The 57671-nt window shown below is 43.5% G+C and carries 54 protein-coding genes and 1 tRNA gene (1 of these 55 running past the window's edge); 32 read left to right on the top strand and 23 right to left on the bottom strand.

All coding sequences use genetic code 11. The features are described 5' to 3' along the window. Positions 1-217, bottom strand: the 5' portion of a protein-coding gene (locus H6F42_RS14120) for a YraN family protein (protein ID WP_190400009.1). Its footprint begins 179 nt before the window's first position; the window shows 217 of its 396 coding nt (coding positions 1-217); it begins with the start codon at positions 215-217; the stop codon falls past the left edge of the window. A 191-nt stretch (positions 218-408) separates the two neighbouring features. On the opposite strand from H6F42_RS14120, the gene H6F42_RS14115 reads away from it, so the two are divergent. The 3 genes from H6F42_RS14115 (at position 409) to devC (ending at position 5766) form a co-directional block, all read left to right on the top strand. Then, on the top strand, positions 409-912 hold the full coding sequence (locus H6F42_RS14115; RefSeq protein ID WP_190400008.1) for a pentapeptide repeat-containing protein: 504 nt from the start codon (positions 409-411) through the stop codon (positions 910-912). Between the two features lie 416 nt (positions 913-1328). Beyond that, on the top strand, positions 1329-4496 hold the full coding sequence (locus tag H6F42_RS14110) for a SpoIIE family protein phosphatase (RefSeq protein ID WP_190400007.1): 3168 nt from the start codon (positions 1329-1331) through the stop codon (positions 4494-4496). A gap of 100 nt (positions 4497-4596) precedes the next feature. Beyond that, positions 4597-5766, top strand: coding sequence for an ABC transporter permease DevC (devC, locus tag H6F42_RS14105; RefSeq protein ID WP_190400006.1), 1170 nt, complete (start codon positions 4597-4599; stop codon positions 5764-5766). Positions 5767-5924: 158 nt separating this feature from the next. On the opposite strand, the gene tuf is transcribed toward devC, so the two are convergent. From tuf to tpiA, 5 genes are all read right to left on the bottom strand, one after another. Beyond that, positions 5925-7157 carry an elongation factor Tu gene (tuf, locus tag H6F42_RS14100; RefSeq protein ID WP_190400005.1) on the bottom strand — a complete coding sequence of 411 codons (1233 nt, stop codon included), beginning with the start codon at positions 7155-7157 and terminating at the stop codon, positions 5925-5927. A 106-nt stretch (positions 7158-7263) separates the two neighbouring features. After that, positions 7264-9345: an elongation factor G gene (fusA, locus tag H6F42_RS14095; RefSeq protein WP_190400004.1), complete on the bottom strand. Its 2082-nt coding sequence runs from the start codon at positions 9343-9345 to the stop codon at positions 7264-7266. Between the two features lie 79 nt (positions 9346-9424). Beyond that, entirely contained in the window at positions 9425-9895 is a 471-nt protein-coding gene (gene rpsG, locus H6F42_RS14090) for a 30S ribosomal protein S7 (RefSeq protein ID WP_126384378.1), read from the bottom strand. 70 nt (positions 9896-9965) lie between these two features. Continuing rightward, on the bottom strand, positions 9966-10379 hold the full coding sequence (gene rpsL / locus H6F42_RS14085; RefSeq protein WP_126384375.1) for a 30S ribosomal protein S12: 414 nt from the start codon (positions 10377-10379) through the stop codon (positions 9966-9968). 192 nt (positions 10380-10571) lie between these two features. Continuing rightward, entirely contained in the window at positions 10572-11321 is a 750-nt protein-coding gene (gene tpiA, locus H6F42_RS14080; protein ID WP_190400003.1) for a triose-phosphate isomerase, read from the bottom strand. 1440 nt (positions 11322-12761) lie between these two features. Here tpiA and H6F42_RS14075 point away from each other — a divergent pair. After that, the gene (locus H6F42_RS14075) at positions 12762-13961 is read left to right on the top strand and encodes a GNAT family N-acetyltransferase (protein WP_190400203.1); all 1200 of its coding nucleotides are present in this window, start codon (positions 12762-12764) and stop codon (positions 13959-13961) included. A gap of 28 nt (positions 13962-13989) precedes the next feature. On the opposite strand, the gene H6F42_RS14070 is transcribed toward H6F42_RS14075, so the two are convergent. Both H6F42_RS14070 and rnhA read right to left on the bottom strand, forming a co-directional pair. Then, positions 13990-14769 (bottom strand): DUF4058 family protein, encoded by a 780-nt coding sequence (locus tag H6F42_RS14070; protein ID WP_190400002.1) that lies wholly within the window; start codon positions 14767-14769, stop codon positions 13990-13992. A 66-nt stretch (positions 14770-14835) separates the two neighbouring features. After that, positions 14836-15849 carry a ribonuclease HI gene (gene rnhA, locus H6F42_RS14065; protein ID WP_242018450.1) on the bottom strand — a complete coding sequence of 338 codons (1014 nt, stop codon included), beginning with the start codon at positions 15847-15849 and terminating at the stop codon, positions 14836-14838. Between the two features lie 229 nt (positions 15850-16078). On the opposite strand from rnhA, the gene H6F42_RS14060 reads away from it, so the two are divergent. The 3 genes from H6F42_RS14060 to H6F42_RS14050 all read left to right on the top strand — a co-directional run bounded on the left by H6F42_RS14060 (position 16079) and on the right by H6F42_RS14050 (position 20388). Next, a complete protein-coding gene (locus H6F42_RS14060) occupies positions 16079-17812 on the top strand; it encodes a M48 family metalloprotease (RefSeq protein WP_190400001.1) in 1734 nt (577 codons plus the stop codon). 138 nt (positions 17813-17950) lie between these two features. Beyond that, positions 17951-18451: a hypothetical protein gene (locus tag H6F42_RS14055; RefSeq protein WP_190400000.1), complete on the top strand. Its 501-nt coding sequence runs from the start codon at positions 17951-17953 to the stop codon at positions 18449-18451. Between the two features lie 92 nt (positions 18452-18543). Further along, entirely contained in the window at positions 18544-20388 is a 1845-nt protein-coding gene (locus H6F42_RS14050; RefSeq protein ID WP_190399999.1) for an ABC transporter ATP-binding protein, read from the top strand. A gap of 139 nt (positions 20389-20527) precedes the next feature. On the opposite strand, the gene H6F42_RS14045 is transcribed toward H6F42_RS14050, so the two are convergent. The 3 genes from H6F42_RS14045 to H6F42_RS14035 form a co-directional block, all read right to left on the bottom strand. Then, entirely contained in the window at positions 20528-21079 is a 552-nt protein-coding gene (locus H6F42_RS14045; protein WP_190399998.1) for a DJ-1 family glyoxalase III, read from the bottom strand. 45 nt (positions 21080-21124) lie between these two features. After that, a complete protein-coding gene (locus H6F42_RS14040; protein WP_190399997.1) occupies positions 21125-21514 on the bottom strand; it encodes a Fur family transcriptional regulator in 390 nt (129 codons plus the stop codon). Positions 21515-21672: 158 nt separating this feature from the next. Further along, positions 21673-22908 carry a GNAT family N-acetyltransferase gene (locus H6F42_RS14035; RefSeq protein WP_190399996.1) on the bottom strand — a complete coding sequence of 412 codons (1236 nt, stop codon included), beginning with the start codon at positions 22906-22908 and terminating at the stop codon, positions 21673-21675. Between the two features lie 67 nt (positions 22909-22975). On the opposite strand from H6F42_RS14035, the gene H6F42_RS14030 reads away from it, so the two are divergent. From H6F42_RS14030 to H6F42_RS14010, 5 genes are all read left to right on the top strand, one after another. Next, positions 22976-23470, top strand: a complete 495-nt coding sequence (locus H6F42_RS14030; protein ID WP_190399995.1) for a hypothetical protein — start codon at positions 22976-22978, stop codon at positions 23468-23470. Between the two features lie 26 nt (positions 23471-23496). Continuing rightward, entirely contained in the window at positions 23497-24909 is a 1413-nt protein-coding gene (locus H6F42_RS14025; RefSeq protein WP_190399994.1) for a DUF3370 domain-containing protein, read from the top strand. A gap of 106 nt (positions 24910-25015) precedes the next feature. Next, positions 25016-25747 (top strand): WecB/TagA/CpsF family glycosyltransferase, encoded by a 732-nt coding sequence (locus tag H6F42_RS14020; protein WP_190399993.1) that lies wholly within the window; start codon positions 25016-25018, stop codon positions 25745-25747. 25 nt (positions 25748-25772) lie between these two features. Beyond that, positions 25773-26201, top strand: coding sequence for a VOC family protein (locus tag H6F42_RS14015; protein WP_242018449.1), 429 nt, complete (start codon positions 25773-25775; stop codon positions 26199-26201). Continuing rightward, complete coding sequence (locus tag H6F42_RS14010) at positions 26198-26707, top strand: endonuclease V (RefSeq protein ID WP_190399992.1); 510 nt, start codon at positions 26198-26200, stop codon at positions 26705-26707. The genes H6F42_RS14015 and H6F42_RS14010 overlap by 4 nt, the downstream gene beginning before the upstream one ends. Positions 26708-26837: 130 nt before the next feature. Here the strand turns inward: H6F42_RS14010 and H6F42_RS14005 are convergent, their stop codons facing one another. Next, a complete protein-coding gene (locus H6F42_RS14005; protein WP_190399991.1) occupies positions 26838-27929 on the bottom strand; it encodes an alkene reductase in 1092 nt (363 codons plus the stop codon). 180 nt (positions 27930-28109) lie between these two features. On the opposite strand from H6F42_RS14005, the gene H6F42_RS14000 reads away from it, so the two are divergent. Both H6F42_RS14000 and H6F42_RS13995 read left to right on the top strand, forming a co-directional pair. Then, positions 28110-28412, top strand: coding sequence for a metalloregulator ArsR/SmtB family transcription factor (locus H6F42_RS14000; RefSeq protein WP_190399990.1), 303 nt, complete (start codon positions 28110-28112; stop codon positions 28410-28412). 108 nt (positions 28413-28520) lie between these two features. Beyond that, positions 28521-29663 carry a glycosyltransferase gene (locus tag H6F42_RS13995; protein ID WP_190399989.1) on the top strand — a complete coding sequence of 381 codons (1143 nt, stop codon included), beginning with the start codon at positions 28521-28523 and terminating at the stop codon, positions 29661-29663. Between the two features lie 61 nt (positions 29664-29724). Here H6F42_RS13995 and H6F42_RS13990 read toward each other — a convergent pair whose 3' ends face one another. Further along, entirely contained in the window at positions 29725-30276 is a 552-nt protein-coding gene (locus H6F42_RS13990) for a hypothetical protein (RefSeq protein ID WP_190399988.1), read from the bottom strand. Positions 30277-30508: 232 nt separating this feature from the next. Then, on the bottom strand, positions 30509-31138 hold the full coding sequence (locus tag H6F42_RS13985) for a Yip1 family protein (RefSeq protein WP_190399987.1): 630 nt from the start codon (positions 31136-31138) through the stop codon (positions 30509-30511). A 122-nt stretch (positions 31139-31260) separates the two neighbouring features. On the opposite strand from H6F42_RS13985, the gene aroA reads away from it, so the two are divergent. The 6 genes from aroA to H6F42_RS13955 all read left to right on the top strand — a co-directional run bounded on the left by aroA (position 31261) and on the right by H6F42_RS13955 (position 38396). Continuing rightward, positions 31261-32604, top strand: coding sequence for a 3-phosphoshikimate 1-carboxyvinyltransferase (aroA, locus tag H6F42_RS13980; protein ID WP_190399986.1), 1344 nt, complete (start codon positions 31261-31263; stop codon positions 32602-32604). Between the two features lie 311 nt (positions 32605-32915). Beyond that, positions 32916-34886, top strand: a complete 1971-nt coding sequence (locus H6F42_RS13975; RefSeq protein WP_190399985.1) for an AarF/ABC1/UbiB kinase family protein — start codon at positions 32916-32918, stop codon at positions 34884-34886. Between the two features lie 104 nt (positions 34887-34990). Continuing rightward, a complete protein-coding gene (locus H6F42_RS13970; RefSeq protein ID WP_190399984.1) occupies positions 34991-36463 on the top strand; it encodes a DUF3696 domain-containing protein in 1473 nt (490 codons plus the stop codon). A gap of 2 nt (positions 36464-36465) precedes the next feature. Next, positions 36466-36948: a hypothetical protein gene (locus tag H6F42_RS13965; protein ID WP_190399983.1), complete on the top strand. Its 483-nt coding sequence runs from the start codon at positions 36466-36468 to the stop codon at positions 36946-36948. A 72-nt stretch (positions 36949-37020) separates the two neighbouring features. Beyond that, positions 37021-38118 carry a WD40 repeat domain-containing protein gene (locus tag H6F42_RS13960; RefSeq protein WP_190399982.1) on the top strand — a complete coding sequence of 366 codons (1098 nt, stop codon included), beginning with the start codon at positions 37021-37023 and terminating at the stop codon, positions 38116-38118. Positions 38119-38309: 191 nt separating this feature from the next. Beyond that, a tRNA-Ser gene (locus tag H6F42_RS13955) sits at positions 38310-38396 on the top strand. Positions 38397-38441: 45 nt separating this feature from the next. On the opposite strand, the gene H6F42_RS13950 is transcribed toward H6F42_RS13955, so the two are convergent. From H6F42_RS13950 to H6F42_RS13935, 4 genes are all read right to left on the bottom strand, one after another. Beyond that, positions 38442-38867, bottom strand: coding sequence for a nuclear transport factor 2 family protein (locus H6F42_RS13950; protein WP_190399981.1), 426 nt, complete (start codon positions 38865-38867; stop codon positions 38442-38444). An 80-nt stretch (positions 38868-38947) separates the two neighbouring features. Further along, positions 38948-39619, bottom strand: coding sequence for a cupin domain-containing protein (locus H6F42_RS13945; protein WP_190399980.1), 672 nt, complete (start codon positions 39617-39619; stop codon positions 38948-38950). Between the two features lie 2 nt (positions 39620-39621). Continuing rightward, positions 39622-40215, bottom strand: coding sequence for a pyridoxamine 5'-phosphate oxidase family protein (locus tag H6F42_RS13940; protein ID WP_190399979.1), 594 nt, complete (start codon positions 40213-40215; stop codon positions 39622-39624). 4 nt (positions 40216-40219) lie between these two features. Continuing rightward, complete coding sequence (locus H6F42_RS13935; RefSeq protein ID WP_190399978.1) at positions 40220-40822, bottom strand: glutathione S-transferase family protein; 603 nt, start codon at positions 40820-40822, stop codon at positions 40220-40222. Between the two features lie 147 nt (positions 40823-40969). On the opposite strand from H6F42_RS13935, the gene H6F42_RS13930 reads away from it, so the two are divergent. The 3 genes from H6F42_RS13930 to H6F42_RS13920 all read left to right on the top strand — a co-directional run bounded on the left by H6F42_RS13930 (position 40970) and on the right by H6F42_RS13920 (position 45283). After that, positions 40970-41527, top strand: coding sequence for a TetR/AcrR family transcriptional regulator (locus H6F42_RS13930; protein WP_190399977.1), 558 nt, complete (start codon positions 40970-40972; stop codon positions 41525-41527). Between the two features lie 266 nt (positions 41528-41793). Then, a complete protein-coding gene (locus H6F42_RS13925; RefSeq protein WP_199289022.1) occupies positions 41794-44319 on the top strand; it encodes a VIT domain-containing protein in 2526 nt (841 codons plus the stop codon). 163 nt (positions 44320-44482) lie between these two features. Next, complete coding sequence (locus H6F42_RS13920; RefSeq protein WP_190399976.1) at positions 44483-45283, top strand: carbonic anhydrase; 801 nt, start codon at positions 44483-44485, stop codon at positions 45281-45283. 165 nt (positions 45284-45448) lie between these two features. Here H6F42_RS13920 and H6F42_RS13915 read toward each other — a convergent pair whose 3' ends face one another. Then, positions 45449-47116, bottom strand: a complete 1668-nt coding sequence (locus tag H6F42_RS13915) for an NB-ARC domain-containing protein (protein ID WP_190399975.1) — start codon at positions 47114-47116, stop codon at positions 45449-45451. 222 nt (positions 47117-47338) lie between these two features. Here H6F42_RS13915 and H6F42_RS13910 point away from each other — a divergent pair, with 222 nt between their 5' ends. Together H6F42_RS13910 and H6F42_RS13905 are read left to right on the top strand one after the other, a co-directional pair. Next, positions 47339-47827 (top strand): phycobilisome protein, encoded by a 489-nt coding sequence (locus tag H6F42_RS13910; protein WP_190399974.1) that lies wholly within the window; start codon positions 47339-47341, stop codon positions 47825-47827. A gap of 188 nt (positions 47828-48015) precedes the next feature. After that, positions 48016-49284, top strand: coding sequence for a family 10 glycosylhydrolase (locus H6F42_RS13905; protein ID WP_190399973.1), 1269 nt, complete (start codon positions 48016-48018; stop codon positions 49282-49284). 120 nt (positions 49285-49404) lie between these two features. Here the strand turns inward: H6F42_RS13905 and menH are convergent, their stop codons facing one another. Further along, entirely contained in the window at positions 49405-50241 is an 837-nt protein-coding gene (gene menH, locus H6F42_RS13900) for a 2-succinyl-6-hydroxy-2,4-cyclohexadiene-1-carboxylate synthase (RefSeq protein ID WP_190399972.1), read from the bottom strand. A 14-nt stretch (positions 50242-50255) separates the two neighbouring features. Between menH and H6F42_RS13895 the strand changes: the two genes are divergently transcribed. The 7 genes from H6F42_RS13895 to H6F42_RS13865 all read left to right on the top strand — a co-directional run bounded on the left by H6F42_RS13895 (position 50256) and on the right by H6F42_RS13865 (position 56001). Beyond that, complete coding sequence (locus H6F42_RS13895; RefSeq protein WP_190399971.1) at positions 50256-51008, top strand: leucine-rich repeat domain-containing protein; 753 nt, start codon at positions 50256-50258, stop codon at positions 51006-51008. 22 nt (positions 51009-51030) lie between these two features. Beyond that, positions 51031-51837 carry a transporter substrate-binding domain-containing protein gene (locus H6F42_RS13890; protein ID WP_190399970.1) on the top strand — a complete coding sequence of 269 codons (807 nt, stop codon included), beginning with the start codon at positions 51031-51033 and terminating at the stop codon, positions 51835-51837. 118 nt (positions 51838-51955) lie between these two features. After that, the gene (proB, locus tag H6F42_RS13885) at positions 51956-53089 is read left to right on the top strand and encodes a glutamate 5-kinase (RefSeq protein WP_190399969.1); all 1134 of its coding nucleotides are present in this window, start codon (positions 51956-51958) and stop codon (positions 53087-53089) included. Between the two features lie 153 nt (positions 53090-53242). Next, positions 53243-53602 (top strand): hypothetical protein, encoded by a 360-nt coding sequence (locus tag H6F42_RS13880; protein ID WP_190399968.1) that lies wholly within the window; start codon positions 53243-53245, stop codon positions 53600-53602. A 75-nt stretch (positions 53603-53677) separates the two neighbouring features. Beyond that, positions 53678-54022: a hypothetical protein gene (locus H6F42_RS13875; protein WP_190399967.1), complete on the top strand. Its 345-nt coding sequence runs from the start codon at positions 53678-53680 to the stop codon at positions 54020-54022. Between the two features lie 177 nt (positions 54023-54199). Further along, positions 54200-54712: a Dps family protein gene (locus tag H6F42_RS13870; protein WP_190399966.1), complete on the top strand. Its 513-nt coding sequence runs from the start codon at positions 54200-54202 to the stop codon at positions 54710-54712. Between the two features lie 77 nt (positions 54713-54789). Next, positions 54790-56001 carry a glycosyltransferase family 2 protein gene (locus tag H6F42_RS13865; RefSeq protein ID WP_190400199.1) on the top strand — a complete coding sequence of 404 codons (1212 nt, stop codon included), beginning with the start codon at positions 54790-54792 and terminating at the stop codon, positions 55999-56001. A 127-nt stretch (positions 56002-56128) separates the two neighbouring features. Here the strand turns inward: H6F42_RS13865 and H6F42_RS13860 are convergent, their stop codons facing one another. From H6F42_RS13860 to H6F42_RS13850, 3 genes are read right to left on the bottom strand one after another with little or no spacing between them, the layout of a single operon-like run. Then, on the bottom strand, positions 56129-56704 hold the full coding sequence (locus H6F42_RS13860) for a Uma2 family endonuclease (RefSeq protein WP_190399965.1): 576 nt from the start codon (positions 56702-56704) through the stop codon (positions 56129-56131). 45 nt (positions 56705-56749) lie between these two features. After that, positions 56750-56968, bottom strand: a complete 219-nt coding sequence (locus tag H6F42_RS13855; protein ID WP_190399964.1) for a hypothetical protein — start codon at positions 56966-56968, stop codon at positions 56750-56752. Positions 56969-57022: 54 nt separating this feature from the next. Further along, positions 57023-57451 (bottom strand): hypothetical protein, encoded by a 429-nt coding sequence (locus H6F42_RS13850; RefSeq protein ID WP_190399963.1) that lies wholly within the window; start codon positions 57449-57451, stop codon positions 57023-57025. Between the last annotated feature and the right edge of the window lie 220 nt (positions 57452-57671).

The following is a 57671-nucleotide window of genomic DNA, read 5'->3' as shown; positions in this document are numbered from 1 at the left end:
CTCGTTTTTGCGGCGTAATAGCTAGACTCCCATCGGCATCCCAATTGCGATCGCTACGAGTTTTCACTTCTACAAACAGCAACCATTGGCGATCGCAAGCGATTAAATCTAGTTCCCCCCACCGACAGCGCCATTGGGTTTCTAAGATCTGCCAACCATGATCTTTTAAAAGTTGAGCTACTAAAATTTCCCCGCGATCGCCCACTTGTTTTGCCATAAACTCTGGATGAGACTCAAAAATGGTTTCTTCTAAATATAGCTACAGCCCGTATAAGTAGCTGGACATAATTAAAAAAACAGAACCTAAACCCATGGCGCACGCGCAGCGTGCGCCATGGGTTTGGTGATTTTATATTTAATTTCGCCTAGCTACATATGTTAGTCTCAATAACATCCAGAAATAAGATTATGAAACTCATAAATTTCTCCTTCCGCAACCTTATATTTAGATTCATCAATATATTGCTGTGTTTAACCTTAGTGATGGTTGTGGCTAAGCCAGTTTTTGCCGACGTATATGTGAAAGCTTTTCTAGAAGGTGCAGATTTTTCTGGGCGATCGCTCCAAGGCTATCAATTTAATGAATCAGATTTACGAAGTTCATCTTTTGTAAATGCCGATGCTCAAGGTGTGAGTTTTTTTGCGGCAAATATGAAAGAAGCCAATCTAACAGGGGCAAATTTAAGCTATAGCACTCTTGATAATGCTCGACTCGATAAAGCAAATTTGACTAATGCCGTAATTGAAGGATCGTTTGCCTATGGCACTTCATTCAATGGAGTGATTATTGAAGGTGCTGACTTTACTGATGTCGATTTACGTCCACCAATCCGCCAAAAACTTTGCCAAGTAGCTAAGGGACAAAACCCAATAACAGGTAGGCTAACCCGTGAAACCCTTGAATGTGAATAAATAAATAAAATTCTGTGAATAGAATATTTTTAAGTTAATTAATTTTATGGATTTGAGAAAATCTCTAGAGTTAATTACCGCTATCTCTATCCAAAGATTAGTGGTTCAGCGCTTCGCGCCGCACCACTAATCTTTGGATAGGAAGGGAGTAGCTACTTAGAATTATTCTTCCGTCTTTTATTCGTAAATTAGAGGTAGAGTAAATCCCTAGATCTAAACAACAGCTAAAATAATTTTGCCTAAACTAAAATAAGATTTTACGTGTATTAATTTATTCGGTTTTAGGGGTTATGATTCTCTGTGTGCATAGAAACACGATTTTTGGGAATCACGCTTAACGAACGGTTTGACTATTACAAATAATTGAGATCAGTGTTGCTAATATTTGTTCTGAGGATCGCCCTGTCTATCAGTGTATGCAGTTAATTGAAACTTCCAGTGACCTTTCAAGTGGCAGATTGCTGCAAAGAAGCTTATTGCCACAAAGCTTGCCTTCTTACCCTGGGCTAGATATTGCTGCGGAAGTTTGGACGGCGGTAGATCTTGGCGGAGATTATTACCAGTTTCTGGAGCAGTCAGGAACTTTGGCAGTGGCGATCGCCGACTCTTCAGGCAAGTCTGTTGCTGGAGCTATTCATGCTGCTTTATTTAAAGGACAACTGGATGCCTATGCTCAACAGGGCAGATTGCAAAATCCTGCTTCCATGCTTAATTCCCTAAATCAGTTATTGTGCAAAAGTCGTACTGATGATGCGGTTGCACTTTGCTATGGAGCGCTCGATCTCGTTACCTATGAACTACATTTAGGTAATGCAGGTATTCCTGGTCCTTTGATTTATCGTGATGAGACCAATAGTTGTGAAGAGGTGGTTAATCCTGCGATCGCTTTGGGACGTTTTGATAGTGCCACATACCGAGCAACCTCACGTTCTCTGAAGGAAGGGGACGTAGTCATATTTTTTAGCGATGGATTATTTGAAGCTAGTAATTCCCTTGGCGAAGAATTTGGGCGTTCCAATGGTGATGATATTTCCGACTTGCGTAAAATCGTCATCCAATTAGCTGAGCAATCCGCAATCGAAATTTTACAGGGATTAAAGAAAGCTCTAGATGAATTTTCTGGCTCGGACATCCCTGACGATGATGTTTCTATAGTTGTAATCAAAGTCAAACAAAAAGTTGTTTTCTCCGAGATCCGCAACTGTCCCTATCTTGAAGCCTTACAAGCATGGGAGCGATCGGAAGAAAGTGACGAATCTTGTTTGCTACGTGGGACTCGTTTAGCCGAAGCCTTAGCTTGGGCCGAAGGGCAGCCAGACTTATCAAGAATTGATCTCAACTTTTTAGACGCATCCCAAAGGGTTAATGAACGTGAGCAGCTCATGGCAGCTCGCGCTGCCGATGCCGATCGCCTCGAAAAGTTGAGTCAGGAACTAGAAAAAAGTCTTGATTCTGAGCGCCGCCAACGAGTGATCGCCGAGATGGGCGAAATCAATGAAAAAATTGTCGCCCTTACAATTTCCTCCGAAGCTCTCTACCTTTCTAATAATCATTTAGAGGCGATGATTGCAGGCGTAATCGGCGGAGTCCAGCTCAAGCGCCTTACTACCCAAGTTGATGCTACTACTTTAGAAAATCTTCGAGCTAATACGCAAATTCGGGCTATTACCGCACTGGAACAAGTAGTTTACGGCACTCATGAATATAACCGTCTCGAAGGTCATGGATTCTGGGTTAACAAAGTTAGCTATTCCCGCGATGGTCAATTTATTGCCTCGGCTAGTAGCGATCGCACAATCAAAATATGGAATGCTTCAGGTGTATTACTCCAAACCTTAGTAGGGCATACCAACTGGGTAACTAGCGTCGCTTTTAGCCCCGATGGTAATTTGCTCGTGTCAGGTAGCCGCGACAACATGATCAAACTCTGGAGGCGCAACTCCTCGACCGATACCTTTGACTCTCAACCGAGCGCTACCCTCAAAGGTCATGATGGACCCGTGCTAGATGTTTGCTTTAGCCATGACGGAGAAATGATCGCTTCTGCGAGTGAGGATACGACGGTTAAACTATGGAAAAGTGATGGTACGGCAATTCGCACTTTGCGCGGAGGACACGATCGCTGGGTGACCTGCGTTTCTTTTCACCCTAATAGTAAGTCCCTAGTTTCAGGCAGTGCCGATCGCAATTTAATTATTTGGAATACCCTTGGTGTACCTATCAGACATCTGCGCGGGCATGATAGTTTTGTCGAAAGTGTTGCCTATGCACCTAATGGCTTAGCGATCGTTTCAGGTAGCCGCGATCGCACTGTCAAAATGTGGGGTTCCGATGGAGTTTTAATTAAAACTTTTTATGGTCATTCCGATAAGGTTTGGAGTGTCGCCTTTAGCCACGATAATCACACCATTGCCTCTAGTGGATTTGATCGCTCCATTCGCGTCTGGGACATTGAACAGGGCTTACTCTATACCTTTCAAGGACATGGAGATGTGGTTCATAGTATTGCCTTTAGTCCCGATGGCAAAAATCTTGCGTCCGCCAGTCGTGATACTACCGTAAAACTTTGGTCAATTAGAGGCACACCCCTACGAACTTTAATGGGGCATACAGATGAAATTTTCTCCGTAGCAGTTAGCCCTAATTCAAAATTCCTTGCCTCATCTTGTAAGGATAAGACTGTAAATCTCTGGAATCCTAACGGTACTCTGGAAGCTGTTTTAGAAGGGCATAATGACAAAGTTAACTGTGTTACGTTCAGCCCTGACAGTTCTACAATTTTGACAGCAGGAGCCGATGCTAGTATCAAAATGTGGCGTACTGATGGTTCTCTCATTGAGACTATCAGCGCCCATCGTGCAGAAATTTATAAAGTTGTTTACCGTTGCGATGGACAAGTATTTGCATCTTGTAGTGCTGATGGCACTGTGCGAGTCTGGAGTGCTGATGGCAAATGGTTACAAACCCTAACAGGACATGCTGCTGAAGTCTATAGTATCGATTTTAGTCCCGATGGCAGCATGTTAGCGTCGGCTAGCAAAGATAAATTAATCAACCTTTGGAGTTGGGATGGTAACCTACTTGGCACTTTAGACGGACATAGTGCTGAGGTTTATACGGTTTGTTTTAACCCTAATGGCATGATGATTGCCAGTGGCAGTATGGATCAAAGCGTAAAACTTTGGAGTATTGATGGTCAATTGATCAAAACCTTAAACGGTCACAGCGCCGAAGTAACTAGCGTTTGTTTTAGCCCCGATGGTAAATCTATCGTTTCAGCTAGCGAAGATTCCACAATTCAATTTTGGAGTGGTGACGGTACGTTATTACGAACTTTTAATGGTCATCAAGGTCCTGTAAGAAGTGTCTGCTTTAGTCCAAATGGCAAAATCTTAGTTTCCACGGGTGAAGATCGCAAAATCATCATGTGGAATCTCGATTTAGAAAATTTATTAATGCGCGGCTGTCAATGGTTACAAGAATATTTACGAACTAACATTAATGTTTCCGAAGAAGATAAGCGCACTTGTTTAGGAGGATGTGGCTGGTTGTACAAATATCTCAAATCTACACCTCCATCCTAAATATTAGCTAAGGGAGTAGCCGTGCTTGGCACTGCTACTCCCTTAGCTAATATTTAATTTTTAAAATGCGAATATTGGTTTGGGGTACACCACATTTTGTATGTTTGCGATTCCTTTAGCTTGGCTGCAACTCACTTATCAAAAAGGTCGTCTAGCGATCGCCATACTGGGCATTATGTTTGCTGTGATCTTGATTGCCATGCAGCTAGGCTTTCAAGAATCTTTATTTAAAAGTGCTGTACTACTGCATCTTAATTTGCGTAGTGATTTAATACTGATTCATCCTAGCTCTAATAATTTACTCAATCTCAGACAATTCCCCCGTCGCCGACTGTTTCAAGCTCTAGGATTTACTGGCGTAAAATCAGTACATCCCGCCTATATTGGCTTAGCCGTATGGAATGCGCCTAAACTGGGTATCAAAGAAGATATTTTAGCGATCGGTGTTTCTCCCCAAGCCAATCCCTTTCTTTTTCCAAATATTCAACCAGATTTAGACAAAACCCAACTTCCTGATGTTTTTTTGTTTGATCGTGGCTCAAGGGAAGATTTTTATGGCTCAATCGCAACTGAATACGAATCGGCGATCGCCCAAGGTAAAACCCTAACTCAAGAGTTATCTAACCGTAACATCACAATTGGTGGGCTATTTACAATGGGAGTTTCTTTTGCCGCTAACGGCACAGTCATTACCAGCGAACAAAATTTTTTAAGAATATTTCCTGACCGTCTAGTTAGCAACATTAGCTTAGGTTTAGTCCAACTAGAAAAAGGTGTAAATGTAATTGCAATCAGAGACACACTGCGATCGCATTTAGATCAAGATGTCAAAGTATTAACCAGACAGGAATTTATTGATCTAGAACTAAATTATTGGTCAGCAGCCACTCCCATTGGCTTTATCTTTGGGCTAGGCGTAGGTATGGGGTTTATTGTGGGTGTGGTCATCGTCTATCAAGTTTTATACAAAGACGTATCTGATCACCTTGCTGAATATGCAACCCTCAAAGCAATGGGTTACAGTAACATCTTTCTATTTAGATTAGTTTTACAAGAATCTTTTTTGCTGTCTCTCTGTGGATTTATCCCAGCGATGGCAATTTGTGCCATTCTCTATAGCCTGACTCAAAACGCTACAGGATTATTAATGGAATTAAACAGCGATCGGCTCTTACAACTATTTTTATTAACTATTTCTATGTGTATTATTTCTGGCACATTATCTCTTCGCAAAGTCCAAACAGCCGATCCCGCCGAAATATTTGACTAGCTCTATTAATACCCAAGGAAGAAATGGCATAGCCATTTCTTCCTTGGAAAAACCTTACTGGGTTTTCTTTTTAATCCACAAAAGTGTGACAACACTTTTGTGGATTAAAAAGAAAAAAGCCTCGCGTAGCGAGGCTTTTTTCTTAAGAAACTAAAATACTATTTGATGATCTTAGTTACAACGCCCGATCCAACGGTACGACCACCTTCACGAATAGCAAAACGCATTTCGTTTTCGATCGCGATGGGGTTAATCAACTCTACAGTCATCTTGATGCGATCGCCAGGCATAACCATTTCTGCATCGCTACCATCATCGGCAGTGAAGCTAGCAATGGTTCCAGTTACATCAGTTGTACGAACATAGAACTGAGGACGGTAGCCAGGGAAGAAAGGAGTCTTACGACCACCTTCTTTTTCGGTCAAAATGTATACTTGTCCTTCAAACTCAGTATGAGGATTGATGGACTTAGGCTTAGCTAGTACCATACCGCGCTCAATTTGATCCTTTTGGATACCACGCAACAGTAAACCTGCGTTGTCACCAGCCAGACCAACATCTAAGCTCTTCTTAAACATTTCGATACCAGTAACGGTGGTGGTACGAGTATCACCAAGTCCAACTAGTTCAACAACATCGCCAACCTTGACAGTGCCACGCTCAATCCGACCAGTAGCAACAGTACCACGACCAGTAATGGAGAATACATCTTCTACTGCCATCAAGAAGTCTTTATCGACGGCACGCTCAGGAGTAGGAATGTAGGAGTCAACGGAATCCATCAAATCCCAAATCTTATCAACCCAAGGATTTTCACCACGTTGGGTTTTAGGACTGGAAGTCATTTGCTCAACTGCTTTCAAAGCAGAACCACGGGTGATGGGAATATTGTCGCCATCAAAGTCGTAGGAAGAGAGCAATTCACGAACTTCAAGTTCAACTAGCTCAACTAGCTCATCTTCACCTTCCATTTGGTCTTCTTTGTTCAAGAAAACTACCAGTTGAGGCACACCAACCTGACGAGCAAGAAGAATATGTTCGCGAGTTTGAGGTTCGGGACCATCAGCCGCAGAAACAAGGAGGATAGCACCATCCATTTGTGCTGCCCCAGTGATCATGTTCTTAACATAGTCAGCGTGACCAGGACAGTCTACGTGAGCATAGTGACGCTGAGTTGTTTGATATTCAACGTGAGCAGTATTGATGGTAATACCGCGAGCCTTCTCTTCAGGTGCAGCATCGATTTGATCGTACGCCTTAGCAGTTGCTTGACCTGCGGCTGCAAGAGACATGGTGATTGCAGCAGTTAGAGTAGTCTTACCATGGTCAACGTGACCAATAGTACCGATATTAACGTGGGGTTTGTCTCTCTCAAATTTAGCGCGTGCCATTTTTTCGTAATTATCCTTAAATTTAGTAATTGTTACTCTAAGGTGTAGAGCATTTTCGGTAATTATTACTCTAGTTTATAGAGTATTGGTTGAGTATTTTAAAGGACTACTCTTTTTTGCCCTTGTTTTTGGCAATGATGGCTTCAGCCACATTCTTAGGTACTTCTTCATAATGGCTAAATTCCATTGAGAAGCTTGCCCTACCCTGAGTTGACGAGCGCAGGTCAGTAGAATAGCCAAACATTTCCGACAAAGGAACCCTTGATTCAATCTTCTTACCAGAAGCAGTATCATCCATACCTGCAATGTTGCCACGACGACGGCTGAGGTCACCAATAACATCACCCATGTAGTCCTCAGGAGTTTCTACTTCAACCTTCATTACGGGTTCAAGTAAAACAGGATTAGCTCTCATTACAGCCTCTTTGATTGCCATAGAGCCAGCAATTTTGAAAGCCATTTCTGAAGAGTCCACGTCATGGAAAGAACCATGTACGAGGGTTGCTCTCACGTCAATGAGAGGATAACCTGCCAGAATTCCTGATTCACAGGCTTCTTTCATACCTTGCTCCGAAGGTTTGATGAATTCCTTAGGAATAACACCTCCAACGATCTTCGATACGAATTCAAAGCCTGTTCCTGCCTCAGTAGGTTCTAAGTTGATCACAACGTGACCATACTGACCTTTACCACCACTCTGGCGAGCAAACTTACCTTCAATGTCGGTGACAGTCTTGCGAATAGTTTCACGATAAGCTACTTGAGGTGCACCCACGTTAGCTTCAACATTAAACTCACGCTTCATCCGGTCAACGAGAATTTCAAGGTGAAGTTCTCCCATACCAGAGATAATCGTCTGATTAGTTTCTGAATCAGTTGCTACACGGAAGGTAGGATCTTCTTCAGATAGAGATTGGAGAGCCTTGGATAATTTTTCCATATCCTGTTTCGTTTTTGGCTCAACAGCTACGGAAATTACAGGCTCAGGAATAAATAGGGTCTCAAGCACAATTGGTGAGTCAATATCACAAAGAGTATCACCTGTGAATGTATCCTTGAGTCCTAGAACCGCGCCTAGATCTCCTGCTCTTAGCTCGTCAACTTCTTGGCGATCGTCAGCTTTCAAAATAATCAAGCGAGAGATTCGCTCTTTCTTGTTTTTGACAGGATTGAGGGCGTAGGAACCCTTCTTCAAGATTCCAGAGTAAACGCGCACAAAGGTGAGACGACCATAAGGATCGGACATGATCTTGAAGGCAAGCGCCGACATTGGTTGATCATCCTTTGCTTCACGAATTGCTTCCTCACCATTAGCTAGTAAACCTTGGACTGGTTTAACATCGCTTGGAGCAGGAAGATAATCGATAACCGCATCTAATAAGAGTTGTACGCCTTTGTTTTTGAATGCTGAACCGCAAGTCATTGGTACGATCGAACCACTTAAGGTTCCTTTACGTAGCCCCGTTTTAACTTCATCTTCGGTGAGTTCTTCACCTTCAAGATATTTTTCCATTAAAACATCATCAGAATCTGCAACAGATTCAAGCAGCTTGGCACGCCAATCGTTAGCTAAGTCAGATAAATCATCGGGAATATCTACTTCCTCAATATCCTTGCCTATTTCATCTTTGTAGATGAAGGCTTTCATTTTGACGAGATCAATAATGCCAACTAACTCGGCTTCACTACCTATGGGGAGTTGGATGGGGACTGCGTTAGAACCAAAGCGAGCACGGATCTGTTCTCTTACTCGCAAAAAGTTTGCACCCATGCGATCCATTTTATTGACGAATACGAGACGGGGTACTTTATAGCGATCGGCTTGTCTCCATACAGTTTCTGACTGAGGCTGAACGCCACCGACAGCACAGAAAACTGCAACTACACCATCAAGAACACGCATGGAACGTTCTACTTCAATGGTGAAGTCTACGTGTCCTGGAGTGTCGATAATGTTAATGCGATGGTCTTTCCAACTGGTACTGATTGCAGCAGCAGTAATCGTGATCCCACGTTCACGTTCTTGCGCCATCCAATCTGTCGTTGCTGTCCCATCGTGGACTTCACCGATTTTGTGAACAACGCCAGAATAAAACAGGATACGCTCTGTAGTTGTGGTCTTACCAGCGTCAATGTGCGCCGCAATACCTATATTGCGTACCTTATCTAAGGCAATAGTGCGTTCCACAAAAGTTTCCTCGGGTTTATCAGGAATTGAGAATTTATATTAAGAATAGTATAGCGAGGTAAGCTACGGTTTAATAACCTTAGTAACGGTAGTGGGCAAAGGCTTTGTTTGCTTCTGCCATTTTGTGGGTTTCTTCACGTTTACGGATGGTTTGACCAGTTTCATTGGCGGCATCCATTAGTTCGTTAGCCAACTTTGTTACCATGCTACGTCCCGCACGAGCGCGGGAATATTGGACTAACCAGCGAAGAGCTAGAGCTACACCGCGATCGGTGCGAACTTCCATCGGTACTTGGTAAGTAGCACCACCAACACGACGAGCCTTGACTTCAACTAGGGGAGTCGCATTGCGAATGGCGCGGTCAAATACTTCTAGAGGTGGGTTGCCTGTGCGTTCGCCGATGGTGTCAAGAGCCTTGTAAACAATGTGAGAAGCTACAGAGTGCTTACCGCGTGACATTACACGACGGATCAACATACTAATGAGGCGGCTGTTATAAACCGAGTCAGGGGGAGTTATGCGTTTTGACGCTTTCGTTCTACGGGACATTACGGTACTAAATTCACCTTATAAAATGAATTGCTAATTTTACTTAAATGGATAAATTAATTACTGGCTTTTACTTTTTCTTCTTGCCAGTGCTTGCGGCTGGGGCTTGACCGGGCTTGGGTCGCTTCGCACCATACTTAGAGCGTCCTTGCTTACGATCCTTTACGCCCGAAGTATCGAGTGTTCCACGGATAATGTGATAACGCACACCTGGTAAATCTTTTACACGACCGCCTCTAATCATCACAACGGAGTGTTCTTGGAGGTTATGCCCAATTCCAGGGATGTATGCGGTGACTTCAAATCCAGAAGTCAAGCGTACGCGGGCAACTTTTCTAAGTGCCGAGTTAGGCTTTTTGGGTGTTGTAGTGTAGACGCGCGTACATACTCCCCTGCGTTGAGGACAACTTTTTAGGGCAGGAGATTTTGTTTTTGTGTTTATGGTTTGGCGCTCACTGCGGATGAGCTGTTGGATCGTGGGCATAAGTGATGATTTGGTATATCTGCGGCTGTGTATTCTAATCAACAGCACATAATTATAACAAAGTAGATCTCATAAAGTCAATTTTTATAACTTAATAAGCTTTGCTATGGTTATGTCGGCTGTGGCGATCGCTATCTTTATATACTTGCTATATATGGACAGCTTGTAAACAAAAAAGAAATATAGACAAAACTAGCGATAATTTACAATTCGGGCAAAGCCTGCTGGGTCAAGACTTGCTCCACCAACTAGCACACCATCTATTTCAGGTTGCGCCATGATTTCGTCAATATTATCGGGCTTGACGGAACCACCATACTGAATTGTAACGTCGCGGTTTATAAGTTTACTACGAATTAGTCCAATTACACGATTAGCTTCGCTAGATGCACAGGTGTCGCCTGTACCGATCGCCCAAATTGGTTCGTAAGCGATGATCAAATTATTTTGGTCAACATCGACGAGATCGGCAGCTAGTTGCGAGAAAATCCAAGATTCTGTCTCGCTGGCATCCCGTTGTTGCTTGCTTTCACCGACACAAAGAATAGGGGTTAGTCCGTGTGCTTGGGCAGCTTTAAGTCGCTTGTTGACGGTTTCATCGGTCTCGCCGAAAAACTGACGACGTTCACTATGTCCAACGATCACATATTTAATGCCAAGCTCGACTAGCATTGGCGCGGAAATTTCCCCTGTAAATGCGCCGTTTTCTGCCCAATGGACATTTTGAGCGCCAATACTGAGGTTAGCTTGACCGATCGCGGGTACGACGGTTTGCAAGATCGCGAGATTGGTATAGGGAACGCAAATAAGGATTTGCCGATCAGCGATCGCCGCTTGAGATGCGGTGTCTTTAAGGTGAGTTGGAAATTCTGAGAAAAATGCTTTGGCTTCTGACTGGTTTTTATACATTTTCCAGTTGCCAGCGATAACGATTTTAGGCAAGGCTCGTTTACCCCTGAGTAAAGATTATGAAAATAGTGAATTGTTGTTTATTTTACCGAAAGATGGATCATGCTCAGCTACTTATTGCGCCATCTTTTTAGATATCTTCCCAAAACTCAATGAGTCTAGCAGAAGGCTGCTAGACTCATGTCTTAAAATAATTCAATTAGTTTTCTACTAGAGGTTTAACTGGACGTGTTCGCTCTTGATTAACTGTACGCTGTAGCCCTTATTTTTTAGCTAAATTAGTTTGTCTCGTTTATAACAATGCTAGGTCAAAACCTAAACCGACACTGAGAAAATTTAAGAGACCTTAATAATAATACAGGCTATCGAAGCTATCAAAACTACACCGATCTTTGGAATAAGCACTGCCCCGTAAAGATCGAAGAATCGTGGGGAGCAACAAAGCGTCAATCCGATGATTTTGACTTTTAACTCTTTCTATTTGCTTTTCCTCCTTTTTAAATCAAAAGGTTGCTTTGAAGATCTAAGCTGGACTTGCGTTTGGATTGAGTTGCTTTATCTCTTGTGCCATGTATATAAGTTAACTCATGTGGTGTTACACAACACTATTTGTTTACATAAATTCACAGATTTGTTGGTTCTAAAAACTAACAGAAATTAGCTCTTGCTTTGTAGGCAAGAGCGATAAATTTTAGGTGGTGCGGCTCTGACGCACCACCTAAAATTTATCGCTCTTTTTATATAAAAATCCCCCTAAAAACTGAATGAGTCTAACAGAAGGCTGTTAGACTCATTGGGTCAAGTAATTCAATTTTATCTTCTTACTAGAGGTTTACTAATGCGTGTTAGGTATTGATTAACTAGTCGCTGTAGCCCTTATCTTTCAACTATATAAGTTTGTCTCAATTTACTCGTGTGATAGGTAGAACCCTAATTAAACATTGGGTAATAATCTAAGAGACCCTATAACAAAATAGGCTATCGAAGCTATCAAAACTACACCGATCTTTGAAATAAGCACTGCCCCATAAAGACCGACAAATCGTGGGGAGCAACAAAGCGTTAATCTACTGATTTAGACTTTCAACTCTTTTTTCCGTCATCTCCTCACGGTACTGAAAACTTAGATTCAGTAGGTAAGCTAGATTGATGAATGGACTGAGTTACTTTGTCTCTTGTGCCATGTATATACATTAGCTTAAGTGGTATCAAAGGATACTTTTTGTTTACATAAATTCATGGATTTCTTGGGCTGATCAAGTCTACTTCTTTCCCACCAAAGAAATAGACAGATAAAGTCAAGAAATAGTGGTGCGCGGCGAAGCCGCGCACCACTATTTCTTGACTGAGAAGGGAGTGAAAGTTAGAAGGATTGTGGGCTAAACGTTTTGATTTACTCAGGCTTGTTTGATTGACATTTGTTAAGCTATGTTTAGAGAACACTTTACCGAAAATATAGCCCAGACTTTTACTATGCTGCAACAAGCTTCCCGTTATACAACGACTTGGGTGGATACGGTTAATAAGGTCAAGGCTGAAGCATGGAATATTCTCTCAAAACCTTTGGCGACTCCTTTTTTTGAATGGGAGTGGCTTTCAAATTTAGAAACTTCGGGCTGTGCGATCGCGCAGCAGGGATGGCTACCGAGTCATTTATTAGTCTGGCAAGGGGATGTATTGGTAGCGGCTGCACCTTTGTATATCAAGGGACATAGCCAAGGGGAGTTTGTATTTGACCATCAATGGGCGGATTTGTCCTATCGGCTGGGGATTGAGTATTATCCGAAGTTATTGGGGATGGCTCCGTTTACGCCTGCGGTGGGTTATCGCTTTTTGGTGCATCCTGAGATTAGTGACAATCCCACTGAATTATCAAAAATCTATGACTTGATGTTGGCGGAGATTGATCGCCTGTGCGATCGCTACCAAATGTCGGGTTGTAACTTTCTATATGTTGATCCGAGTTGGAAGCATGAGTTGGAATCGCGGGGCTTCACAACTTGGATGCACCATAGTTATGTTTGGGAAAATCAAGAATTTACGGATTTTGATGATTATTTAAAAAATTTCAATGCTAATCAGCGTCGCAATATTAAGCGGGAGCGTAAATCCGTCGAAAGCACGGGGATCACCATGCGGGTGTATACAGGTGAAGAGATTCCCCATTATTTCTACGGCTATATGTATGAGCTATATAACGATCATTGCAATAAATTCTGGGGTGGTAGCAAGTATTTAAATCGCAAGTTTTTTGAAAATCTCTCCCATAGTTTCCGCGATCGCCTTGTGTTTGTGGCGGGTGAAATCGAAGATCATCCCCAACCTGTGGGGATGTCATTCTGCATCCGCAAGGATGATCAACTATTTGGACGCTATTGGGGATGTGTTCAGGAAATTGATTGCTTGCATTTTAATGCTTGCTATTACAAACCGATTGAATGGGCTATTTCTCAAGGTATCAAGCGCTTTGACCCGGGGGCGGGTGGTCAACATAAAAAACGGCGCGGATTTCCTGCGACACCAAATTACAGTTTGCATCGCTTTTATCGCGATCGGCTCAAGCAAATTTTAATTCCCCATATCAATGAGGTAAATGCTTACGAAGCTAAGCAAATTCAAGCGATTAATAATGAGTTGCCCTTTGATTTTGCTCCGCCTGATTTGCAATCATAGGGATCGCTGCAAGCAATTTTAAAAATATTTAATCGTTTTTGATTAAGCTACTAGCCCAAATTTCATCTTGACTCCTTAAACGTGGTTGCGTGGGTTGAGAGTAGTCGATCGCTAAGTCATAACGTCCGCGCTGATAAACCTGATCTACTAAAATTTGTAGATCTAGGGTCGGTTCTAATTCACCTAAGCGTAACGGAATAGCGAAATTAGGAATGCGATCGCGAATTGAAAACGCATATAAATCAGCAGCAGGACGCTCGTGACTGCGACTGACTAAAATATGATAATCAGATGGAGGAAGTTGTCCTTGTAGAAAGGATGGATTAGTTCTTAAGAGATCAATTTCAATAAAATGGGTTTGAGTTTGTAAAACTCGCCTTCTTTTGCGAAGATAAGCTTCACGTCCCTCACCTGTCTTTTTGTTTTTAGGGGAAAGTATCTCGATCGCAGTGATTACTTTTCCAGTTTGGACTTCACGAATTTCTAGATAGCGTTCGCTAATTTCCTCATAGGTTGGCAAGAGAATGCGGGTAGGGGATATCGCTGTGCGTTCTGCAACTGCGGTTGCACTATCTTTTTCGCTGCTTGTTGTACTTCGACTAAGCAAAGCAACGTCTGGTATCCCAATTAGCAGATCGTCTCCCGTTTCATCACTCCAATAGGTGCGCTTCTCGATTTCAATGCGATAGTCTTGGCTAATTGTGTCAGCGAGAGCATCAGCGATCGCCACAATTAATCGACTATGCACAGCCGACCATAGTTCGGGATTTTCTAAATAAGGATTCATTCCAGGAAAGGGGGAGGGCATTTATATATATCCTCTTTTGCATCTGTAATTTTCTGGTAGAGCTTAGAAGAAACTCTACCACGCTCTTTAGGCATACTTGGCGGTGTAGCTTCGGGCGATCGCATCGCATCTTTCGTTATCAGGATCACCAGAATGTCCTTCTACCCAATGCCATCGAATATTTGAAGAATTCAGAGGATCGAGTTGTTGCCAGAATTCTTGATTTTTGACGGGCTTATTATCTTTGGTTTTCCAGCCATTCTTTTTCCAGCCCTTGATCCATTTAGTAATGCCATCGAGGACATATTTACTATCGGTATAGAGATCGACAGGGGTGGATTGTTTTTGGGAGGCAAGAAATTCTAGAGCCGCGATCGCACCTTGTAACTCCATTTGATTATTGGTGGTTTCGCGAATACCGCCGCCGAGTTCTTTGGTGCTGCCGTCGGAGAAGTGAATGACTACGCCCCAACCCCCTGGACCTGGATTTTTAGAGCAAGCACCATCGGTATGGATGCTAATGATTTTAGGCTTTTCAGCACTTAATGATTGAGGAGTGGTGATTGATGGTTGCGAATCGTTGATTACTTTGGCTTTTGGGCTAGTTTTAGGTTGAGCTGCGGGTAATGTTTGGGATTGGGTTGTGGTATTTACAGGACTAATTTGATTCCGCGATCGCAAAATTTCGACAGCGACAGAACCTAAGAAATTAGGAATAGGAGGATGCTTGATGATTTTGACTTCCACCTGCTCGATTTTTAAATCTTCGAGAAGGCTATCAGCGATCGCGCCAGCTAATCTTTCAATTAATTTAAATTTCTGAGCTTGAATTAAGTTTTCAATCTTCCGAATACAGGATATGTAATTTACGGTATCTTCGATGTCGTCATTATGCGTGGACTTCTCAAAATCAACCCATAGAGTTGCATCAACTTCAAACCATTGACCTAGCACATTCTCTTCGGGTAAATACCCTATATAGCCATAGGCTTTTACACCTTTTAGGTAAATTTTGTTGAGAATTTTGCTGGTTGCCATAGTTTTGTCTTGAGCGTTGTAGGAAGGAACCAGATTTTTGATGCCGTGGCTTTGCCACGGCATCAAAAATCTGGTTCTTTATTTTACGGCGAAGTCTTGATTTAAGTCTTGCTGATTAGCCAAACAAAAAATGGCTATGCCATTTTTTGTTTTTTGTGTCTTAACGAAAGAGTAAATGGGGGAGATCGCCTATTATGTTTGTATTGAATTAGGGTGATGTTTTGAGGATGTACAGTTAGCAACCAAAACATTGCAGTACGGGACTAATATTCAATAGTTTAGAGAGGATTGTATGTCCATACCAGAATCAGAATTTCCCCATAAGGCAGGTCGGGCAGATCAGGCTGGTGTAAGTCTTGCCACTGCCCAAATTGTAGGGAATCTTGCCCTTGCTTCTAGTATTACGATCGCCTTACTGGTGGGGATTGTATTTTCATTGGTGACTGCCACAATTTTTATTGTCAATAGCCCAAATCCGATACTTGGATTCGGAACTGCGGTAATTGTCACCGTGATTGTGAATGCGATCATTTTCTTTGTGTCACCTTGGATTATGGATTTGACCCAAGGCTGGCTCTATCACACTCGATGGGTAAACATTGAAGAAATCGAACGCCTTAGCCCCGAATCCGCCCATGCGATTCGCCGTGTTTGTAATCTCAAGAAAATTACCCAGCCACGTTTGGGGATCATTGATGATAACAACCCTACGGCTTTTACCTACGGGGCTTTGCCAAATAGCGCCCGTCTGGTAGTTAGTGCAGGTTTGTTTAAATATCTTGATGATGAGGAAGCGGCTACGGTGTACGCCCATGAATTGGGGCATATCGTGCATTGGGATTTTGCGGTGATGACCGTTGCTTCGACATTGGTGCAAATTACCTATCTGCTTTATGTCACCATTCGCGAGATCGGTAAAAAAGTGAATGATGAACGGGTGGAAAATGCTGCCATGTTCACCGCTTTTGTCGCCTATGGCTTCTATATTGTCGGCACATATCTACTACTCTATCTATCACGGACTAGAGAATATTTTGCTGACCATTTTGCCGCAGAGCAGACGGGTAATCCCAACGCATTATCTCGCGCTCTTGTGAAAATTGCCTATGGGATTGTCCAAGAGACAGAACAATCGAAAGAGCCAAGCCGTTTAATGGAAGGGACTCGCGCTCTTGGAATTTATGATGCTAAGGCGGCAGCAACGACTGGCACGGCTTATCAAATTTCTTCTTCTCCCGAAAAAGTTGGTCGTCTTTTCCTTTGGGATTTATTTAATCCTTGGGGTTGGTGGATGGAGCTAAACTCTACACATCCTCTCACTGGCAAGCGAGTTCGCGCTCTCAGTAACTATGCAGAGCAGTTGGGATTAGAGATGGAATTTGACATGGGGCATGTGGTTGCAGAAGGCAATCGCCTTGATAAAAAGCGGCTTTACGGAACTTTCTATCAAGATTTCTTGCTCTATGGTGCTGAGGCGATCGCCATTATTGTCGGTTTAGCGATCGGCGCAATTCTATTGAGAAGTATTGGCGGTGTTAAGGCTTTTGTGGCAATTCCATTGTTGTTATTAGGGGTTGTGATGATCTTTAAGCGATCGGTTATGTACCCTAGTTCCCAAAATGCTTCTGCCACTGATGTAATTACCCTGATGTCCGATGCTTATGCTAGTCCTTTGCGTGGTCAGCCTGTGCAGTTAGAAGGAACTCTAATCGGTCGTGGTGATGCGGGTTATGTGTTTGGCTCTGACCTGAAGTTACAGGACAAGTCGGGCATGATGTATCTACTCTATGCTTCACGCTGGGGCCCGTTAGGAAATTTCTTCTTTGGCATGAAGCGGGTTCAAGGATTGATTGGTTCTGAGACTACAGCTAAGGGCTGGTTCCGTCGTGGTATCGCTTCTTGGATGGATTTAGAACTTCTATCTACTGCTAATGGAAATAAGGTTTCTAGTCATCCCGCTTTTTGGGGTTTGCTTTGGTCAATTATCTTTTTGGTAGTTGGGGCTTTGCTATTTTTAGCTCAGTAGGTTTATTAAGAGGGTGCAAAGCACTCTCTTAATAAACCAAGAAAGTTATTAAAAGCGTTGTTTTACAACGCTTTTAATAACTTTCTTGGTTTATGTTTTGAACACAAAGCGCTGGGAATTATCTTGGATTGCACATAAATGAGTTATTTTAGTTCGCGATCGCCGATTTCTTTTATTTCCGCACCTTGCCCTGTGTGTATACGTGGCACGATCGCCGAGATGCCGATGATGGAATCCTTGGGGTGTAATTTTTGCAGTCACATTTTCACCTTAGAAAAAGATATTGCCTCTCATCAAGAAATTCTGAGAATGGCGGATACCATTTCCACATTGCGTTGGATATGGACAGGCAAGAAATGGGAAAATGCCAATGCTGTGCAGGTTTACAATAGCCGTTGGTTAAGTATATTAGGGATTTTGTTAGTAATCATTCCTACCGCGATCGCCACAACTGCGGTCTATCTATTCCCCACCGAACCTGATGTTCCCCTAGCATGGTTTCCCAAATTCTGGGCGATCGCCACCTTCTGTGGTCATTTATTTGTGCTGTTATCAATTACTCAGGACTATACTCAGTTTCCACTCCAAGCCTATTGGCGACAAATTAGGCGCGCTGTAAAACCCAACCAACCAAGATAATTTTTAAAAGCGTTGCAAAGCAACGCTTTTAAAAATTATCTTGGTTTTGTCGGTGGTAAAGCGCTATAAGTCGAGAATCTGTACAATAAAGTATGGCAAAAAAGAAAACCCGTGAATTAAAGAGAGGTAAATTCCTCCAAAAGTCTGTAAGTAAATACTTGTCGATATTTCGCTATGGAATTAAGGCTCTAGGCTTAGTTTGGACAACTAGCAGTATTCTCACTGTAGCGATCGCCATTTTTACCATTGTCAGTGGACTGCTACCTGCGGCGATCGCCTATGTCGGTAAGTTGATTGTGGATGGAGTTGTCTTGGCTTCGCGGACGGGATTAATTGGCGATCGCAATTTGGCGCTTAGTTATGTGGGATTTGAAGCCCTATTAATCATCATTTTGGCGGCGGCGCAAAAAGGCTTAAATGTATCGCAAACCTTGTTGAGAGTTCTCTTAGGTCAGCAAGTCAATGTCTTAATTTTAGAAAAGGCGCTTACTCTCAATCTGGAACATTTCGAGGATTCGGAATTTTATGACAAGATGACACAAGCGCGATCGCAAGCTTCCAGTCGCCCGTTATCCTTAATTAGCCGTATCTTTGGCTTAGGGCAATCAGCTTTAACCCTATTAACCTTTAGCGGACTATTGTTACAGTTTTCAGTTTGGGCTGTCCTTGTTTTAGTATTAGCCGCCATTCCTTCTTTTATTGCCGAAACTAAGTTCTCGGCGCATTCATTCCGTCTCTTTAAATGGCGATCGCCTGAAACCCGTCAGCAGCATTATTTAGAGACGTTATTGGCGCGAGAAGACTATGCTAAAGAAGTGCAGCTTTATCAATTGGGCGGAATGCTCTTACAGCGTTATCGCGAAATTTTTAATCGCTTGTTTAATGAAGATCGGAATCTAACAATTCAAAAGGGGATTTGGGGATATTTACTGGGATTGTTGAGTACGGGAGCCTTTTATGGAGCCTATGCATGGATTGTGATGGAAGCGATCGCTGCCAAAATCAGCTTAGGAGAAATGACCATGTATCTCGTAGTTTTCCGACAAGGTCAATCCACTTTTGCATCGGCGCTTACTTCCATCGGCGGCATGTATGAAGACAATCTCTATTTAGCAAACCTTTACGAATTTCTCGATCAACCAATTCCTAAATCAGAAGGCTATATTACTAGAGGTATTCAGCCTGATGGAATTAGATTTGAGAATGTCTCTTTTATGTATCCCGAAAGCCAAGAGCCAGTTTTAAAGGATATTTCGCTACATCTCAAGCATGGCGAAAAACTAGCGATCGTCGGCGAAAATGGCTCAGGCAAGACTACCCTAATTAAGCTCCTAACTCGGTTATACGTTCCTACTAGCGGCAAAATTTTGCTCGATGGTGTGGACTTAAATGATTGGGATATCGATGTTTTGCGAAAGCGAATTGGTGTGATTTTTCAGAACTTCGTGCAGTACCAATTTACAGTGGGAGAAAATGTGGGAATTGGCGATGTGGAGCGTCTCAATGAATATCAGGATTGGGAAATTGCCACGGAAAAAGGAATGGCAAAGCCCTTTATCGACAATATGCCTCAAGGATTTAGTACCCAACTAGGTAAATGGTTTAAGGGTGGTCAAGAGCTATCGGGCGGACAATGGCAAAAGATTGCCTTGTCGAGAGCTTTTATGCGATCGCAAGCAGATATCCTCGTCCTCGATGAGCCAACTGCCGCAATGGATGCGGAAGCAGAAATGAATATTTTTAATCATTTTCGGTCGCTCACTAAGGATCAGATGGTGGTGTTAATTTCCCATCGCTTTTCCACAGTTCGCATGGCGGATAAAATCATTGTCATGGGAGATGGTCAAATTATCGAGCAAGGTAGTCATGAGCAGCTATTGGAAGCTAATGGACGCTATGCTCATTTGTTTTCCCTCCAAGCAGCAGGATACAAGTAAAAAGCGCTTGTGCAAAATAAATTACCAAAACCCGTAAAGTTGCGCCCCTTAGGGGCGCAACTTTACGGGTTTTGGTTTGTAATTAATTATGCCCAGCTACTTACCAAAGCATTAAATGGCTTACATAGATTAAGCCATATCAAACAATCATGTCTGATGCTAGTTTATTCGCGATCGCTTCGTCTTGTAAGATTTCCACTAACTTGAGGGCAAATGCCATCGCTGTACCTGCGCCACGGCTGGTGACAATATTGCCATCAACTACCACAGGAATTTGCAAATATTCGCCTACTTCTAATTGATCCTTGACAGATGGGAAAGAGGTGGCGCGTTTGCCTTTGAGTAGTCCTGCTTGGGATAGAACAGTAGGAGCCGCACAGATTGCGCCAATTAGTTTGTTAGATTGGAATTGAGATTTGAGAATTGAATCAATCCGCGCATCTTCTCTCATCCGAAAAGTACCAGCGCCCCCCGCAAGGATAATCGCATCAAAATGATTTGCATTTACTTGATCGAGAATCTCGTCTAGAAGTTTATCGGCAATTACCGCGATCGCATGAGCGCCTAGGACAGTTTGAGTATCTAGGCTGGCGGTAATTACTTTAATATTGGCGCGACGCAATACATCAATAATTGTGATGGCTTCGATTTCTTCAAAGCCTTCAAATAGAGGGACAAGTACAGTTTTCATAAGTTTCGGTTCCTAATTCGATAAAGTGGGGCGTAGTCGCCCACTTTATTGAGGTTGCTCTTGACATTGATTACACAAGCCAAAAAATTCCAGAGTATGGTAATAAATCTGAAAACTGTGGGTTTTTGCGAGTTGGTTGCCAAGGTCGTGAATGGGGCAGCAGTCGATGGGTAGCGATTGACCACAATTTAGGCAATTAAGATGATGTTTATCAATTGGGGTAACGCTGTAAACCGTTTCGCCATTGGGCAGAGTCAGCGCTTTAATTAAGCCCTGTAGTTTTAGAGTCTCTAGCGATCGATAAACTGTGGCTAAACCCACACTTTTTTCACTATTGCGTAGCTCCGAATGAATATCTTGCGCGGATACGGCGCGATCGTGATGTTGGAGGAGATGTAGCACTCGTTCTTGGCTACGAGTGAGTTTTTCTTTCATGCTTTTAATTTACAGCAATTACCAATCAAACGAACAATATCTTGGGTTACTCCCTTTCCATCCAAGGATTAGTGGTGCGGTGCTTTGCACCGCACCACTAATCCTTGGATAAGAATGGGCGGCGCGAAGCGCCGCCCATTCTTATCTTTTTTATGCTTTTAGAATTTAAAAGGATTATAAATTACGCATGGGGTAAAGCTATTTTCTAATAGCTCATAGGTATCAGTTGTCAGATCGGTAATCCATTTTTTATGCACGAGTTCCTCGATCTCATAAGTACCGTAGATCAGTGCCGAAATACCAGCGATCGTGGCGCGAAAGTCGATCGCCCGTTCTTGTACTTCCAGATTGTATCGCTTAACTCGTAGTTGTCCGCGATTGCTGCTTACCCCAAACAAGCTCTCATTCCAACTGCAATAGGGATCGCTGAGGGCAAAGGTAAAAGGCTCACACCAAATTGGCAAATCATGCAATGCTTCCACAATATCCACAACTCTTACCATCCAAGGCTCAGACAAAGTAGAAGACAATTTGCCCGCATCTTTGAGCCATGTATGTAGATTTGCGCTGATGGGCATGGGCATTTTTAATTTGCCGATCTGATCGCGATGGGTGGCAAAAAAGTTGAGCAGGCAATCGCGGGATTCGAGATCTGTCCAAAATATTGATGAAATCTCAATTTGCCGATCGCTCATGGGTAGATTGCCACTGCTGTCGATCGCATAGATGGCGATCGAAACGGGCTGGCGATCGCGCTTGATCACCACACAGAGTTTTTGGCGATGCAAATGCCACCATTGCTCGTAGGCAAATTTGGTAATCGCCACCCCGTGATCATGGGGCTGTAAAGTTTGCGATCGCAAACTGTTATCCAAAAAGTTAATTAATATATCTCTCGCTTCTGTTGCAGGAAGGCGATCGCATGACCAGTTAGCGGCTCCATTCGCGACGCAGGGCAGCTTTAAATAATCTGTCAAAGCAGAAATGGGAATTGTTACTTCATTTAAGGAATTAGCGATCGCATAGCCCAAATTCTCATAGAAACTTTCCTTAAAAGGTGTGAGCATACTCACGCAAATTCCCCGCATTCGCATTTCTAAAAAGGCACTTTTCATCAGCGCCTTAACACAGCCAAGATTGCGATATTCAGGATATGTCCAGACTCCGCCAATTCCCCCCATCGGCTTAATGATGCCGCGCAACGATTGTTGAAAGCTAAAGCATTGCAAAGCCGCCACGATCTTGCCGTCAATCTCCGCAGCTAGTACATCCTCTGGATTAATCGCCGTTAAATGCGATCGCGGCAAGTCTTGATTTGTCCACCGTGAATAGGCATATAGATCACCCTTGAGAATTTCTAGGCGTTCATTTTTGTCAATTTTCCGAATTTTCATGTTTAACTTACAGCATACTTAGTGCATTCACAAACGTGTTGTCACATAAATATAAAACAATGAACGTATGGAAGATCAGCAAAATTTCCTTTACGAATATACTAAATTTTGTCTAGAGCAGGCTCAGCATGGAGTGGACACACTGGGAACTAAGCTCTCTGGTGTGATGGAAATTAGTGCTTTATTGCTGCTCGGTTTGCGGGTTACTTCCACTTTTCAGATTTATGTTAAGCCCGAACAAGCCCATTTATATTTTCTTTATTTGACGTTAAAACTTTCGGCTTGTGTGGCTCTTGCGATCGCGATCGCCTTCGCGGTATTAGGACTCTATCCGCGCAAAGTTTCCACTACGGGACTCTCACCTGAAGTACTCACGCAAAAAGGCGAAAGCTTACAAACAGCAATTACGACCACATGGATGCAGCAAATTAGTGACCTGCAAGCCTATAAGGAAGCACGCACTGCATTTTTGCGAAAGGCGATGATTTCTTTGGGAATTGGGATTGCGATCGCAACTTTTGCGACTACTGATGCTTTTTTCATGGCAGTATCAGGTAAGTAAGATCCCTTGAGTTTGATCAATAGCCTATGTTGACAGCTTTTTTAATCTCGTTATTGACTAATCCCGTAAGTTTGCCAAGCGCAAATGCTGCTGTAGAAAGCAATTCCGTTAATCCCAACAAAATTGCCCAAGCCTCGACTCAACGCCAAATTATTTTGGATCGTCAAGAAATGCGTCCTCTCATGGGCAGCCTTGACGAAGTACCGATGTTGAATAGCAATAGTCCTGAAATTGTGCAAACGGAAGGGATTTTGCTATCGGCTTTTCCATCTGAAGGAATGGCGCATCCTAAGGCTCATTTAAACTTTCCCTTTGAAGGTCGCTTTGATGTCTTCACCCACCATATTTCCAAAGCGCCACCACCTAAGGATTTAAGAACTTTGTATATTGGCGCGATCGCCTATAACCCCACGGATAAACCTGTAACCATTGATGTGTTGCTAGGAGCGAGTTATCTCAGTCAACCTGATGCTCCTTTCTATGACGCGCCAAATTACTCCTTAAATAATAACGGTGAAACCTATCGGGGACCAGGCGATCGCGCCATGCTCGACATTTTGCGCGGTCGTCGTCAGGATATCTTTCCTGCCCAAATCATAATTCCGCCTAAGCAAAGCCGCATGTTGATGAACGTACCAATTCCCGTCAAGGAATTAGATCCTCCCTTAAATGGGCGATCGGGGTTATCGCGATTACGCAGTGATGGTAAGGTTTATGTCGCAACTTTAGCGCTTTATGCCAGACTAAATCCAGATGGAACCGAACGCGCTCCCACTCTTGCTGAATGGGAAAACATTCTCAAAACTGGGGAGCTAGCGAAGCCTCGCGATGTTGTGCCTACGCCGCCCAATTTAACAGAAGGAGCCTTTGAATATAGCCGTGTGGCTGGTGTCCAACTTGGTTCGCAATGGTTTGGGAATTTAACCGATAAGGATAGTAATGACTTAGCAATTCCTCAACGGGGCGCATCCTATTCCTATGGATTAAGTTTGCTGCAATACGGCACGATGGGAACAGGACAAGTACAGACAGCGCCACTAAAAGTGCGTTATCCCGACACCGCTTATTCAGCACATGGTAATTACGGTGTGCAGTATAACTTGACGATGCCCTTGCATAATCCCACTAGTGAGACGCAAACTGTGGTTCTCTCTTTCCAGAATCCGATCAAATACGATAAGCCCGTGGGTGGTTTGCAATTTTTTGAGCCATTACCCGATGATGTCTTTTTCCGAGGTTCGGTGCGGGTCAGATTTCGGAATGACAGGGGCTTAGCCCAAAGTCGCTATGTACATCTAATGATGAAGCGTGGTGAACGGGGTAAGTCTCTAGTTACGCTAATAATGCCCCCAAGCGATCGCCGTGTCGTCCAGTTTGATTTTCTCTATCCTGCGGATGCTACGCCACCACAGGTTTTAACGGTAACGACTCAAAATTAGGTAATATTACTAAATGTGTCAAGATAAATAATTAAATTGCTAAGCAATTGCTTAGCAATTTAATTATTTATTCTAAATATGTAGATACGTCTGGAGAAAGAATCCCTTGCGTCAGTTTAATGTGCTTGGATTACCTGTACATATACAGGACAGCTATAGTGCTTGGCTTGCTCAACGCTTACAAAATAAGCAGGGTGCTCATGTGGTCACCCTGAATGCAGAAATGACGATGCAAGCTCGTCAAAATTTTGACTTAGCAAGCGTCGTCAAGCAAGCCGATCTGGTTGTGCCAGATGGATCTGGCATTGTGCTGTATCTACGATCGCAAGGTGAAGATATTAATCGCTGTCCCGGCATTGAGTTAGCGGAGCAGATTGTTGCGATCGCCGCCGAAAAGCGTTGGAGTATCTATCTCCTCGGCGGCGCTCCCAATGTCGTAGATACAGTAGTAGATAGTTGGCGACAAAAGTGGGCAACCATTACGATCGCAGGAATGCATCACGGTTATTTTGACGCAGATCTGGAACAACAAATTTGCGAGCAATTACAAACCTTGCAACCTGATCTGCTCCTTGTGGGATTGGGAGTGCCAAGACAAGAGTTATGGATTCAGAAATATCGCCATCTCTGTCCTAATTCTGTGTGGATTGGTGTGGGCGGCAGTTTTGATATTTGGTCTGGCAAGAAAACTCGCGCTCCCAAATGGTTTGCTAATAATAATTTGGAGTGGTTGTACCGTCTTTATCAAGAGCCTTGGCGCTGGCGACGCATGTTGTCACTACCGCATTTTGTTTGGTGTGTCACCAAAGAATCGCTACTTCAAAAAGCCCAAAAATAAAGAGGGACGCAATGCGCCGCTCTTTATGCATAGTTTATGGAGAGAAACAGAAATCAAGATGCGATATCATCACACTTCCATTAAAACTGCGGATATCTTTCAAGCGATCGCCTTTTATGAGGCTTTGGGCTTTGAGGTGAGCGAGCGATTTACGGCTGGAATTACCCTTGCCTGTTGGATGCGGGGCGCAGGGACAAATATGGAATTAATGCAAGTTCCTGAACCCCAAAATATTGCTGAGGCATTTGGCGATGAGCATTATGTGGGTTACTATCATCTATCGTTTCAGGTGGAAGACTTGCCCTCTTTTTTGCAAGATTTGGTGAATAAGGTCGGTAAGCTAAAATTATTGTTACCACCGAGGGAACAGACTATAGGCGATCGCCGATATCAAGTTGCTTTTATCGCTGATCCCGATGGTTTGCCCATTGAATTGATGCAGGTAATTGAATGATTTTGGCTGTAGATGTGGACTATCGCGAAGATAAAGCTGTCGCGGCTGGAGTTGCCTTTGAGGATTGGGAAGCCCTAACTCCAGCTAATACATTTGTTACGGAAACTGATCAAGTAGAGGAATATCAATCGGGAGAATTTTATAAGCGGGAATTGCCCATCATTCTTTTATTACTGCAAAGACTTCCACAACTACCTGAAATTATTGTTATTGATGGATATGTGTATCTTGATAGCGATCGCAAAGGAGGCTTAGGTCATTATCTATACAAAGCTCTGGGCGAAAAAATAGCCGTGATCGGGGTGGCAAAAAGTCATTTTAAAGATGTGCCACTAGAAGCGGGAGTTTTAAGAAATGGCAGTAATCGTCCATTGTATGTAACGGCGATCGGTGTAGATGAATCCGAAGCTAGAGGCTACATCAAGAAAATGCATGGTGCATATCGCTTACCCACTCTCTTAAAAGCCGTAGATCGACTTTGTAGAGATTCTTTATCATCAACTTAAAGCGCTTTGCGCTCAAACCCAAACCAAGAAAAAATTTAAAAGCGTTGCCTTGCAACGCTTTTAAATTTTTTCTTGTGGTTCAAAAATCTCCAAGAAGAGAAAGGCGGCGCAAAGCGCTGCCTTTCTCTTCTTAGGCACTCGCCATTGCAGGATAATCGGTATAGCCCTGTTCGTCACCGCCGTAGAAGGTGTTGCGATCGGGCTTATTAAGAGATGCTCCCGCCGCAAAACGCTCCACTAGATCAGGATTGGCGATATAAAGACGACCATAGGCTACGAGATCGGCGTTACCTGACGCGATCGCCGCATTTCCAGTCTCAAAGTTATAACCACCAGCCGTAATAATCGTTCCATTAAAGATAGGACGGAAGAATTCTGCACCAAGATCGGGTTGATCTTCAGCAGAACCGAATCCTTCTACCCTTGGGGCAACCAAATGCAAATAAGCGAGATTAAACCGATTCAATTCCTTGACTGCATAGCCAAAGGTTGCCACACGATTAGAATCATACATACTATTAAAAGTGCCACTGGGCGACAGTCTCAGACCAACGCGATCGCCACCCCATACACCAACCACTGCTTCCGTTACTTCTAACAATAAACGAGCGCGATTCTCAATGGAACCACCGTAAATATCTGTGCGCTGATTGGTATTGTCTTGCAAAAATTGATCGAGTAGATATCCATTAGCACCATGAATTTCCACACCATCAAAACCTGCTTCCAGAGCATTTTTCGCTCCGAGTCGATATTGCTCAACGATTTGAGGGATTTCCTCTAATTCTAAGGCGCGAGGTGTCACAAAGGGTTTCATGCCTGTGTAGGTAGCGGCTTCACCTTCAGGGGCGATCGCCGAGGGAGCGACGGGCAACTTGCCATCGGGCTGTAAGTCAGGATGAGAAATTCTACCCACATGCCAAAGTTGCAAAAAGATTTTGCCACCCTTAGCATGAACTCCATCGGTAACGAGTTTCCATCCCGCTACTTGCTCTGGTGAATAAATCCCGGGGGTATTGGGATAGCCTAAGCCTTCGGGACAAACCTGTGTTGCTTCCGTAATTAGTAATCCTGCCGAAGCTCTTTGCTCGTAGTGGAGAACATTTAAAGCCGTGGGAACATTACCTGCTGCCGCACGGTTGCGGGTAAGGGGAGCCATGACAATGCGGTTAGGTAAGGTGTACCGACCGAGCTTAACTGGGGAGAGAAGAGGAGCGCTCATAAGGTTAGGGGTTACATAAATTTCTATTGTTCGATTATATACGAACAATAGAAATTTATGCAATGGCATGGGATAATAGATGTTGCCATCCTTGTTAGGACACTAAACCCAAAAGCGAGTTGCGCCGCAAATCGTCTTTTGGGTTTGTGTCCTAATGCAAGTGACCACAGCTATATAACCATGCGCCAGTATTCCCATCCCGATCGCGAAAATATCTCTTTAACAGGAGTTCTCTATGGACTTAGCGATCCCACGCGGCTACAAATTGTGAAAATGCTGGCTACTAAGCAGGAAATAACCTGCGGTGATTTTTGTTTGGAAATGAGTAAATCTACTCAGTCGCATCATTTCAAAGTACTGCGAGATATGGGAATTATGTATACCCGCTTAGAGGGAACTCAGCATTACAACTCCCTGAGACGAGAAGATTTAAATGTGAGATTTCCCAATTTATTAGACTCTATTTTGAATGCTATCAATTAAGTAAGCATCTCAATAAGTATCTCAGTAAGCAGCGTTATAAACTTCGCGCTAGGCGATCGCCACTATAGTATGATTCTCTCAAAGCCAACGATTCCGTACAGTTAACCTATGCGTATCGCCATATTTACCGAGACATTTTTGCCAAAAATTGATGGCATCGTTACCCGCCTCAAATATACCGTTGAATATCTGGTCAGACTCGGTAATCAAGTATTGGTATTTTCGCCTGACGGAGGTCTGACGGAATATTGTGGCGCTAAGATTTATGGGGTATCAGCCTTTGACTTTCCCCTGTATCCCGAACTAAAACTAGCCTTGCCGCGTCCTTCGATTGGTCACGCTTTAGAACAATTTCAGCCTGATGTGATCCATGTCGTCAATCCCGCGATTTTAGGAATGGCGGGAATCTATTACGCCAAAAAGATGAATTATCCCTTGATGGCTTCCTATCATACGCATTTGCCCCAATATTTACAGCATTATGGCTTGGGATTCCTCGAAGGGGTGATGTGGGACTTAGTCAAAAATACGCATAATCAGGCGGCTTTAAATCTTTGCACTTCGACCGCGATGATCGACGAACTGCGATCGCATGGTGTAGAGCGGCTCGATCTTTGGCAACGTGGCGTGGACACGGTGCAGTTTCACCCAAGGTTTAAAAGTGGCGAAATGCGATCGCGCCTTACTCAAGGACATCCTGAGGACAATTTGTTTCTCTACGTGGGGCGACTCTCTGCCGAAAAGGAAATTCAGCAAATTTTGCCAGTACTACAAGCTATTCCCCATAGTCGTCTTGCCCTTGTCGGGGATGGACCCTATCGTCAGGAATTGGAGAAAATTTTTGCGGGGACAAATACTAATTTTGTGGGCTATTTGCGGGGCGATGATCTTGCGGCGGCTTTTGCTTCTAGCGATGCCTTTTTATTCCCATCCCGCACGGAAACTTTGGGCTTGGTTTTATTAGAGGCTATGGCGGCAGGCTGCCCTGTGGTAGCAGCAAATTCGGGCGGTATTCCCGATATTGTGACTAATAGCATTAATGGCTATTTATTCGAGCCAAGCGATCGCGACGGTTTAACCAAAGCTACCCAAAATCTCTTACAAAATCGCTCCCCAAATCATGAGGATGGGATGTGTGTTCAAGCAAGGCTCGAAGCTGAAAAATGGGGCTGGGATGCTGCGACTCGGCAATTGCAAAATTATTACGAGCAGACGATTAAGGCAAGTAGATCCGTTGCAACTGTGGCATAAAAAGTAAGCAGCTACGCAAAGCGTAGCTGCTTACTTTTTGTTTTTTAGGGCTAGGCGATCGCTAGATTTTAATCTGTTTCCAAGCTGAAACTACATACTGGAGATTTTTGGGCAATCCATTTTGAGAAATATCATTATATTGAAATGTACCTTCTTTGCTAGTAAGGGTATAGGTAATATAATCAGCCGCACCTCTAGGTGCTGGATAACTAAGATTTTTAAACTTTGCAATTGCATTTTTATGGAGCAATTTTTCAAATTGCTTCACTCGATCTAAAGAGACTTTACGAACGCTGCGGGATGAGTCATTACTATCCCCAATTCTTATACGAATTAAAGTTCCGTCTTTTAGTAAAAGTGTTTGATAGGTAGCTCCTGTAATGCCACCACTAGAAATTTCTCGAAATACTACAGATTTTTCTAAGGCTGGCGGAAGCTGATTTTGAGGAATTACAACAGCCTTGATAGAAGTGTTTTTAAGATTGCCATATTCATCTTTAATAGGATTAGCTAAAGCTCCTGAACTATTAAAAGAACTTAAAGCAATATTCATTGATAAAGCTGTAGTTAATAGGATGGAGGAAACAATTTTATCTTGAATAGTATTAGACATAAGATTCGGAAAGATTTTATTTTTTATCTTGAGTGAGTTCCTAACTTAGTCCTAAGACGATTATCTCTATGTAATGTTGCCAATGGTTAACATTACACACAAAAAGAAGAGAATTTTCCTGCTACGCAGGAAAATTCTCTTCTTTATTACATGAAAACACTTTTATGAACTAAAAATTAAATTTAGTAATACGAAAGCAAAAATGGCGTAGCCATTTTTGCTTTCGTATTAACTAAGCAATGCTGATCAGCAACTTAATGGCATTGCCTAGCCAAATCAGCGCCACTACTCCCCCCGAAATTGCCAAAGGTACGATCGCTAAAGTTTTCCAGATTTTAATACCTAAAACCACCGAAGCACCCCAGATTTGCCAGACGATAAACCAGATGATCACCGCGATCGCGGCGAGAAAACGTGATTGAGGCGGTAAGCTGAGGGCAGGAGCCATAAAGATCCAAGGCAAACTTGCAAAACCTGTAAGGGTCAATAACTCAACAAGCTGCACATTTTTTTGAAATACTTCCGCTAATTGTTTTAATAAAAAAGTGAAAAACAACCAGCCAATTAAGCCACTAATCACAGAGCCAACAATTCTGAAAAGCGATAACTGATCGAGGCGGATGGTTTCCAAAGAATTAACTAACGCAATCACGATCGCCCCTTGAGCCACAGAAGGATACGCCTTGAGTTGCTCAAAGGTCACCTGTGGCAAAAATAAAGTCCCATAGAGGCGATCGAGCAATGTTCCTAAATTGTGGGGTGGTTTAGGAGGAGTAATGCTTTCAGCGTTGCTAGTATTGCTATCAACCATGTTATCGGTGGCGATCGCATTAATATCTTCAGGATTGGGCGTGGCGTTCATGGTTTCTTCCTACGAGCAATTATTCTTGAAAGGGTTGTTTAGTAAAGCTTTCAACAAAATTCTATGTTTTACGGAGAGCGCAAAGCACTGTAATCTAATACTAATTGCTAACTGACTTTAACATGATTGACCTCGCTACTACGCACCCCAACCCCATCCTCACCATTGACTCTAGTCAATTGCCTCAAGGCTTACGGGGCAGAATTACGATTCCAGGGGATAAATCTATTTCTCACCGAGCCTTGATGCTTGGCTCCCTCGCTGATGGAGAAACCACAATCCGTGGTTTGTTACTAGGCGAAGATCCGCGCAGTACGGCGGCTTGCTTTTCGGCAATGGGGGCAGAAATATCTGAGCTTAATTCCGAATTAGTCACGGTTAAGGGAATTGGATTAGGCAATCTGAAAGAGCCTGTGGATGTGCTAAATGCGGGAAATTCAGGGACAACGTTACGGCTAATGTTAGGAATTTTGGCGAGTCATCCCGATCGCTTTTTTACGGTGACGGGTGATGCTTCGTTGCGATCGCGTCCTATGTCTCGGGTGGTTAATCCTTTGCGACAAATGGGAGCCAATATTTGGGGGCGAGAGAATGGAGCGAGAGCGCCCCTTGCTATTTCAGGACAAAATCTCAAAGCTATTCATTATCAATCCCCCGTTGCTTCGGCACAGGTCAAGTCCTGCATCATGCTAGCGGGCTTAATGACCGATGGCGAAACGATTATCACGGAGCCAGAGCGATCACGCGATCACAGCGAACGGATGCTTGCCGCCTTTGGCGCAAAGGTAAGCGTTGATGTGGATACCAATACAGTCTCGGTGAAAGGTGGCGCAAAACTAGTCGGACAGGAAGTCACAGTCCCGGGGGATATTAGCTCAGCTGCGTTTTGGTTAGTTGCTGCATCAATCGTTCCCAATTCCGATCTATTAATTGAAAATGTCGGGATTAATCCAACTCGCACAGGAATTTTAGAAGTTCTGGCGGAAATGGGAGCCGATATCACCTATGAAAATCAAAGAGAAGTGACAGGAGAACCCGTGGCGGATTTGCGGGTGCGGTCAGCATCTCTAAAGGCTTGTCGTATTGGCGGCGCAGTGATTCCGCGTTTAATTGACGAGATTCCGATTTTGGCGATCGCCGCCAGTTGTGCGGAGGGAACCACCATCATCGAGGATGCTGAAGAACTGCGCGTTAAAGAAAGCGATCGCATTGTGGCGATGGTGAAGGAGTTAACGAAGTTGGGAGCGAAGGTCACTGAGCGTCCCGACGGTATGGAAATTGTGGGCGGCAAAATCCTCACAGGTGCGGAAGTTGATAGTTATGACGACCATCGTGTGGCGATGAGTTTAGCGATCGCCGCCCTAGTTGCTAAGGGTAAAACTTCGATCAATCGCGCCGAGTCTGCGGCAATTTCCTATCCTTCGTTCATTCCCACTTTGCAAGGTCTATACAGCGCAAAGCGCTGATTTGAGAATTTAAAAAGTGGCGCAAAGCGCCACTTTTTAAATTCTTTTACGTTGATCTAGCGCTTTGCGCTCAATCCCAAAGAATAGTTGCGCCGCAACTATTCTTTGAGTTTTCTGAAAACATAAGCCTAGAGAGCTATCCCAGATTGTGTAACAAATTGTTAAAATAATCTATAGCTAGCTAAGCGTAATTAAGAAAATAGAATCAAAACCTGTAGCGCACTCTGTGTCTGCATCACAAGTTTTAGAGCTTTACATTTAATTGCGCCCAGCTACTTAGCCAAGTCTATAAGTGAGTTTACAAAAATCCTATGTCTAACCCCAAATCAGACTTTGAGTTAGATCGTTATGACATTGAGGCGATCGCTGACTACTATCGTAACCAACCTTTGCGGGTCTGGTGGCGTTGTGTAGTGATTTTCGTACCACTGATTTGGCTATTTCTGAGATTGCGCCTCAGTGCCAAATCCTCAGCCGCAGAATTAAAAAAATTAGCGATCGAATCACGGGAACTAGTAACCCGTCTTGGACCCGCATTTATCAAAATAGGACAAGCCCTTTCTACTCGTCCAGACATCGTGCCGCCAGTATTCATGGATGAACTGGCGGAATTACAGGATCAATTACCTGCGTTTCCCAACGAGATCGCCTTTCAATTTATTCGTGATGCCCTAGGAGCCGATCCGTCAGAAGTCTATGCGGAAATATCGGAAAATCCGATCGCCGCCGCTTCTCTGGGGCAAGTTTACAAGGGCAAATTGAAAACTGGTGAACTTGTAGCTATTAAAGTCCAACGTCCAGACATCGCCGCAGGCATTGCCCTTGATATGTATATTTTACGGGGCATTGCTACGTGGCTGAAAAAGACTTTTAAATTCGTCCGCACTAATTTAGCCGCCATTCTCGACGAATTCGCCAGTCGCATTTTTGAGGAAATGGACTATACCTTTGAAGGTAAGAACGCTGAGAAATTCGCTAAATACTATGGAGGCTTAGACGGAATTTACGTTCCCAAAATCTATTGGCAATACACCGCAAAGCGTGTTTTAACAATGGAATGGATTGAAGGGATTAAGCTCACCAATGTGGAAAAGGTCAAAGAAGCGGGATTTGATAGTCGCCACATTATTGAAGTCGGTGTGCAATGTTCTTTGCGCCAATTATTAGACTATGGCTATTTTCACGCTGATCCCCATCCCGGAAATTTATTGGTGATGGGAGATGGCAGATTAGCCTATCTAGACTTTGGAATGATGAGCGAAGTTTCGGCAGAACAAAGATTTGGACTAATTGAGGCGATCGTGCATCTGGTCAATCGTGATTTTGACGCTCTGTCTAAGGATTATGTGCGCTTAGGATTCTTGACTGAAGACATTGATTTTGCGGCGATCGTGCCTGCTTTATCGGATGTATTTAATCCGCCTGACGGGCAGAGCTTAACTCAAATGGATTTTAAAGACATGACCGATCAACTATCGCAGATCATGTATGACTATCCTTTCCAAGTTCCCGCCTACTATGCGCTGATTATCCGATCGCTTGTTACTCTCGAAGGAATTGCCTTTAGTGTCGATCCGAAGTTCAAAGTCTTAGCCGTTGCCTATCCCTATGTAGCCAATCGCTTGCTGAATGACTCGGCTCCTGAATTAAGAATGGCGCTTAAGGATTTACTCTTCCGTGATGGAGAATTCCGTTGGAATCGTCTAGAAAATCTCTTGAGCAATGCTCAAACTAATCCTGACTATAACTTGAATGGAACTCTCGATAAAGGGATCGATTTCTTGCTATCAGAGCGCAGTGAATTTATGCACGATCGCATTATCGATGAAATCGTGAAGGGGATTGAAGTGGAAGCGAGCAAGCGCTTACCTGCGCCTCTCAAGACTTCCCTCATTGGCGATATTGTCATCGATCCACGGTTAAAAGAAGAGATTGCTCAAACAGAAACGCCTTCGAGTTTGGGCTATATTGCGAGGCTCTGGAATATCTTGCAAAAGGATAAGGCGATCGCCCCTAATGAGATTTTGCCTCTCGCAACCCGTATTCTCACGAAGCGCGAGACTTTTACCATCGGTCGTGATGTGGTCTCTAAGTTAGCTCAGCGATCGCTAATTAGGGCAATGCGGGAAGTGCTATTGCGTGATGAGAAAAAATATCAAGCGGATAAAAAAGCTGATCAGGTTCAGGAAATAGCTAATAATCTCAATAATCCAGAAAGGGAATTAGTGGGTGCTTCTAGTGGTTCTGGTTTAAGGCGATCGGTCAATGGTCGCAGTTGGTAAATAAAAAATAAGCTGCACGAAGTGCAGCTTATTTTTTATTGGGTTTTGGTAGGATAGGTGAACTTCGCCTATCCTTTGTAGTTTTTAACTAGGTTTAACTCGCGATGTTTACAAAATTACGCATTCAAAATTTTAAGTCATGGGCTGATACGGGTGAGTTTAGGATGGCTCCTCTGACGGGATTTTTTGGTACGAATAGTTCTGGGAAAACGGCAATTTTGCAGTTTTTGTTGATGCTTAAGCAAACTGTGGAATCAAGCGATCGCAATCGTATTTTGCATTTAGGCGGCGATCAATATAGCTATGTTGATTTAGGTACTAATTACGATATTAGTCACAGACATCAATTACCTGAAAAGTTGAAATTTCAGTTTGAATGGATTCCTAAATATATTGATATATCAATGTTACAGATACCTATTGCCGTATCAATTCAAACCATTAATGCACTAAAATCACAAAAATCAAAGCATGATAACAAACCACTAATGTATTTTGTGAATCAGCAATACGATAAATCTTTGAAATTTGAGTCATTAATTAATATTGAACAAGATCAAATCAATTTTGAATTTTTTACTTACTACTTTATTGTTGATCGTTATTTAGACTCTGGCTATTCCATAGACGGAGATTGCGGTTGGAATCAAATCAAAGTTAGAAGATTGAATATTAATGATAACAATCAAGATTACTTACTGAGTAAAGATGGAACTTTTTTTGATGAATGGAAAGATTCAGTAGAATATTTAGATGATATATTTTACAATATTGAAGAAATAGATAGTGCCAAAATATTAAAGAATTTTGGTGTTTTAAATAATACTGACTTGTCAGAGTTAATGGGAGCTTTTATCGATTTATTTCAAAATACTTACTATCTCGCACCTTTGAGGGAATATCCTAAAAGAACCTATCAATGGTCTGGAGAGAGTCCCAAGGATGTCGGAAAATATGGGGAATTAACAGTTGCTGCAATTCTTGCATCTCGGAAGAAAAACTTGGATGTTGAGCTTTCTGTTGCAAAAGCATTAAAAGATTTAGGCTTAATACATGGGTTTCGAGTAAATAAAATTACGACTAATCGTGGTGATTATGAAATATTGGTACAGAAGACCCCTAATTCGGCAGAAGTACTAATTACTGATGTTGGATTTGGAGTTTCGCAAGTATTACCAATATTAGTTTTATGCTACTACGCACCCAAAGGTGCAACCCTCATATTTGAGCAACCCGAAATCCATTTACATCCATCAGTTCAAGCAGGACTCGCTGATATATTTATCGAAGTCATCAAAACCCGCAATATTCAAATCATCATCGAAAGCCATAGCGAACATTTATTAAGGCGATTGCAAAGGCGTATGGCTGAAGAAAAAGATGGATTTACGAATGAAGATGCTGCACTTTATTTTTGTAAAATGAACGATCAGGGAGATTCAGAATTAGTTACTCTCGATATTGATGATTATGGCAATATTTGCAACTATCCCGAAGGATTCTTTGGTGATGAAATGGGAGATATAGTTGCAATGAACAAAGCAGCTATCAAGCGCCAAATGAATACGGAAGGGTGAGAATGCATCACATCGTAGATACCAATGTTCTACTTGTTGCTAGTAGAAAAGCACCTCAAGCATCTCTAACCTGCGTACTCACTTGTATCGAATATCTCGAAACTATCCAAAAATCAGGGACTCTCGTAATTGATAGTAATCGACTTATTATTAGCGAATATATGAACAAAAACTCTATGAGTGGTCAACCTAATAGTGGTGATGCTTTTTTAAAATGGGTTTGGGATCATCAAGCCACTAGCCGTTGTGAACAAGTGACAATTACACAAATATCAGAAAATGAATTTGTAGAATTCCCAGATTCAGAATCGCTTAAAAATTTTGACAAGTCCGATCGCAAATTTGTTGCCGTTGCCATCACCCATCCAGCCCAACCCGCGATCGCTAATGCCGTTGACTCCGACTGGCGCAACTATGAGCAAGCCCTTAAAGATCACGGTGTTAACCTTCACTTTCTCTGTCCAGAACTCAGCCCAAAATCATAAGTTCACAAAGCGCTGTAAGAGCCTACCGCGATACTGAGATAAGATGCTTAGTGAGCAAAAATAATAACCACTATGCCAAAGCCTAAGACCCTTCCCATCCTTAATCCCAAACCCCAAGCCCAAATCACCCTAAGCGAATACATTACGGTGATCGCATGGTCACCCAATAGCAAATATCTGGCGGCAGCTACAGCTTCAGGGGAAATAGTGCTATTTGACGATACCAAGGCGGGGAATAATCTGGCTCAAAAGCAAACGGAATTGCAAGCACCCACGGAAATCTCCGTAGACTGCTTAGGATTTTCGGCAGATGGGCGTTGGTTGGCGACAGGGGGGCAAGATGGCAAAGTGCGCGTCTGGGACTTAGCAGAAGAACAACCAGCGATCGCCGCCACCCTCGATCTGGGTAAAACATGGATCGAGCATCTGATTTGGCATCCCACCCGTTCTGAATTTGCCTTTGGCTTAGGGAAATATGTGCAGATCTGGAGTGCAGAAACTTTAGATATTGTGACCACTTTGCATTTTGAGCAATCGACTGTCTTGGCGATCGCATGGCATCCCAGTGGCGAATACCTATGCGTCGGCGGTGATGGTGGGCTTAAGGTTTGGGAAGCAAAGGACTGGTACGAAGATCCGATTGTTTTTGAAATGCCTACAGCGACAGCAAAAATTGCATGGAATCATTCAGGTGAATATCTAGTGGCAAGTACTCTCGATAATCTGGTGGTGGTGATGCAATGGCTCGGTAATGACTTTGATGCTTCGCCTTGGCGGATGCAGGGATTTCCGGGCAAGATTCGCAACTTTGATTGGTCGGCTAGTAAGACTTCTCCATTACTCGCTTCTTCTAGTGCTTCCGATGTCGTGGTTTGGGAAAAGCATCCTGACTTAAATGTTGGTTGGGAAGGAGAGGTGATTAAGGGGCATAACAGTATTGTAGGATTTATCAGCTTTAAGCCCAAAACGGAAATCCTCGCTTCTGCTGATGAAAATGGCAGAATCGCTATTTGGAAAAATGCGAAGGATTGGGTGCAAGCTCTGGAGACTCCGATGGGTGAGATTACAGGTTTGCAATGGCAACCACAGGGTAAAAAGCTCGCGGCAGCTAATGCCGATGGAGAAATCATGATTTGGACAGAATCTTCACAGGGCAAAGGTTTTCGGTAGATCAATCCAAAGAATAAGATGCGGCGCGAAGCGCCGCATCTTATTCTTTGGATTGATTAGTGACGTGGCGCTTCGCGCGGCATCACTAATTCTGGGATGGGAATGAGGCTTTATTTGGGGGTTTCAATAATTTGCTTACTGTGATATTATGGCAATTGCTTTGCTAATCAAAGACGCTAAAACAGCATATTGGAGAGATGGCAGAGTGGTTGAATGCGTCTGACTCGAAATCAGATTTAGGGTCACACCTAACGGGAGTTCGAATCTCCCTCTCTCCGTAACAAAAAAGAACAAAAAAGGACTGCGATCGCAGTCCTTTTTAGCTAGTTACGTTCCCAGCGAAATTTGCGATCGCTTTCTTGGATAGCAAGGTCATTAATGCTGGCAAAGCGCCGCATCATCAAACCATTTTCGGCAAATTCCCAGTTTTCATTGCCATAGGCGCGATACCAATTGCCAGCTTCGTCATGATATTCATACTCAAATCGCACTGCAATTCGATTGTCCATGAAGCACCAAAGTTCTTTTTTCAATCGGTAATCCAATTCTTTTGCCCATTTGCGTTTGAGAAATTCCCTAATCTCATCACGTCCCTTCACAAATTCATTACGATTACGCCATTCCGAATCTTCAGTGTAGGCAAGAGCCACGCGATCGGGATCGCGAGTATTCCAAGCATTTTCCGCAGCTTGGATTTTCGCTTTCGCAGTTTCTAGGGTAAATGGTGGGAGTGGTGGTTTAGTTTCCATAATTTTTAGGATTTAGGTAATAGTTAAATTAGGTTAATTTAGAAGCGATCGCAGTTTCAATCAATTGCTGCTAAGTAGCATCAGGTTCCCAAACTAGAGGCGTTCAGATGTCCAACTTTGACATAAATTAGGCATCCTGATTTGCTAAACGGTGTGTGCCGACTGCCACAAGGATTCCGTATCCAAGTACCCTTGGGATAAGTACTAAACTCATCCTCAAAGACTCCGTCAACTACGAAGATTTCTTCACCGCCTAAATGCAGATGTGGCTGAAAATATGTACCCACATCCCATTTGACTAGGGCAACATTCTCGGTTCCATAGCTATGGAGAGGCATGACTTGCAAGCCTTTGACTAAGCCATTCGCCCAAGGCATTTCCTTTGTGGCGATCGCGACTCGTTGTTGATCATCGGGATACATCTGCCAGAGCTTAACTAAAATCGTGCAGCCATCTTTGCTAAAAGGCGTATGGGTGGAACCTACAGGATTGCGAATATAGGTTCCCGCAGGATAGTCACCATATTCATCGGAAAAAATGCCATCTAAGACCAAAAACTCTTCGCCGCCGCCGTGGGTATGTGCCGAGAAATAACTGTTAGGAGCATAGCGGACAATTGAAGTCGCCCTTGCCACTTCTTCGCCATCGCGTTCGAGCATTCGGCGCTGCACGCCAATCATCGGAGAATCTACCCAATTGAGGGCTTCACTCTCGACAACAACCCGTTGGCTCAAATCTGCATGGAGTTTCATAATTATGCGTTTTTAGCCTCTGCTAGAAGTTGCTCTAATTCTTTAATTTTAGCTTGCAATGCTTCCACTTCAGCTTGCGAATAGCGCACAGGAATATGTTGCGGACAGTTCCAATCACAGCCTTCGATCTCAAAAACGATCGCCCGTTCTACGGTCGCGGGATAGTCTAGATCTTGGACTTGAGCAAGGATATGCGGATCATTTTCGACAATCCTTGCGCGACCGAGGATTTTTAGGCGGCGGCGATTGCGATAATCCATTAAAAATAGAAAAGCTTTGTTATGCTCTGAAAGATTACCTACAGAGATATACTGCACATTGCCGCGATAGTCCGCAAAGCCTAAAGTCTTCTCATCGAGAACTTTTAAAAATCCTGACTTGCCGCCTCGAAACTGAATATAAGGATAACCATTGGAAGTAACAGTCCCCAGATAAAAGCCTTCCATACTCGCAATAAACTGAGCGATGTCGGGAGTGACCGTATTATTGTCGGCTCCATTTGCCACAAAGCGCTCGTAGTTCTCACGGGAACCCATTTTTTCTTGCAGGGCCTTCACGGCGGGAGTAAAAGCGATCGTGCCAAATTGTCTAGGCATCGGTTTAAACTCCTACCATTGGTACATAGCCAGAAAGTTTTTGAAATCGCTCTATCCAATTCAAAACATGGATATAAGCATCAAGTTCAATCTTGCCATCCTTAGCTAGGGAAATGTAGGGATAGATGGCAATATCAGCAATCGTAGGGCGATCGCACTCTAGCCAATTTCGGGTACTCAAATGTTGATCGAGTTGTTTGAGGATGAAATGAGATTTCTCGGTGGCGCGTTCAATATTGATCTTCGTTCCCGCACCAAATAAGTAGAAGAGCCGAGCATTCTCTGGCCCCTGACGCACTTCACCCGCAGCCGTGGACAACCAGCGAATTACCTGCGCCATCGGCAAAGCATCTGTGGGTAGCCATTGTTCACCACCATATTTTCTGGCTAAATAGATCAAGATTGCCTGACCATCAGCAATTGTGATTTCGTCATCGATCAATAAAGGCACTTGACCGAAGGGATTTTTTGCCAAATATTCTGGCGATTTATGTTCGCCTTTCATTAGATCAACCCTGACCCATTCATAATCCAGATTAAGTAGTGACAACATCAAACGGACTTTGTAGCTATTACCAGAGATTTCGTGACCGTGGAGTTTAATCATTGATGTTTCCTTGAATGTTTTTGTACCGTTCGTTCGGTATATTGATACTGTACTGTTCGTTCGGTATAATTGTCAATAGGTAAATACATCTGCCACAAATTAAAAAAGAGGAGTGGCGGCGCTTTGCGCCGCCACTCAGGTAAACCTATGTCCAAACAAACCTATGTCCCGATTCTCCTGAAACTGTTTCGGCAGTTTGGTTATGAGGGAGTGACACTTTCCAAAATTTCCCAAGAAACGGGCTTGGGCAAAGCTAGTCTCTATCATCATTTCCCTAGGGGTAAAGCAGAAATGGCAGAGACAGCCCTTAGTTATGTGAATAATTTGCTAGAGACGAGAATTTTGGAGATTTTGAAGCGCGAAGATCCGCCGATCGCTAAATTTCAAGATATGTTTGCCTCAATTAGCAACTTTTTTAATGAGGGAAAAAGCTCCTGCCTTTGGTCAGTTTTGGTGATGCAGCAGTCCAGTGATGATCTTTTTCACGAACAAATTAAGTGGGCTTTTTGCCTGTGGATTGAGGCGATCGCTGAAGTATTAGTCAAGGCAGGATTATCAGATCAAAAACTGGCTAGGGAAAGGGCTGAGGATGCGATGATTTCCATGCAAGGAGCCTTGATTTTATCTCATGGACTGAGGGACACTGCACCATTTAAAAGAGTAATGGAACGTTTGCCCCATCAACTTTGCCAAGGTTTAGAGTAGAACCCAAGAAGAGAATGGCGGCGCGAAGCGCCGCCATTCTCTTCTTGGGTTCGTGTAGTACAGGTAAATTTTGAAAAAGCGCAAAGCGCTGTAGTTAAAAAATGGCGTAGCCATTTCTTGATAAGTCAGTTGCATTTTTGTCGTTACAAAAAATGCAACTGACTTATCAAGCTTCGCAAATGCTGGGAAACTCAGTATCAGGAAATATTAACAGCTTGCCAACTGCCTAGTTTAAGGAAGCAGTAGGTAATGAGGAGCGCATTGTCATGAAATCGATTAAGCCAATTTATATAGCTATACCTCTAGCGATCGCCCTTGCGGGAATGGTTGCCCATCGCACATTAGCTCAGTCTAACCCCATGAGTAAACCTTTAAGTACGCCCACCTCTATGATTACTTCAGGAATTATCGAACCAGTCAGCGATCGCCCAAATAATCTCTCAGAGCCTACGCAAAACCTTAAAGAGCGTCCTGTTGGCGGGCTGTATGTGCAAACTCGCGATCGCCAACAGCAACCTTTTACCCTCACCAATACTGATGTTAAGGGCAAAATATCAGGCAACATCTCGCGAGTAGAAGTTACCCAAACCTTCCAAAATCCCTACGATAAGCCCCTAGAAGCAATCTATGTATTCCCTCTTCCCGATCAAGCGGCTGTCGATGATATGGAAATTAAGATCGGCGATCGCGTGATTAAGGGGAATATCAAAAAGCGTGAGGAAGCGAAGGAAATCTATGAGCGGGCTAGACAAGAAGGACGCACCGCAGGTTTGCTAGAGCAAGAACGCGATAATATTTTCACGCAATCCCTAGCGAATATTAAACCAAGGGAACAAATCAAGGTGACGATTCGCTATACCGAGAGCTTGAAATTTGAGAAAGGAGATTATGAATTTGTATTCCCGATGGTGGTGGGACCACGCTATATTGCGGGACAAGCCATTGACTCTAAAGGCAATACTAATCAAGTTCCCGATGCTTCAAGAATTACACCCCCTGTACTCCGTCCTGAAATGCGATCTGGAAATGATATTAGCGTCAGTTTACAAATTGATGCAGGAGTTCCCATTCGCAATCTCTATTCCACTTCCCATCGCCTTGATGTGAAAAATAATGGCGAAAAAGTAGAACTAAAACTTGCCAATGGCGATAATATTCCCAATAAAGATTTGATTGTGCGCTACAAGGTTAGCGGCGATCGCACTGCCCCCACGGTGCTAACCACGACTACTGACCAAGGCGCACACTTTGCGACTTATTTAATTCCTGCGATCGCCTATCGAGCCGATCAAATCGTGCCGAAAGATGTGGTCTTTTTGATGGATACATCAGGTTCGCAATCGGGCGATCCGATTATCAAATCACGGGAATTGATGACTCGCTTTATCAACGGTTTAAATCCCAATGATACCTTCACGATTATTGATTTCTCTAGCACCACCCGCCAGCTTTCTAGCTATCCATTGCCCAATACCTCTGCCAATCGCCAAAAGGCTCTGAACTATATCAATCAAATTGATGCCAATGGTGGTACAGAATTAATGAATGGGATCAATGTGGCTACCAGCTTTCCGCCGCCCAGTGATGGTCGGATTCGGAGTATTGTCTTGATTACGGATGGCTATATTGGCAATGATAATGAAGTCATTAGCGCCGTCCAAAAGAGATTGAAGAAAGGAAACCGTCTCTATAGCTTTGGGGTCGGTAGTTCCGTTAATCGCTATTTGCTAGAGCGAGTTGCCGAAATGGGACGTGGCACATCACGAGTTGTGCGTCAAGATGAGCCTACTCAAGAAGTTGCGGAGAAATTCTTCCGTCAGATTAACAATCCTGTTCTCACCAATATTCAAGTGAAATGGGAGGGTGAAGGCTCAGCCCCAGAAATCTATCCTAGCAATGCCCCCGATTTGTTTGCTGAGCAGCCTCTAGTTCTCTTTGGTAAAAAAGGCGATCGCGCCAATGGCAAGCTAAAAATCACAGGGATTGCCGCAGGTGGTGAGCGCTACGAACAAATCCTTGATATCAATTTCGGTGGAGAGAATAGTAATCTGGGAATTGCTCAACTCTGGGGACGTGCGCGTATTAAAGACTTGATGAATCAGATGTTTGGCGGTGAAGTGAAGTCTCTGGTTGATGCGGTGACCCAAACTGCTCTCAACTATCGCTTACTTTCCCAATACACAGCCTTTGTGGCAGTCAGCGAAGAAGTGCGCGTCAATCCTGAAGGCGAGAAAGTTACAGTTCAAGTACCTGTCTTAATTCCTGAAGGTGTGAGCTATGATGCTACGGTTGGCGGCGTACCGAAACCAGCCGCCCCAACCGCCAGTGCGCCCTATCTTTCCCCTCTCCCTCCTGCATCCTTTAGTACCTCTGGACGATTACAGGGAGCCGTGATTTTATCCAATGAGACTAAGGTGACGGGTAAGGATCAATTGCAACCTAGACTTAGAGCCAATGCCAACGCTCCTGCGGAAGATTTCAAGGTGGCTGATCAAGCACCTAGTTCCCGAATTCAAGTGGTAAGCATTACAGGCTTAACTGGGCTGGATATTGCCACGGCTCAACAGTTAATTACACAACAGTTAAGTTCCATTAATGTCCCTGCTGGCTCCAATGGAGTGGTGATCTTCGAGATCCCCATTCAGAATGGCAGACTCGCCAGATTTGTACTTGATGATGTGGCTTCTACTATTACCGATAAAAATCTGATTGATTTGATCAAGCGATCGCTCCAAAATGTAGTTCTCCCCGCATCCGCCAGTGGCTCAATTCGCCTCACCCTCAAAGTTTAGGAAGGGTTGCTAAGCAGCACTTCCTAAACTTCAGCAAAATTTGTTTTGCTCTGGAGATCGCCCAAAGCGCTGTAAACTAGTACCTGAGAAACTAACCACTTTTAGTGGTTAGTTTCTTGCTATTTACGCAATAAATTGTTGCATCCTGAGTCAACACTGGTATATGAGAAAGCTACTAAAGGGTTTACACAAGTTTCAGTCGTCCTATTTTCCTGCTAATCAAGAAATATTTGAACAACTCGCCGAAGGTCAGAAGCCCCGCGTTTTGTTTATCACCTGCTCCGATTCGCGGATCGTGCCGCATTTGATTACCCAATCGGGCGTGGGTGAGCTATTTGTCATCCGTAATGCAGGAAACTTAGTGCCGCCCTTTGGTGCTGCGAATGGTGGTGAAGGTGCGGCGATCGAATATGCGATCCATGTCCTTGGAATTGAGCAGGTAATTATCTGCGGACATTCTAACTGTGGCGCAATGAAGGGCTTGCTCAAGCTAGAAAAGCTCCGTACCGAAATGCCCCTCGTCTATGAATGGTTGCAGCACGCTGAGTCCACGCGCCGCCTAATTCAAGAAAATTATGCCGATATTAAGGGCGAAGAATTGCTAACAATTACGATGGCAGAAAACGTCGTCACCCAGATCGAAAATCTTAAAACCTATCCTGTGATTCGCTCGAAATTGCATCAAAATAAGATGTCAATCTATGGCTGGATTTATGACATTGAGACAGGAGAAGTGCTAGCCTACAATCCTGAAACCGACGAGTTTGAAGTTCCTCAAACTCTGTTAGCGAATGCTACTAGCACAGCCAATGAGCATTTTGTCCATACTGACGCACCTCCAATTCCATCAGCTTATCAAAAGGGTTCTGCTCAGGTGCAACCTAGCAATAGCAATGTTGGTGATTTACCTTCATGGATGTCTCCCGAACAAGCGAATCGTATCTATCGCGGTTCCACTAAGTAATATAGCCAAGCAAGAGTTAGCCAGTACAAACCAAAACCCAAAGAGCGAGTTGCGGCGCTTCGCGCCGCAACTCGCTCTTTGGGTTTTAAGTCAGCACAAAGCGCTGTAACACTTGTGTGAATCGGTAATCATCAAGAATTGGCGGCGCAAAGCGCCGCCAATTCTCTACCACCATAAGCCAATTAAGGCGAGATTTGCTTCGGTATAGCTGGGGACTTGATTGTTTGGACTTTGTGGATTGGTGGCGAGCAACTCTCGAAGGGAGTCAAGTTCTGTATTATTTTGAGCGATCGCTTTATTTAGTTTTTCCTTAATTGGCTTAAGGACTAAGCGGATTTGCATAGCCCGAATTGAATCAGGGGCGTGATCTTCGACGAGAACGTGACTTTGGAGGAGATTAACAGATTTGAGATTTTGTTGAGAGGCGATCGCCATAATCTCCTTACCAACTTCTTCGACAAATTGACGATTTACATATTTCAAGACCACAGGCTCTAATAAAAACATAACTTCGCCTTGATCGGTGAGCTTTTCAATAAGCGATCGCCATCGCAAAGACTCAAGAGCATCAATTAATTCCGAACCAGAGGCTTGTAAATTCATCTCCGAACGCAAGGTCGCGAGGGACACAGGACGATGCTTGATCGCGAGCCAATACAACACATCTTTTTCGAGTTTGGAAAGGCGTTCAAATTGTTGATAGAGCAAGGTGCGGAGAACATCACCGAGAGCTAAGGCTGTCTGTTTTAAGAATTCCGAAACATTGCCATTAAAGAGTTCTTGAATTGTGCCAGACACGATGCGTAATGCAGAAGGATTGCCCCGATATTGCTGAACAAGAGCTTCTAAACCATTTTCAGAACCTGTAAATCCTCTAGCTCTGAGCAACTCCAAAGCGCCTTGACGCTGCAATCCATTCACTTTGTAATAGCGGATGGGTTGATCTTCGCCTTGATTCATGGAGATTTCTTTGGGCTGTTCGCGTCCAATTAGAATTAAGGAACTTTGATGACGTTCCGAGCCAACCCGTTGCAATAATTCGGCGTGACCTTCGCAACCTTGACGATATGCGCCCACTAGCTCGCCATCTTGCAAGGTTGCCTCAAAGTCATCAAGGACAACTAGACATCGCTTTTGGCGCAAAACTTCGATCAAATCAGAAATACTGCAACCCGTTTGTGGGGAAGGGGTGAGAAATTGTAAGAGATCAGCAATTAGTTGAGCCGTTGGCTGTGCGCCCCTAAGCGATCGCCAAATGAAGCAGTCAAATTGGGTCTGAATACTTTCAACTAATTTAACCGTTAGGGCAGTTTTGCCAATGCCGCCCATGCCACAAATCGCCAGCAGATGACAGCGATCGCTTACAAGCCATTGCTGAAGCTTAGCTAATTCTTCGGCACGACCATAAAAAAATTGAATATTGGGAGCTTCGCCCCAATCGACTAAATTTTTGGGTGGATTTGCTCCACTATTGCCTTGAGAACTAACATTGCTGGCATTTAGGTTTTGACGCTGCATTTTATAGCCCTTTGCCTCGAGCCATTCGGGGACTTTTTCCCAGCGCAAAGTATTAATTGGCTGATCGGCGATCGCCTCGAGCGATCGATATAAACCCTTATTTAGCTCAACCCGCAAAGCCCCCGAAGTCCAAGTTAGCTTAAAGGCGAGTTGCCCCGGACGATAGCGACATAGCAAACCCCTTAAGCAAGCCTTTTCAAAAGGTTTGAGTTCCTTGCCACTAGCAATTTGTAAATCAGTATAGAGCCGATTTAAGTCCCAGTTTTGTGCCGCTTCTGGAAACAGCCCTTCAATGTGGTCATTGTCAGATAACATGACAGGATATTGCGGCGAGCGATCGCATAGACGTTAATCAATTAATCTGCATCGTAACAAAAAATCGGCGATCGCTAGACATAATGCTTCAAGTGGCTGATTATTTCCTTCTTCTAGGCAGATAGAATAGCTCTATAAAGGTTTTTATTTTGCCTAAAGGAAAAGAAAAACCTTTATAGAGTCATCCAATTACAATAAAACTAAGCTAAGTATCCTTTAACTATGTTAAGTAAACTGCAACAATTAGGGACAAATGTAGATGGACGCTATGCCAGCGATGATGAATTGCAGTTTATGGACACCTACATTGGATCTTTTGACTCAAGGGTTGAGGCTTATCAACGCATCAAAGCTGTGGAGAAAGAGATCGTAGAAACTGTGCTTGCCAAGCTTCAATCTTCCTACCCCAAAGTATTATTGCCCAAAGGCGAAGATATGCAAGCTAAGTGGAAACAAGATACTTTTCGGGTGTTGCGCCATTCGGCAATGACGGTTTTGTTGGACGACCCAGAGCTTTTGCGTCAGCAGTTTTTATATTGGTTTCAGACGATTATGCAAGCCTTTGGCGCACAGGAAGCTTGTGATATTACTTACCTCGTCATGCAAGATGTGGTTAAACAGCTTCTGCCCAAAAATGTGTCTGATCTGTTGTGTCCCATCCTCGAAATGAATCGCAATTTATTAGGGCATCAAGTAAATAAGAATATGTAGCCATCCTCAATAATTTGAGAGAGTGCGCCCCAAGGGGCGCACTCTCTCAAATTATTGAGGTGCAAAGCGCCTCAATAATTTATTAGTTTGGTATTAGAAATTATTAGCAATTATTATTTACAATAATTAAGCGAAAACAGTTTAAAGCCTAAATGTGAGGAGTTAGAGCTTAACTAGCTCAGTTTATTATGGGGAAATTTAATTCTGGATCTTGGCAGTCAAGATTACGCCTCCTATTGTTGAGCTTCTTAGGATTAGCGATCGCCTTGATGATCAACTTTCCTTTTTGGGCGGTAGCGCAAACACCCGTTAGCAATAATGCTATAAGCCCAGCCGAGCCGCCCACCAATCAAATCCAGCTCCGACCAACTAATAACAATGAACTCCGAGGCATTTGGCTCACAAACGTTGATAGCAATGTTTTGTTCTCAACCCAACGCCTCCAGCAGGCGATTACCCGCTTAAAGCGGCTCAAGTTTAATACCCTTTATCCCACTGTTTGGAATGGTGGGCATACCCTTTATCCCAGCAAGGTTGCGGACAAATATTTTGGCGTAGCGATCGATCCTTCGCCTGAACTTAAAAATCGTGACATCCTCGCGGAAACCCTTGAATTTGGGCATGATCAGAAATTTGCGGTGATTCCGTGGTTTGAGTATGGACTGATGACTGAAGATGGCTCAGAATTAATGCGTCGCCACCCCGATTGGATAACTAAACGCAGGGATGGCTCTCGAGTATTTGTGCATGGTGAAAATAATCAACATCGTTTAGTTTGGCTGAATCCTGCAAAACCTGAAGTCCAAAAATTCTTGACTGACTTAATCGTAGAAGTGGTCTCTAAATATGATGTGGATGGCATTCAGTTAGATGATCATTTTGGAATGCCCGCCGAACTGGGATATGACGATTACACGATCGCCTTGTATAAAAAAGATCATTTTGGCAAACTTCCCCCCGATGACTTTAATGATCCTCAATGGATAAGCTGGCGGGCTAGGCATGTCACAAAGTTAATGCAAAAGCTTTCTAAAGCTGTAAGAGCTATTAAGCCCAATTGCCTCATTTCTTTGTCTCCAAATCCTCGAAATTTTTCCTATGTTAAGTATTTACAAGATTGGTATACATGGGTTTATTTAGGATATGTGGATGAATTAGTAGTTCAGGTCTATCGCGATAACATTGAGGACTATCAACGAGAATTATCTAATCCTGAGTGGCAAGAAATCCGCCAAAAGATTCCCGTAGCAGTGGGAATTTTGACGGGCTTAAGGGTTCAGAATGTCGATATGCGACAAATTAAGGGACAAGTAAAAATTGCCCGTGAGCTTGCGTTTGACGGATTTTCCTTCTTTTTCTACGAAAGTCTGGGCAATCGCGACTCTTCTTTTGAGTCCTTACTTTTTAATCCTGCAAATCGTCCTGATTCTAGAAATATTGCTTCTGTAGGCAATTAGAGGAAATTCTTTAAAGTTGTGCAAAGCACAACTTTAAAGAATTTTCCAACAGATTTATAGCGACGATGCTACTCCCTTTCCTCCCCAAGAATTAGCTGTGCGGCGCGAAGCGCCGCACAGCTAATTCTTGGGTGGGGAGTAAATTAAAAAATTTAAAACTTTTTGAATAAATAGATCGCTATTTTCAAAATGGGTATTGTGACCACAGTTAGGCATAATTTCTAATTTTGCTGACTGACATAATTTGGCTACCTGTTGATTAAGCTGGACAAATTTATGATCTAACTCGCCAGCAATTAAGAGCAAAGGAATTTGATTTTGGGCTAGCTCCTCCCATAATGACGGCTGAGTGCCAGTACTAAAATTTCGTAAAGATTTAGCTAATAATCTCGGTGAGTTATTCAGTCTGTGGGCTAGCATCTGGGGAAAATTGGGGTGCGATCGCAAATTGGCAAAGATAACTTGTTGATACCAACTTTCGAGAAAATCCCGAAACTCACAATCTGTGAAATTTTCGAGTCTTGTGGCAAGTTGATGATCTTGAGCCAAGCGATCGCTTCTTGCTTGCGCCGTAGTTAAGCCTGCGGAGGCGGACTCTAGAACAACTCGATGAAAATAGTTGGGAAAATGGATCGTTAAATATAAAGCCAACCGTCCGCCCATGGAATAACCGACGAGATCGCACTTATTTATATGAAGAAAATTCAAAAAACTTATCACAGCCTTTGCAGTTGCTTGTATTGTGTAGTAGCAATCTTGCTCAGGGATCTGGGTCTGACCATGTGCTGGTAAATCGATCGCTACACAATAAAAATGTTTTGACAAAGCGGTGATCGCTGGTTGAAACTCCAAGCGATCGCCCATAAATCCATGCAAAAATAAAATCGCAGGGTAGTTTGATTTTCCCTCTAGGCTATAGGTAAAACGATAATTATCAATTTGCACTGCTAGTGCCATAAATGGAATGGACAATGAACGAACAAGAAATCCTTGAAGCAATTGAAAACGCACGCATTTCTGAGGCAACCTCGTTATATCTGAGTGAACTACAAATGACGGTAGTTCCTGATGAAATTGGCAAGTTAACCAAATTAGTATGGCTCTATTTAAGTGAAAATCAATTAACCTCAATTCCTGACGCGATCGTCAATTTAAAAAATCTCGCTTGGTTACACTTAGAATGTAATGAGTTCGAGTCTTTACCAGAGGCGATTACTAAGCTCAAGAACTTGTCGGTTTTAAATTTAGCAGAAAACAAAATTGAAAGTATCCCTTCGCATATTGGCGATCTAACAATTCTGGCAAGACTTGATTTAAATAGTAATTATTTAACGACTTTACCCCCTGAAATTGGCAACCTAAAATTTTTAACATGGCTCGATCTTTGTGAAAATCAACTGGAAACTCTGCCGATAGAAATCGCCTATCTCTCTAGCTTAAATGAGTTAGATCTGCGAAAAAATCAGCTGTCGAGTTTACCTGTGGAAATTGGCTATTTGACCGAATTAAGCGATCTCTATCTGGGTAGTAATCAATTAACTTGTTTGCCCTCGGAAATTGGGAATTTAACTAATATTACAGAGCTAGATTTATCCTATAACCACTTGACATCTTTACCGCCCGAAATATGCAATCTGACAAATTTAGAGCGCATCGATTTGAGAGGCAACGATATAGATGCCGCGGCTTTAAATAATTTGCATCATGGCGTGATCTTAATCTAAATCACATATTCCGTTAGTTAAAATGGGAAAATTTATTTTTTTTAAACCTTTAACGCTTTGTTTTGTAGCTACCTCTTGGTTAAGCTTTGGAAATTATTTAGAGTACCCCTATCTCGATAAGGTGGCGATCGCCTCAGGGCAGATTGATACCCTAACTAAGGTTCAAAAGCGAGGCAAGTTAATTATTGGTGTCAAAGATAATCTACCGCCTTTAGGATTTCGCGATCGCAATGGCAATTTATCTGGGCTAGAAATTGATATAGCTCGTGAATTAGGTAAAGAGCTAAATATTCCTGTCGAGCTTGTGCCACTCAAAAATCGCGATCGCCTGTCCGCTTTGGCGACTAGTCAAGTTGATTTGGCGATCGCTCAAATTACCGTAACTGGCAATCGGTCGCGCTTAATTGATTTTTCGCTGCCCTATTACACAGACAGCACGATCGCGATCGCCAAAATTGGCACTACTGCTCAGGAAATTAATCAACCGATGGCGATTGCAGTTCTCAAAAATTCGGCAGCGATCGCCGCGATTCAATCACAATTTCCTAAGGCAGCCATTATTGGTGCAAGCTCCTATGCTGACGGGCTAGCAGCTTTGCAATCAGGAAAAGTTAAAGCTTTCGTGGGCGATCGCAGTAGCCTGACCCAATGGCTCAAGGAAAATCCAGATTATGCGATCATTGGTAATCCGTTAGCGTTACATAGCTTAGCGATCGCCTTGCCGCGAGGATTACAACATCTAGAATTGCGGGAGAAAGTTTTGCCAATTGTGGAAAAATGGCGCAAAAATGGCTGGCTTAAAGCTAGAACAAATTATTGGAACCTCTAAACCCAAATAAAGGCGGCGTTTTGGGCCGCCTTTATTTGGGTTTTGAATTGCGATAGGATAAAAGCCTGTTTTTGCTGGCTTTGCTAGTAGAAGCAATCTTTTATTTTGGCTGGAAAAAATGCAACCGCAGATTATTGTTATTAAAATTGGCACGTCTAGTCTGACCCATCCTGAATCAGGGGATTTACAACTAGCGACGATCGCCAAATTAGTAGAAGCGGTTGTCCATTTGCGGCGCGAGGGGCATAGTGTAGTTTTAGTCTCATCGGGAGCCGTGGGCATTGGTTGCGGTCGTCTCGGACTAAAGCAACGTCCGCGTAAAATCTCCAAAAAGCAAGCCGTCGCTGCTGTTGGACAAGGGCGATTAATGCGGATTTATGATGACTTTTTTGGATCGCTCAATCAACCTGTAGCGCAGGTTTTGCTAACGCGCGGCAATCTGATTCAGCGACAGCATTACATGAATGTTCATGCTACTTTTCAGGAATTGCTAGAACTGGGTGTTGTGCCAATTGTGAATGAGAATGACACCGTAGCCGTCGATGAATTGAAGTTTGGCGATAATGATACGCTTTCGGCTTTGGTCGCCAGTTTGATTGAGGCGGATTGGCTATTTCTATTAACCGATGTCGATCGCCTTTATTCCGATGACCCCCGTCAAAATCCTGACGCAAAACCCATTGAGTTTGTGGAATATACCGAGCTTCAGGATCTGCGCCAAGCGATCGGCGAGAAGCAAGCGTTGGGTGCTCAAGGTGGCGGCACTCAGTGGGGAACGGGTGGTATGACCACTAAACTCGATGCCGCCCGAATTGCTTCCGCCGCAGGAGTCCGCACCGTGATTACGCGGGGCGCTTTTCCCGATCGCCTCGCTGCCATTCTCAAGGGAGAAAATTTCGGCACGCAATTTGCGGCTCAACCGAAAACGGTTAACGCCCGTAAACGCTGGATTGCCTATGGCATGGTAACTATGGGCAAGTTGTTTTTAGATGATGGTGCGGTAAATGCGGTGATCCGTAAGGGGCGATCGCTTTTGCCTGCGGGGATTACCCAAGTAGAAGGCAAATTTGATGTCAATGATTCTGTCAGCCTATGCGATCGGGAGGGCAAGGAAATCGCCAGAGGCATTTCCAATTACAGCAGTAACGATATTGTTCGCATTCTTGGCTCCCAATCGGAGGATATTCCCAGATTGCTAGGCTTTGACGGAGAAGAAACCGTAATTCACCGAGATAATCTCGTCAGTTTGTAATAAATCGATGCGAAGCATCGATTTATTACAAAACTCAAATATTGTGAGGCGGCGCGTTGCGCCGCCTCACAATATTTGGCTTTTATTTCCTAACAAGACAGGCGACAGCTATACATGCAGTAGAATGAGCCATAGATTTTTATACTTTCTGCTATGAGTCAAACTGATAACCTTGAAGAACGCTTTCGCGAATTAGAGCGCGAAGTGATGGGCAAGCAACAGGCGAATAGCCAATCTCAAGATCCTAATAAACGCGCTGAGCCTGAATTTGTGGCAGTCGGTCAAAGCGTAGAAGCAGCAAAAACTGGTGTAGAGAGCCTCATTGCTTGGGTGAATAGCCTAAATGGGGCAACCAAAATTGCGGCGATCGTGGTAATTGGGCTAGTTGCCTTTACAATTCTAAATTTTGTGTTTAAATTAGTAACATCCGCAATTTCTATCGGCATTCTGGCGCTAGTTGGCTTCATTTTGTATAAGGTATTCTTTGAGACTACGCCCAATAATCCGAAATAATTTAAGTTTTTTCAAATTAGAAATGGCATAGCCATTTTTAATTGTGATACTACATTGTCTATCAGGGCTAAACCTATGACTATTTCTCGTGTCTCTCGCCGCCCCATTCAGCCTAAGTTGCGTTCTATGCCTTTGCGTAAAACCCCTTCGGCGCTGTATATCCAGATGCATCAACTCGCCAATGAGAAAGAGCGGTTGCAGGAGGAGTTAGTCAGAGTATGCGATCGCAAACAACAAATCCTAGATCGCCTTGCCGAATTGGATCGCAATCTCGCGCAACTAGATCTAGATGTGGAGAATAATGCGGTGAGTGCGGAAATGTCTGAGGAGCAATTTGTGAAAAAAATTAAGGCTAAACCAGCAGAGCGTATCCAAACAACTCGTGGCGTAACCTATGAAAGTATGACCATTGAGTATTAAACAAAAAAGCCTGCTAGGCAAGCTTTTTTGTTTAGTGAATAATTAGGGTGTGCGGCTTCGCTGCACACCCTAATTTATTGCGAAGCTGAAATAAAGGCTAAGAAGCACCGATCGGTTACTTTTTTACGGTTAACTGAATAGCTATAATTCTTCAAGAACTGTCAAAAACATATCAACATGGGCAAAAACAAAGATAAATCTGCTGATAAGGAGCTATCTGGCACAATTAATATCGGTATTTCTGAAGAAGATCGGACGGCGATCGCGGAGGGACTCTCGCGTTTATTGGCTGACACCTACACTCTTTACCTCAAAACCCATAATTTCCATTGGAATGTTACGGGGCCAATGTTTAATACTTTGCATTTGATGTTTGAGGCGCAATATACCGAACTCTCTCTGGCTGTTGACCTAATTGCCGAGCGGATTCGCTCCCTTGGTATTCCTGCCCCCGCAACCTATTCCGCCTATGCGAAACTCACCTCCATTCCTGAAACAGAGGGAGTTCCCAAGGCAACGGAAATGATTAAGTTGTTAGTGGAAGGACAAGAATCGGTGGTCAGGACTGCGCGTTCGATTTTCCCGATCGCTGAAAAAGCTAATGACGAACCAACTGCCGATCTGTTAACTCAGCGTCTCCAAGTCCATGAAAAAACTGCATGGATGCTTAGAAGTTTGTTAGAAGAATAATTACCCTTTGAGCCGTGCAAAGCACGGCTCAAATTACGGTAGGATCGGCTTCTAGAAAGTACGTATCTCTATCGAAATTGAATAATCCGCTTTTTTTATTAATCTTTTCCCTCGCGTTTTTGTTGCTACAGGTTCTCGCTACCCTTGTACTGCTCAAACGTCTTAGCACGGCTCGCGATCGCACGCCGCCTTTACTCCCCCTTGAGCCAGCCGCCGAAGCCCTAGCCCAGCAAAATCCGCAGGTTTCGATTGTGATCCCTACACTCAATGAAATTGATCGCTTACCCACCTGCTTAGAAGGATTGCGCGATCAAGCGGCTAGGGAAATTATTGTCGTCGATAGCCGATCGCAGGATGGCACTCCTGAATATGTCCAAAAATTGCAACAGGATTTCCCAATTCCTCTGAAGCTAGTTACCGATGATCCTTTACCAGAGGGTTGGGTTGGTCGTCCTTGGGCTTTACATAATGGATTTTTGAATAGTGATCCTGCTAGTGAATGGATCTTGGGAATTGATGCTGATACTTTGCCGCAAAAAGGATTAGTGGCGAGTTTTGTGCAGAAAGCAACGGAAGATAATTTTGATATCGTGTCCCTATCGCCTAAGTTTATTCTCAAAACCGCAGGAGAACAATGGCTTCAACCTGCGCTCTTAATTACGCTGATTTTCCGTTTTGGAGCAACGGGCGATCGCACCCAGTTTACCGAAGATCGGGTGATGGCAAATGGGCAATGCTTTTTATCGAAGCGATCAAAGCTAGTGGAATTGAATGGTTATGAATTAGCAAAGTCTTCCTTTTGTGACGATGTCACCCTTGCTAGAGCCGCCGCCCAAAAGGGAGCGAAAGTGGGCTTTCTCGATGGAGCCGCTTTAATGCAGGTGCGGATGTATACCTCAATGGCGGAAACTTGGCGCGAATGGGGGCGATCGCTAGATCTTAAGGATGCGGCAACACCGAGCCAAACCTTTGCTGATTGTGTATTACTCACTGCCGTACAGGGTTTACCGATTCCCTTATTAATCGCTCTATCAGTTTGGCAACCTATTCCATCCCTATTCATAAATACATTATTCTGGCTCAATGCTTTTCTCGTTTCCATTCGTTGCTTACTGGTATTCGGGATTCGGACTAGCTATACAGAAGTTGGCTTTTGGTTTTGGCTATCTCCACTCGCCGATCCGATCGCTGTCATCCGCATCTGGATTTCTGCTCTAACTAAGCCCAAAAGTTGGCGAGGACGCATTTACAACAATTTCCCATTCAACAAACCACAAGACAATTCTTGAAAGCGTCCCTTTGCAACGCTTTCAAGAATTGTCTGAGTTTGGATTTGAGTGCAAAGCGATGTATGCATAAGCGGGAAGTCTTCCTTATGTGGAGAAATGTTAGAGCAATGTAACGTTCTTAATGTCGCTAAACTTTTAGCCAAGCAAAAATATCTTGGGCGGTAATCTGCAAATTCTCTAAGCCTGTTAAGACGGTTAAAGGTTGGGGATTTTCGGCTGTGGCAAAATATATTTGGGTGGAGCCATTTTGAAAGATCATGACGGATTTAGTGGCGGGATCGAGTAACCACCCGATTTCGCTGCCTTGACTGAGGCAAAAGAGAATTTTTTCGATCACTAAAACAGGGGACTGGTCAGGTGAAAGTATTTCAATAATCCAGTCAGGAGCGTGACTAAACTGATTACTAATTTCACCATCAGGATCGAGCGGGAGGTTTTGCCAACGGATTACCGCAATGTCTGCGACGATGGAACGTCCTGCAAAGGTGCAACGTAATTCGGTGAGGGCAAGCGCTATTTTGGGTTCTTCAGTAACTTGATCAATGGTTCTGGCAAAACGGGTTTGAATACGGCTGTGTTTTCCTTTGGGCATGGCTTTTGGGGTGATAAATCCGTTAGCATATTCACTGGCGGGTTGAGTTTCGGGAAGAGCAAGAAATGCTTCAAGGGAGAGAATTTGTGGCTTTTCTATTGTCGTTACCATTGGTGTTTTTCTCCGTTATCTGTTCTAAATTATAGAGTGAAGATTTCACAAGGTTTCTAAATCCAATTCTTGAGTTTTGCCTGCATGATATTCAGACATTGCTTCTTTAGCTAGGTTTGCAAGTACGTCTTGGGAACGTTCAAATGAATTATTCCATTGAATTTCATCTTCGAGTTCTTCTAAAATTATCATGGCGATCGCATCTTGTTGCTCGACAGATAATGTTTTTAGTTGGGTAATTGTGCGTTCGAGTAACTCTGTCATGGTTGCTATGTTCCTTAGTGAGAGCTAATTATTGCTGTATTGTAACTTTTTTATTCAGCTTGCTTGCTGGGTATCAAGATGTTGCCAGTATTTGATTTGTCCAACTTCATGACTGTGCAAGATACCGAACCATTCTAGACGTTCGAGATTTTCGGCGATCGCATTTTTATTTCTGCTACCGTTTTTAAATTGGGCGGCGATTTGGGCGATCGTCCAAGGGTTGTTGCTGGTGCGGAGGAGGTCGCGAATGGCGGCGAGTTGGTCTTTGGGTTGTTTGGGGAATGTTTTGACTTCGGCAGGGGCGATCGCCACTTCTTCACTTTCGCCAACGCCTTCGATGATGGTTTGGGTGCGGACTTCGTTGGGTGCTTGGTATTCGGGACGGAGCCAGCGTATGTGTCCGTTACGTTCTTCTTCGGCGCGTTGGGTGTTGAGGGTGACTAGGCGATCGAGGATAATTTCGGTGAGAGAATTTTCCCTCACCCCCAGCCCCTCTCCCAAGGAGCAGGGTTATTTCAAGAAAGGTTAGGAGGAACCAGAAAAAGGCTAGTGACAGACGTAGAGGTATTTTGTAATAATTTAATCCAATAAAGTTAAATAAGCCAGAAAATGAGTAATAGTCTAGTTGATTATCTCAAAGAGATACCAGATCCGCGCAAGGCAAAAGGAAGGCGAGATGAATTATGGCAAATCCTGCTGATAG

Source organism: Pseudanabaena sp. FACHB-1998 (assembly GCF_014696355.1).
In the GTDB taxonomy this organism is placed as follows: domain Bacteria; phylum Cyanobacteriota; class Cyanobacteriia; order Pseudanabaenales; family Pseudanabaenaceae; genus Pseudanabaena.
The sequence above is the reverse complement of the archived record's forward strand: the minus strand, read 5'-3'. Positions and strand labels throughout refer to the sequence as shown.

Excerpts from the sequence above, each read along its gene's own strand:
- H6F42_RS14115 (WP_190400008.1), top strand. The coding sequence starts at position 409 with ATGAAACTCATAAATTTCTCCTTCCGCAACCTTATATTTAGATTCATC.
- H6F42_RS14110 (WP_190400007.1), top strand. The coding sequence starts at position 1,329 with ATGCAGTTAATTGAAACTTCCAGTGACCTTTCAAGTGGCAGATTGCTG.
- devC (WP_190400006.1), top strand. The coding sequence starts at position 4,597 with ATGTTTGCGATTCCTTTAGCTTGGCTGCAACTCACTTATCAAAAAGGT.
- tuf (WP_190400005.1), bottom strand. The coding sequence starts at position 7,157 with ATGGCACGCGCTAAATTTGAGAGAGACAAACCCCACGTTAATATCGGT.
- rpsG (WP_126384378.1), bottom strand. The coding sequence starts at position 9,895 with ATGTCCCGTAGAACGAAAGCGTCAAAACGCATAACTCCCCCTGACTCG.
- rpsL (WP_126384375.1), bottom strand. The coding sequence starts at position 10,379 with ATGCCCACGATCCAACAGCTCATCCGCAGTGAGCGCCAAACCATAAAC.
- H6F42_RS14075 (WP_190400203.1), top strand. The coding sequence starts at position 12,762 with ATGCTGCAACAAGCTTCCCGTTATACAACGACTTGGGTGGATACGGTT.
- H6F42_RS14070 (WP_190400002.1), bottom strand. The coding sequence starts at position 14,769 with ATGCCCTCCCCCTTTCCTGGAATGAATCCTTATTTAGAAAATCCCGAA.
- rnhA (WP_242018450.1), bottom strand. The coding sequence starts at position 15,849 with ATGCCGTGGCAAAGCCACGGCATCAAAAATCTGGTTCCTTCCTACAAC.
- H6F42_RS14060 (WP_190400001.1), top strand. The coding sequence starts at position 16,079 with ATGTCCATACCAGAATCAGAATTTCCCCATAAGGCAGGTCGGGCAGAT.
- H6F42_RS14055 (WP_190400000.1), top strand. The coding sequence starts at position 17,951 with ATGAGTTATTTTAGTTCGCGATCGCCGATTTCTTTTATTTCCGCACCT.
- H6F42_RS14050 (WP_190399999.1), top strand. The coding sequence starts at position 18,544 with ATGGCAAAAAAGAAAACCCGTGAATTAAAGAGAGGTAAATTCCTCCAA.
- H6F42_RS14045 (WP_190399998.1), bottom strand. The coding sequence starts at position 21,079 with ATGAAAACTGTACTTGTCCCTCTATTTGAAGGCTTTGAAGAAATCGAA.
- H6F42_RS14040 (WP_190399997.1), bottom strand. The coding sequence starts at position 21,514 with ATGAAAGAAAAACTCACTCGTAGCCAAGAACGAGTGCTACATCTCCTC.
- H6F42_RS14035 (WP_190399996.1), bottom strand. The coding sequence starts at position 22,908 with ATGAAAATTCGGAAAATTGACAAAAATGAACGCCTAGAAATTCTCAAG.
- H6F42_RS14030 (WP_190399995.1), top strand. The coding sequence starts at position 22,976 with ATGGAAGATCAGCAAAATTTCCTTTACGAATATACTAAATTTTGTCTA.
- H6F42_RS14025 (WP_190399994.1), top strand. The coding sequence starts at position 23,497 with ATGTTGACAGCTTTTTTAATCTCGTTATTGACTAATCCCGTAAGTTTG.
- H6F42_RS14015 (WP_242018449.1), top strand. The coding sequence starts at position 25,773 with ATGCATAGTTTATGGAGAGAAACAGAAATCAAGATGCGATATCATCAC.
- H6F42_RS14010 (WP_190399992.1), top strand. The coding sequence starts at position 26,198 with ATGATTTTGGCTGTAGATGTGGACTATCGCGAAGATAAAGCTGTCGCG.
- H6F42_RS14005 (WP_190399991.1), bottom strand. The coding sequence starts at position 27,929 with ATGAGCGCTCCTCTTCTCTCCCCAGTTAAGCTCGGTCGGTACACCTTA.
- H6F42_RS14000 (WP_190399990.1), top strand. The coding sequence starts at position 28,110 with ATGCGCCAGTATTCCCATCCCGATCGCGAAAATATCTCTTTAACAGGA.
- H6F42_RS13995 (WP_190399989.1), top strand. The coding sequence starts at position 28,521 with ATGCGTATCGCCATATTTACCGAGACATTTTTGCCAAAAATTGATGGC.
- H6F42_RS13990 (WP_190399988.1), bottom strand. The coding sequence starts at position 30,276 with ATGTCTAATACTATTCAAGATAAAATTGTTTCCTCCATCCTATTAACT.
- H6F42_RS13985 (WP_190399987.1), bottom strand. The coding sequence starts at position 31,138 with ATGAACGCCACGCCCAATCCTGAAGATATTAATGCGATCGCCACCGAT.
- aroA (WP_190399986.1), top strand. The coding sequence starts at position 31,261 with ATGATTGACCTCGCTACTACGCACCCCAACCCCATCCTCACCATTGAC.
- H6F42_RS13975 (WP_190399985.1), top strand. The coding sequence starts at position 32,916 with ATGTCTAACCCCAAATCAGACTTTGAGTTAGATCGTTATGACATTGAG.
- H6F42_RS13970 (WP_190399984.1), top strand. The coding sequence starts at position 34,991 with ATGTTTACAAAATTACGCATTCAAAATTTTAAGTCATGGGCTGATACG.
- H6F42_RS13965 (WP_190399983.1), top strand. The coding sequence starts at position 36,466 with ATGCATCACATCGTAGATACCAATGTTCTACTTGTTGCTAGTAGAAAA.
- H6F42_RS13960 (WP_190399982.1), top strand. The coding sequence starts at position 37,021 with ATGCCAAAGCCTAAGACCCTTCCCATCCTTAATCCCAAACCCCAAGCC.
- H6F42_RS13950 (WP_190399981.1), bottom strand. The coding sequence starts at position 38,867 with ATGGAAACTAAACCACCACTCCCACCATTTACCCTAGAAACTGCGAAA.
- H6F42_RS13945 (WP_190399980.1), bottom strand. The coding sequence starts at position 39,619 with ATGAAACTCCATGCAGATTTGAGCCAACGGGTTGTTGTCGAGAGTGAA.
- H6F42_RS13940 (WP_190399979.1), bottom strand. The coding sequence starts at position 40,215 with ATGCCTAGACAATTTGGCACGATCGCTTTTACTCCCGCCGTGAAGGCC.
- H6F42_RS13935 (WP_190399978.1), bottom strand. The coding sequence starts at position 40,822 with ATGATTAAACTCCACGGTCACGAAATCTCTGGTAATAGCTACAAAGTC.
- H6F42_RS13930 (WP_190399977.1), top strand. The coding sequence starts at position 40,970 with ATGTCCAAACAAACCTATGTCCCGATTCTCCTGAAACTGTTTCGGCAG.
- H6F42_RS13925 (WP_199289022.1), top strand. The coding sequence starts at position 41,794 with ATGAAATCGATTAAGCCAATTTATATAGCTATACCTCTAGCGATCGCC.
- H6F42_RS13920 (WP_190399976.1), top strand. The coding sequence starts at position 44,483 with ATGAGAAAGCTACTAAAGGGTTTACACAAGTTTCAGTCGTCCTATTTT.
- H6F42_RS13915 (WP_190399975.1), bottom strand. The coding sequence starts at position 47,116 with ATGTTATCTGACAATGACCACATTGAAGGGCTGTTTCCAGAAGCGGCA.
- H6F42_RS13910 (WP_190399974.1), top strand. The coding sequence starts at position 47,339 with ATGTTAAGTAAACTGCAACAATTAGGGACAAATGTAGATGGACGCTAT.
- H6F42_RS13905 (WP_190399973.1), top strand. The coding sequence starts at position 48,016 with ATGGGGAAATTTAATTCTGGATCTTGGCAGTCAAGATTACGCCTCCTA.
- menH (WP_190399972.1), bottom strand. The coding sequence starts at position 50,241 with ATGGCACTAGCAGTGCAAATTGATAATTATCGTTTTACCTATAGCCTA.
- H6F42_RS13895 (WP_190399971.1), top strand. The coding sequence starts at position 50,256 with ATGAACGAACAAGAAATCCTTGAAGCAATTGAAAACGCACGCATTTCT.
- H6F42_RS13890 (WP_190399970.1), top strand. The coding sequence starts at position 51,031 with ATGGGAAAATTTATTTTTTTTAAACCTTTAACGCTTTGTTTTGTAGCT.
- proB (WP_190399969.1), top strand. The coding sequence starts at position 51,956 with ATGCAACCGCAGATTATTGTTATTAAAATTGGCACGTCTAGTCTGACC.
- H6F42_RS13880 (WP_190399968.1), top strand. The coding sequence starts at position 53,243 with ATGAGTCAAACTGATAACCTTGAAGAACGCTTTCGCGAATTAGAGCGC.
- H6F42_RS13875 (WP_190399967.1), top strand. The coding sequence starts at position 53,678 with ATGACTATTTCTCGTGTCTCTCGCCGCCCCATTCAGCCTAAGTTGCGT.
- H6F42_RS13870 (WP_190399966.1), top strand. The coding sequence starts at position 54,200 with ATGGGCAAAAACAAAGATAAATCTGCTGATAAGGAGCTATCTGGCACA.
- H6F42_RS13860 (WP_190399965.1), bottom strand. The coding sequence starts at position 56,704 with ATGGTAACGACAATAGAAAAGCCACAAATTCTCTCCCTTGAAGCATTT.
- H6F42_RS13855 (WP_190399964.1), bottom strand. The coding sequence starts at position 56,968 with ATGACAGAGTTACTCGAACGCACAATTACCCAACTAAAAACATTATCT.